Origin of the sequence: Companilactobacillus metriopterae, assembly GCF_002762335.1 — a bacterium.
Lineage (GTDB): Bacteria > Bacillota > Bacilli > Lactobacillales > Lactobacillaceae > Companilactobacillus > Companilactobacillus metriopterae.
This window is the reverse complement of sequence record NZ_CP024610.1, coordinates 980,414-1,038,084: the sequence shown is the minus strand read 5'-3', so window position 1 is coordinate 1,038,084 and position 57,671 is coordinate 980,414. Positions and strand designations below refer to the sequence as shown.

Annotated in this window: 55 protein-coding genes, 1 other RNA gene and 1 pseudogene (2 of these 57 running past the window's edge); 29 read left to right on the top strand and 28 right to left on the bottom strand. The window is 32.0% G+C overall.

Translation table 11 applies throughout. The features are described 5' to 3' along the window. From addA to CS873_RS05070, 6 genes are all read left to right on the top strand, one after another. Positions 1 to 2,363: the 3' portion of a helicase-exonuclease AddAB subunit AddA gene (addA, locus tag CS873_RS05095; protein ID WP_099974795.1), read on the top strand. It extends 1,234 nt beyond the left edge of the window; only the last 2,363 of its 3,597 coding nucleotides appear in the window; the start codon falls outside the window, past its left edge; it ends in the stop codon at positions 2,361 to 2,363. Between the two features lie 18 nt (positions 2,364 to 2,381). Further along, the gene (locus CS873_RS05090) at positions 2,382 to 5,183 is read left to right on the top strand and encodes an ATP-dependent DNA helicase DinG, 3'-5' exoribonuclease type (protein WP_099974794.1); all 2,802 of its coding nucleotides are present in this window, start codon (positions 2,382 to 2,384) and stop codon (positions 5,181 to 5,183) included. A gap of 49 nt (positions 5,184 to 5,232) precedes the next feature. Then, positions 5,233 to 5,712: a cell wall elongation regulator TseB-like domain-containing protein gene (locus CS873_RS05085; RefSeq protein WP_099974793.1), complete on the top strand. Its 480-nt coding sequence runs from the start codon at positions 5,233 to 5,235 to the stop codon at positions 5,710 to 5,712. A 16-nt stretch (positions 5,713 to 5,728) separates the two neighbouring features. Next, positions 5,729 to 7,027 carry an asparagine--tRNA ligase gene (asnS, locus tag CS873_RS05080; protein WP_099974792.1) on the top strand — a complete coding sequence of 433 codons (1,299 nt, stop codon included), beginning with the start codon at positions 5,729 to 5,731 and terminating at the stop codon, positions 7,025 to 7,027. A gap of 66 nt (positions 7,028 to 7,093) precedes the next feature. Further along, a complete protein-coding gene (locus tag CS873_RS05075; protein ID WP_099974791.1) occupies positions 7,094 to 7,717 on the top strand; it encodes a DnaD domain-containing protein in 624 nt (207 codons plus the stop codon). A gap of 1 nt (position 7,718) precedes the next feature. Then, complete coding sequence (locus CS873_RS05070) at positions 7,719 to 8,363, top strand: endonuclease III domain-containing protein (protein ID WP_099974790.1); 645 nt, start codon at positions 7,719 to 7,721, stop codon at positions 8,361 to 8,363. A 13-nt stretch (positions 8,364 to 8,376) separates the two neighbouring features. Here CS873_RS05070 and CS873_RS05065 read toward each other — a convergent pair whose 3' ends face one another. Continuing rightward, positions 8,377 to 10,656, bottom strand: a complete 2,280-nt coding sequence (locus tag CS873_RS05065; RefSeq protein WP_099974789.1) for a transglycosylase domain-containing protein — start codon at positions 10,654 to 10,656, stop codon at positions 8,377 to 8,379. Further along, a complete protein-coding gene (gene recU, locus CS873_RS05060; protein WP_099974788.1) occupies positions 10,643 to 11,281 on the bottom strand; it encodes a Holliday junction resolvase RecU in 639 nt (212 codons plus the stop codon). The genes CS873_RS05065 and recU overlap by 14 nt, the downstream gene beginning before the upstream one ends. A 39-nt stretch (positions 11,282 to 11,320) precedes the next feature. On the opposite strand from recU, the gene CS873_RS05055 reads away from it, so the two are divergent. From CS873_RS05055 to CS873_RS05040, 4 genes and pseudogenes are all read left to right on the top strand, one after another. Continuing rightward, entirely contained in the window at positions 11,321 to 11,899 is a 579-nt protein-coding gene (locus tag CS873_RS05055) for an SLOG family protein (RefSeq protein ID WP_099974787.1), read from the top strand. A gap of 78 nt (positions 11,900 to 11,977) precedes the next feature. After that, positions 11,978 to 12,113: pseudogene (locus CS873_RS08360) on the top strand (DivIVA domain-containing protein); the annotation flags it as partial. A gap of 540 nt (positions 12,114 to 12,653) precedes the next feature. Further along, positions 12,654 to 13,012, top strand: an RNA gene (gene rnpB / locus CS873_RS05045) — RNase P RNA component class B. A 76-nt stretch (positions 13,013 to 13,088) separates the two neighbouring features. Further along, complete coding sequence (locus CS873_RS05040; protein ID WP_099974786.1) at positions 13,089 to 14,204, top strand: THUMP domain-containing class I SAM-dependent RNA methyltransferase; 1,116 nt, start codon at positions 13,089 to 13,091, stop codon at positions 14,202 to 14,204. A 2-nt stretch (positions 14,205 to 14,206) separates the two neighbouring features. On the opposite strand, the gene CS873_RS05035 is transcribed toward CS873_RS05040, so the two are convergent. From CS873_RS05035 to CS873_RS05025, 3 genes are all read right to left on the bottom strand, one after another. Next, positions 14,207 to 15,151, bottom strand: a complete 945-nt coding sequence (locus tag CS873_RS05035; RefSeq protein ID WP_099974785.1) for a magnesium transporter CorA family protein — start codon at positions 15,149 to 15,151, stop codon at positions 14,207 to 14,209. A 62-nt stretch (positions 15,152 to 15,213) separates the two neighbouring features. Beyond that, positions 15,214 to 16,227: a lipoate--protein ligase gene (gene lplA, locus CS873_RS05030; protein ID WP_099974784.1), complete on the bottom strand. Its 1,014-nt coding sequence runs from the start codon at positions 16,225 to 16,227 to the stop codon at positions 15,214 to 15,216. A gap of 65 nt (positions 16,228 to 16,292) precedes the next feature. Continuing rightward, positions 16,293 to 16,682 (bottom strand): RNase H family protein, encoded by a 390-nt coding sequence (locus CS873_RS05025; RefSeq protein WP_099974783.1) that lies wholly within the window; start codon positions 16,680 to 16,682, stop codon positions 16,293 to 16,295. A gap of 28 nt (positions 16,683 to 16,710) precedes the next feature. Between CS873_RS05025 and CS873_RS05020 the strand changes: the two genes are divergently transcribed. Genes CS873_RS05020 through CS873_RS04990 form a run of 7 tightly spaced genes read left to right on the top strand, consistent with a single transcriptional unit; the run spans position 16,711 to position 24,180 of the window. Beyond that, entirely contained in the window at positions 16,711 to 17,091 is a 381-nt protein-coding gene (locus CS873_RS05020) for an EbsA family protein (protein WP_099974782.1), read from the top strand. A gap of 1 nt (position 17,092) precedes the next feature. Then, positions 17,093 to 18,775 (top strand): formate--tetrahydrofolate ligase, encoded by a 1,683-nt coding sequence (locus CS873_RS05015; RefSeq protein ID WP_099974781.1) that lies wholly within the window; start codon positions 17,093 to 17,095, stop codon positions 18,773 to 18,775. Continuing rightward, positions 18,775 to 19,233 carry a signal peptidase II gene (gene lspA / locus CS873_RS05010; RefSeq protein WP_099974780.1) on the top strand — a complete coding sequence of 153 codons (459 nt, stop codon included), beginning with the start codon at positions 18,775 to 18,777 and terminating at the stop codon, positions 19,231 to 19,233. The genes CS873_RS05015 and lspA overlap by 1 nt, the downstream gene beginning before the upstream one ends. Positions 19,234 to 19,244: 11 nt before the next feature. Next, positions 19,245 to 20,147 (top strand): RluA family pseudouridine synthase, encoded by a 903-nt coding sequence (locus tag CS873_RS05005; protein ID WP_425435974.1) that lies wholly within the window; start codon positions 19,245 to 19,247, stop codon positions 20,145 to 20,147. Positions 20,148 to 20,149: 2 nt separating this feature from the next. Further along, on the top strand, positions 20,150 to 20,668 hold the full coding sequence (gene pyrR / locus CS873_RS05000) for a bifunctional pyr operon transcriptional regulator/uracil phosphoribosyltransferase PyrR (RefSeq protein WP_099974778.1): 519 nt from the start codon (positions 20,150 to 20,152) through the stop codon (positions 20,666 to 20,668). Between the two features lie 27 nt (positions 20,669 to 20,695). Then, positions 20,696 to 21,784, top strand: coding sequence for a carbamoyl phosphate synthase small subunit (locus CS873_RS04995; protein ID WP_099974777.1), 1,089 nt, complete (start codon positions 20,696 to 20,698; stop codon positions 21,782 to 21,784). Next, on the top strand, positions 21,778 to 24,180 hold the full coding sequence (locus CS873_RS04990) for an ATP-binding protein (RefSeq protein WP_099974776.1): 2,403 nt from the start codon (positions 21,778 to 21,780) through the stop codon (positions 24,178 to 24,180). Before CS873_RS04995 ends, CS873_RS04990 begins: the two co-directional genes overlap by 7 nt. A gap of 4 nt (positions 24,181 to 24,184) precedes the next feature. On the opposite strand, the gene CS873_RS04985 is transcribed toward CS873_RS04990, so the two are convergent. Further along, on the bottom strand, positions 24,185 to 25,855 hold the full coding sequence (locus CS873_RS04985; RefSeq protein ID WP_099974775.1) for an Rqc2 family fibronectin-binding protein: 1,671 nt from the start codon (positions 25,853 to 25,855) through the stop codon (positions 24,185 to 24,187). Positions 25,856 to 25,977: 122 nt separating this feature from the next. Between CS873_RS04985 and CS873_RS04980 the strand changes: the two genes are divergently transcribed. Continuing rightward, positions 25,978 to 26,841 carry a fatty acid kinase binding subunit FakB gene (locus tag CS873_RS04980; protein ID WP_099974774.1) on the top strand — a complete coding sequence of 288 codons (864 nt, stop codon included), beginning with the start codon at positions 25,978 to 25,980 and terminating at the stop codon, positions 26,839 to 26,841. Here the strand turns inward: CS873_RS04980 and CS873_RS04975 are convergent. Beyond that, positions 26,822 to 27,067, bottom strand: a complete 246-nt coding sequence (locus CS873_RS04975; protein ID WP_099974773.1) for an SLAP domain-containing protein — start codon at positions 27,065 to 27,067, stop codon at positions 26,822 to 26,824. The two genes, CS873_RS04980 and CS873_RS04975, sit on opposite strands and share 20 nt — an antisense overlap. 27 nt (positions 27,068 to 27,094) lie before the next feature. Further along, positions 27,095 to 27,226 (bottom strand): hypothetical protein, encoded by a 132-nt coding sequence (locus CS873_RS08305; RefSeq protein WP_281252404.1) that lies wholly within the window; start codon positions 27,224 to 27,226, stop codon positions 27,095 to 27,097. A gap of 161 nt (positions 27,227 to 27,387) precedes the next feature. Here CS873_RS08305 and CS873_RS04970 point away from each other — a divergent pair, with 161 nt between their 5' ends. The 6 genes from CS873_RS04970 (at position 27,388) to CS873_RS04945 (ending at position 32,064) form a co-directional block, all read left to right on the top strand. Beyond that, positions 27,388 to 28,548, top strand: a complete 1,161-nt coding sequence (locus CS873_RS04970; protein ID WP_099974772.1) for a CAP domain-containing protein — start codon at positions 27,388 to 27,390, stop codon at positions 28,546 to 28,548. A 149-nt stretch (positions 28,549 to 28,697) separates the two neighbouring features. Further along, complete coding sequence (locus CS873_RS04965; RefSeq protein ID WP_099974771.1) at positions 28,698 to 29,273, top strand: SLAP domain-containing protein; 576 nt, start codon at positions 28,698 to 28,700, stop codon at positions 29,271 to 29,273. 59 nt (positions 29,274 to 29,332) lie between these two features. Continuing rightward, positions 29,333 to 29,686 (top strand): iron chaperone, encoded by a 354-nt coding sequence (locus CS873_RS04960; RefSeq protein WP_099974770.1) that lies wholly within the window; start codon positions 29,333 to 29,335, stop codon positions 29,684 to 29,686. Between the two features lie 206 nt (positions 29,687 to 29,892). After that, positions 29,893 to 31,542 carry an FAD-dependent oxidoreductase gene (locus CS873_RS04955; RefSeq protein WP_099974769.1) on the top strand — a complete coding sequence of 550 codons (1,650 nt, stop codon included), beginning with the start codon at positions 29,893 to 29,895 and terminating at the stop codon, positions 31,540 to 31,542. Next, positions 31,539 to 31,838, top strand: coding sequence for a rhodanese-like domain-containing protein (locus CS873_RS04950; RefSeq protein WP_099974768.1), 300 nt, complete (start codon positions 31,539 to 31,541; stop codon positions 31,836 to 31,838). Before CS873_RS04955 ends, CS873_RS04950 begins: the two co-directional genes overlap by 4 nt. After that, positions 31,828 to 32,064, top strand: a complete 237-nt coding sequence (locus tag CS873_RS04945) for a metal-sensitive transcriptional regulator (RefSeq protein ID WP_241685235.1) — start codon at positions 31,828 to 31,830, stop codon at positions 32,062 to 32,064. The genes CS873_RS04950 and CS873_RS04945 overlap by 11 nt, the downstream gene beginning before the upstream one ends. Before the next feature lie 152 nt (positions 32,065 to 32,216). Here CS873_RS04945 and CS873_RS04940 read toward each other — a convergent pair whose 3' ends face one another. Continuing rightward, the gene (locus CS873_RS04940; RefSeq protein WP_099974766.1) at positions 32,217 to 32,597 is read right to left on the bottom strand and encodes a VOC family protein; all 381 of its coding nucleotides are present in this window, start codon (positions 32,595 to 32,597) and stop codon (positions 32,217 to 32,219) included. A 17-nt stretch (positions 32,598 to 32,614) separates the two neighbouring features. Then, positions 32,615 to 33,463: a 5'-nucleotidase, lipoprotein e(P4) family gene (locus tag CS873_RS04935; RefSeq protein WP_099974765.1), complete on the bottom strand. Its 849-nt coding sequence runs from the start codon at positions 33,461 to 33,463 to the stop codon at positions 32,615 to 32,617. A gap of 144 nt (positions 33,464 to 33,607) precedes the next feature. Between CS873_RS04935 and CS873_RS04930 the strand changes: the two genes are divergently transcribed. Continuing rightward, positions 33,608 to 34,546, top strand: a complete 939-nt coding sequence (locus tag CS873_RS04930; RefSeq protein ID WP_099974764.1) for a quinone oxidoreductase family protein — start codon at positions 33,608 to 33,610, stop codon at positions 34,544 to 34,546. Positions 34,547 to 34,553: 7 nt separating this feature from the next. Continuing rightward, entirely contained in the window at positions 34,554 to 34,988 is a 435-nt protein-coding gene (locus tag CS873_RS04925) for a MarR family winged helix-turn-helix transcriptional regulator (protein ID WP_179946628.1), read from the top strand. Between the two features lie 33 nt (positions 34,989 to 35,021). Here CS873_RS04925 and CS873_RS04920 read toward each other — a convergent pair whose 3' ends face one another. The 5 genes from CS873_RS04920 to CS873_RS04900 all read right to left on the bottom strand — a co-directional run bounded on the left by CS873_RS04920 (position 35,022) and on the right by CS873_RS04900 (position 39,244). Then, positions 35,022 to 35,789 carry a hypothetical protein gene (locus CS873_RS04920; protein WP_099974762.1) on the bottom strand — a complete coding sequence of 256 codons (768 nt, stop codon included), beginning with the start codon at positions 35,787 to 35,789 and terminating at the stop codon, positions 35,022 to 35,024. Positions 35,790 to 35,802: 13 nt separating this feature from the next. Further along, entirely contained in the window at positions 35,803 to 36,498 is a 696-nt protein-coding gene (locus CS873_RS04915; protein WP_099974761.1) for an ABC transporter ATP-binding protein, read from the bottom strand. Beyond that, positions 36,458 to 36,868, bottom strand: a complete 411-nt coding sequence (locus CS873_RS04910; protein ID WP_099974760.1) for a GntR family transcriptional regulator — start codon at positions 36,866 to 36,868, stop codon at positions 36,458 to 36,460. Before CS873_RS04910 ends, CS873_RS04915 begins: the two co-directional genes overlap by 41 nt. A 102-nt stretch (positions 36,869 to 36,970) precedes the next feature. Continuing rightward, the gene (gene recQ / locus CS873_RS04905; protein ID WP_099974759.1) at positions 36,971 to 38,761 is read right to left on the bottom strand and encodes a DNA helicase RecQ; all 1,791 of its coding nucleotides are present in this window, start codon (positions 38,759 to 38,761) and stop codon (positions 36,971 to 36,973) included. Next, a complete protein-coding gene (locus CS873_RS04900) occupies positions 38,762 to 39,244 on the bottom strand; it encodes a methylated-DNA--[protein]-cysteine S-methyltransferase (protein WP_099974758.1) in 483 nt (160 codons plus the stop codon). Between the two features lie 53 nt (positions 39,245 to 39,297). Between CS873_RS04900 and CS873_RS04895 the strand changes: the two genes are divergently transcribed. Both CS873_RS04895 and CS873_RS04890 read left to right on the top strand, forming a co-directional pair. Next, positions 39,298 to 40,128, top strand: a complete 831-nt coding sequence (locus CS873_RS04895) for a site-specific integrase (protein ID WP_099974757.1) — start codon at positions 39,298 to 39,300, stop codon at positions 40,126 to 40,128. Positions 40,129 to 40,146: 18 nt separating this feature from the next. Further along, positions 40,147 to 40,710, top strand: coding sequence for an LOG family protein (locus CS873_RS04890; RefSeq protein ID WP_099974756.1), 564 nt, complete (start codon positions 40,147 to 40,149; stop codon positions 40,708 to 40,710). 225 nt (positions 40,711 to 40,935) lie between these two features. On the opposite strand, the gene rbsU is transcribed toward CS873_RS04890, so the two are convergent. From rbsU to parE, 5 genes are all read right to left on the bottom strand, one after another. After that, on the bottom strand, positions 40,936 to 41,829 hold the full coding sequence (rbsU, locus tag CS873_RS04885; protein WP_099974755.1) for a ribose/proton symporter RbsU: 894 nt from the start codon (positions 41,827 to 41,829) through the stop codon (positions 40,936 to 40,938). Positions 41,830 to 41,969: 140 nt separating this feature from the next. Further along, positions 41,970 to 42,905, bottom strand: a complete 936-nt coding sequence (locus CS873_RS04880; protein WP_099974754.1) for a manganese-dependent inorganic pyrophosphatase — start codon at positions 42,903 to 42,905, stop codon at positions 41,970 to 41,972. A 9-nt stretch (positions 42,906 to 42,914) separates the two neighbouring features. Further along, the gene (locus tag CS873_RS04875) at positions 42,915 to 43,886 is read right to left on the bottom strand and encodes a LysR family transcriptional regulator (RefSeq protein WP_099974753.1); all 972 of its coding nucleotides are present in this window, start codon (positions 43,884 to 43,886) and stop codon (positions 42,915 to 42,917) included. 37 nt (positions 43,887 to 43,923) lie between these two features. Continuing rightward, positions 43,924 to 46,407, bottom strand: a complete 2,484-nt coding sequence (parC, locus tag CS873_RS04870) for a DNA topoisomerase IV subunit A (RefSeq protein WP_099974752.1) — start codon at positions 46,405 to 46,407, stop codon at positions 43,924 to 43,926. Between the two features lies 1 nt (position 46,408). Then, a complete protein-coding gene (parE, locus tag CS873_RS04865) occupies positions 46,409 to 48,424 on the bottom strand; it encodes a DNA topoisomerase IV subunit B (RefSeq protein ID WP_281252403.1) in 2,016 nt (671 codons plus the stop codon). A 180-nt stretch (positions 48,425 to 48,604) separates the two neighbouring features. On the opposite strand from parE, the gene plsY reads away from it, so the two are divergent. Further along, positions 48,605 to 49,219, top strand: a complete 615-nt coding sequence (gene plsY, locus CS873_RS04860) for a glycerol-3-phosphate 1-O-acyltransferase PlsY (RefSeq protein ID WP_099974750.1) — start codon at positions 48,605 to 48,607, stop codon at positions 49,217 to 49,219. A gap of 49 nt (positions 49,220 to 49,268) precedes the next feature. Here the strand turns inward: plsY and CS873_RS04855 are convergent, their stop codons facing one another. From CS873_RS04855 to ylqF, 8 genes are all read right to left on the bottom strand, one after another. Next, positions 49,269 to 50,144 carry an aldose 1-epimerase family protein gene (locus CS873_RS04855; protein ID WP_099974749.1) on the bottom strand — a complete coding sequence of 292 codons (876 nt, stop codon included), beginning with the start codon at positions 50,142 to 50,144 and terminating at the stop codon, positions 49,269 to 49,271. Between the two features lie 12 nt (positions 50,145 to 50,156). Beyond that, positions 50,157 to 51,602, bottom strand: coding sequence for an ATP-dependent protease ATPase subunit HslU (gene hslU / locus CS873_RS04850; RefSeq protein WP_099974748.1), 1,446 nt, complete (start codon positions 51,600 to 51,602; stop codon positions 50,157 to 50,159). Positions 51,603 to 51,620: 18 nt separating this feature from the next. Beyond that, the gene (gene hslV / locus CS873_RS04845; protein ID WP_099974747.1) at positions 51,621 to 52,145 is read right to left on the bottom strand and encodes an HslVU peptidase proteolytic subunit; all 525 of its coding nucleotides are present in this window, start codon (positions 52,143 to 52,145) and stop codon (positions 51,621 to 51,623) included. Between the two features lie 9 nt (positions 52,146 to 52,154). Next, the gene (xerC, locus tag CS873_RS04840) at positions 52,155 to 53,054 is read right to left on the bottom strand and encodes a tyrosine recombinase XerC (RefSeq protein ID WP_099974746.1); all 900 of its coding nucleotides are present in this window, start codon (positions 53,052 to 53,054) and stop codon (positions 52,155 to 52,157) included. Next, on the bottom strand, positions 53,054 to 55,132 hold the full coding sequence (gene topA, locus CS873_RS04835) for a type I DNA topoisomerase (RefSeq protein WP_099974745.1): 2,079 nt from the start codon (positions 55,130 to 55,132) through the stop codon (positions 53,054 to 53,056). The genes xerC and topA overlap by 1 nt, the downstream gene beginning before the upstream one ends. Before the next feature lie 108 nt (positions 55,133 to 55,240). Beyond that, the gene (gene dprA / locus CS873_RS04830; protein ID WP_099974744.1) at positions 55,241 to 56,059 is read right to left on the bottom strand and encodes a DNA-processing protein DprA; all 819 of its coding nucleotides are present in this window, start codon (positions 56,057 to 56,059) and stop codon (positions 55,241 to 55,243) included. Positions 56,060 to 56,101: 42 nt separating this feature from the next. Further along, entirely contained in the window at positions 56,102 to 56,875 is a 774-nt protein-coding gene (locus CS873_RS04825) for a ribonuclease HII (RefSeq protein ID WP_099974743.1), read from the bottom strand. Further along, on the bottom strand, positions 56,865 to 57,671 hold the 3' portion of the coding sequence (gene ylqF / locus CS873_RS04820) for a ribosome biogenesis GTPase YlqF (RefSeq protein WP_099974742.1). Its footprint extends 48 nt past the window's final position; only the last 807 of its 855 coding nucleotides appear in the window; the start codon falls outside the window, past its right edge — the gene reads right to left on this strand; the stop codon is at positions 56,865 to 56,867. Before ylqF ends, CS873_RS04825 begins: the two co-directional genes overlap by 11 nt.

Below are 57,671 nucleotides of genomic sequence, written 5' to 3'. Positions count from 1 at the left end.
AAAACATTATTCAAAAAATTAAAACTGAATCTAATCATTTATTTATGGTTGGTGATATTAAGCAATCTATTTATGGATTCAGACAAGCTGCACCGTATATTTTTGCTCAAAAGTATCGTGATTTTCAAAAGGATGATAACGATTCTGAACTGATTCAACTATCAATGAATTTCCGTTCAGCGGTTGATGTCGACAATTTTGTTAATACTATTTTTGAAAGAATTATGGATGAAAAAATTGGTGAAATCAATTACGATAATGATGCAAAATTAGTTCCAGGAACCAGTTTTCCAGAAGATACCGATACTAAAAATGAATTTTACTTGATAAATAATGATGAAAATAGCGATAAAAGGCAGGACCAGATTGATTTTACGATAAGTAAAATTCAAAAAATGATTAGTGATAAATTTGAAATTTATGACACTAAACTAAAAGAAAAACGTCCAATCAAATATTCAGATATCGTGATTTTGGCTAGAAACAAAAGTATGAATACTGATATGGTATCTTCATTTGCCAAAGCAGATATTCCTTTATTAGTAACTGCCTCAGAGAACTATTTTCAAACTACCGAGCTACAGATTTTAGTATCATTTTTAAAAATAATAGATAACCCTATACAGGACATTCCTCTAGTTGCAGTGTTAAGATCTCCAATTGTAAAACTAGGTGAGAGACAGTTGGCGGAAATTCGATTGGCAAGTAAAGGAACCAATTTTTATAATGCAGTAAAAAGTTACGTTGAAAAAAATGACGACGAACTTGCTAACAATCTAAATAATTTTCTTAATTTACTTGATAATTATCGTGAGTATTCGAATAAAAACAGTATTACGCAACTAATTTGGAAAATATACAAAGAAACTGGTATTTTGGATTATATTTCAGGTATGCCCGGTGGTAAACAACGTGCAGCAAATTTAAACGCTCTTTATCAACGTGCCAATTCATATGAAAAGAATCGATCTCGTGGACTTCATGATTTTATTACTTATATTGAAAAACTAGAACAGAATGATAAAGATTTAGCACAACCCAGCAGTATTGACAACGAAGACAATACCGTTAAAGTTATGACAATTCATGGTAGTAAAGGTTTAGAGTTCCCTGTGGTTTTCTTTGTTGGTTTAGGTTCTAAGTTCAACAATAGAGATGTTATTTCAGCTAATATTTTAGATACCCAATTAGGTATCGGTATTGACTATACGGACCAACAGAAACATGTTAAATATAAAAATATTCAAAAAGTTATTATAAGTAATAAGAAAAATATTTCATCGATATCCGAAGAAATGCGACTATTGTATGTTGCTTTGACAAGAGCTAAACAAAAATTGATTATGGTGGGATCAGATAAAACACCTGAAACTATTCTAAACAAGTGGGATAGTGCTTCCGCAAATGATAATGGATTAATATCTGTCGCAAGTAGACTAAACAGTAGGACATTTCAAGATTTAATTGGAATATCTACTTTGCAAAGTAAGCAAATTAAAAATTATGACGAGAATACTTTTTACAATAGTAATTGTGCTCTTACCTTTGAATTAATTTTTGAAAAAAATTTTGCTAGTGCTAAACAAGTGTCTAACATTGTAGAGAGTAGCTTTGAGCTTACTAATTTATTTAAAACTACTGTTCAAAATATTTTAAACTTTGATTATTCTTACCAAAGTGCAGTCAATACAACTGCTTATCAATCAGTTTCTGAAATAAAAAGAGTATTTTCTGATCCAGATGAAGATTCCATGTTGTATTTGGAACAAGGATCACAATCTAACAGAATAGTACAAAATTCTTTTGATAAACCTAATTTTTTAAAAACAACTGAATCAGTATCTCCAGCACAAGTTGGTAGCGCAACCCATCTAATTCTTCAAAAAATAAATATCAAACATAAACCCACAACACAGGATTTTAATGAGTTAGTTAATAGGTTAATTCAGAATCAAACTTTTACTAAAGAAATAGCACAAAAAGTGGACGTTAATGCTTTAGTAAACATGTATAATAGTGATTTAGGTGATCAAATTATTAAAAATAATGAAAATGTAAGTAGAGAGTATGCATTTTCTCTACTGATTCCATCTGACAAATTGTTCAAAAACAATGATGATTCTCATGATAAAATACTTGTACATGGTATTATTGATGGATTAATTGAGTACGAAGATCACGTAGTTATATTTGATTATAAAACTGACAATATAAAGTCTGAAGATCATCAATCAGAATTGATCAAAGAATATTCTGGTCAATTAAACTTATATGAAATCGCAATTCAAAATATTCTGAATAAACCAGTTACTGGTAAATATTTATACTTTTTAAATAACAATAATCTAGTAAATTTAGCTTAAAGAGCAGGAGGTGAGTCTTTGAAAAATTCATTTGTTGTTGTCGATCTAGAGACGACTAATGCAAATTGGCATGATAATGGACGTATAATTCAATTTGGCTGTGCAATTATTGAAGAGGGGGAAATTACAAGTCTTATCAATCAAAAAATAAATCCTCAGGTTCCTATTTCTTCAAGAATTAGCGCACTTACAGGCATAACAGATGATGATGTTAAAGACTCACCAATATTTGAAGATATTGCTCCAGATATTTTTAAACTACTAAAAAATAAAATATTCATTGCTCATAATGTAAATTTTGATTTAACTTTTCTTAATAGAGAATTTCAACGAGTTGGTCTTAATGAACTTAATATTAAGGCAATAGATACAGTTGAGCTGTCACAAATTTTATTTCCTACTTTGAGTAGTTATAAACTTCAGGATCTTACAAGTTACCTCAAAATTGAACACAACAATCCACATAGTGCAGATAGCGACGCACTTGTTACTGCCGAATTATTTCAAACATTGCAGGAAAGACTTAGATCTTTACCAAGAACGACAATAGAAACTCTTGCAAAGCTTGGAAAAGATACCATACGTGATACAAATATAGTTTTCAAACAAGCACTTGAAGAAACATCAGATAATGTTCCTCTAAGAGATTACTTGTATGAAAAAAATGGATTGGTTTTACGTAAAAAAGATTTACACATAACTGATTACATTCATAAAAATAATCATTTTCCAGATACTACAAAAAAGAAACAATTATTGTTTAATAAAAAAATAGAATATAGATCTAATCAAGTAGAATTAATGGATTTTATCTATAAACTAAGTAACAGTAGAAATAAAAAACAAAAGTGGAATATAATCGAAGCACCCACTGGATCGGGTAAAACCCTAGGTTATTTGTTGCCATTAAGTTATGTTACAAATAATAATCAAAAATTGATTGTCGCTACTTCTACAAGAGTACTTCAACAACAAATCTTAGACGAGGCAATTCCTCTTCTGAATGATATTACTGGAAATAACTATCATGCTGAGATTGTTAAGAGTAGCTACAATTATATAGACTTGGATCGTTTCTTTGATGCTCTTCAAAGTTATGAATCGCATGGTCATACAGCATTAATTGAGATGAAAATCATAGTTTGGTTAACTATGACAACTACAGGTGATCTTGGAGAACTAAAGTTAACAAATTACAACAATCCATTTTTCTCATTAATCAGACATCATAAGGAACTAAATGAGAATACTTTATTTGCTGACGACGACTTCTGGAAATTTCAACAAAATAAATTCAAAGAATCAAATATTCTATTAACTAATCAAGCATTTTTAGCTAGAAATGTTGATATGGACTATTGGGGACAAAATTCTTATCTAGTGGTTGACGAAGCCAATCATTTTGCACAAAGTGTAAGAGATGCTAATTCTCCAGTAATAAAGTTTTATCAAATCAACGAGTATATTAAAAAAATTAGTGACATATTGTATCAAAATAGAAATACTCTAAAATTTGCATTTGATCAATCTCCTACCAAGATATGGAGTTCCAAAGATCTAAGTGAATTCGAAGAGCACTTCCAAGATATTAATAACTTAATGGAACGAATTGAATTTAATATTTTTGAAAACTACATCCAAAGTCACGTGAAACTGAATGATCGTGAGAGAGATGTTTCTATAGTTAATAATTCTCAAAAATTTGGTAAAAAGAATGAACATTTAACAGAAATGCTCGTATCGTTACAAGGGCATTTGAATTTTATTTCTAAGCGAATTGATCAACTATTCGATCAATATTCATCACAGAAAAATTTCATTTCAATTGAGTTATCAAGAATTATTTCAAGTTTAGTCATTGAGAATGAAAAATTACTGACACCTATTTCCTATATTGATGAACTCATTCAACAAATAGAAAATCGATCAGGAAAATTTGGTGTAGAGTTACAAATGTCTAACTTCTACGATCCAAAAACAATTGAAGTTAGTTGGAAACAATATGATATCAAGAAACCGCTCCAACAAATTGAAAGTAGATTTAGTCAAATAATCAATATCGGTGCTGCTTTGAGTATCCAAAATTCGTTTGATTTCTTCATATCTGATTTACAACTTAGAGAAACAAGAATAAATAAAACATTGATTCTAAATGACACAAATCACATTGACCAAAATCTTAAAATATATCTACCAGATAATCTAAAAGATATAAATGATCTTAATAATGATGAATATTACCGCATGATTGCTAACTATATTATTGATTTATTAAAGAATGTAGATCGTCAAACAATGATTCTTTTCAATTCTCTAAACACTCTAAAGAATGTTTACTTCAAGCTATTAGAAGGCAATCTAGAAGAAGAGTGGGAGCTTTTGGCTCAGGATGTTACTGGTAGCCCTGAAAAAATCAAAAAAAGATTTGCATTGGGCAATCGTGCTGTCTTACTTGGTGCTAATTCATTTTGGGAAGGTGTAGATTTTCCAGATAAGCTTTTAGAGATTATTGTGATAACAAGAATCCCATTTGAATCACCTGAACAACCTGACGTAAAGATTAGAAATGATATTTTAAAAAAGAAAAAACAAAACGTTTTTCTTGTCGATACATTGCCTAGAGCTATTTTACAATTCCGACAGGGGATTGGAAGATTAATAAGAACACCCACAGACAAGGGTATTATTTTGATGCTTGACAATCGTTTAACATCTACAAATTATGGTGATACTATATTAAAATCCATTCCTAAAAATGTTGATGTTGAAACAAAAAGTATGGATTCCATTAAAAAAGATATAAATAAGTTTTTGAATTAATGGAAAAGTTGCTATACTATTCTTATTGAAAATAATTAAGGGTAAAGATATGAATAAAGGAACTAAAATTTTATTAAGTGTTTCAATTATCGCCCTCGTGTTGATCTCTATTCTGACATATTTGAATATGGCTATATCTCCATATAGTAGTGCTCAATCACAGTCAGAAACTATTGCGAAGGAAAAAGCAGGTATAACTACTTCAGATTATTTTGGTGAATATAATCGTGACAAGCAATATTATTCGATTGGTGGACTGACTCAATCTAATAAATACCGATACATCATTATTAACGCAAAATCAGGTCAGACAACTGTAGTTAATAAGAACGATGCACCACAAAGATCTGAAATCACATCTGAGGTTCAAAACCGATATAATGCTAAAAAAATTCTCAATATCAATCTAGGTTTATATAAAAATAAACCTACTTGGGAGGTTTCATTTCAAAATAAAAATGGGACTATAGGATATAACTTAGTAGATTTTGAAACGGGCAAGAGTATTAAAACCACAAATAATATATAATCCGGAGGCTTAATTAATGGTAAAACAAATTAGTATTGTTGATGCAAAAGATTACGTAGATCAAGAAGTTAAAATTGGTGTTTGGTTAACAGACAAACGTTCTTCAGGTAAAATAGCTTTTCTTCAATTACGTGATGGATCTGCCTTTTTCCAAGGCGTTGTTCTAAAAAACGAAGTTAGTGAAGAAACATTTGAACTTTCTAAATCACTTCGTCAAGAAGAAAGTATGTGGATTACAGGTACTATTCATAAAGATGATCGCTCTCACTTTGGTTATGAAATTCAAGTTTCAGATATTGAACCAATTGGTGGAAGTGAAGATTATCCTATTACTAACAAAGAACACGGTACAGAATTCTTAATGGATCATCGTCATCTATGGCTTCGTTCTCGTCGCCAAAATGCCATTATGCATATTAGAAATGAAATGATTAATGCTACATATGACTTTTTCAACGAAAATGGCTTCATCAAGATGGATCCACCAATCTTCACTGGTAGTGCTCCTGAAGGAACAACAGAGTTGTTCCATACTGAATACTTCGACACTGATGCATATCTTTCACAAAGTGGACAATTGTATGCTGAAGCAGGGGCAATGGCTCTTGGAAAAGTATTTACATTTGGACCAACTTTCCGTGCTGAAAAATCCAAAACAAGACGTCATCTAACTGAATTTTGGATGATTGAACCAGAAATGGCTTTCATGCATCAAGAACAAAGTTTGGAAATTCAAGAAAGATATATTGCTTATCTTGTCCAAAGAGTTATTGATAATTGTGAATACCAATTAGGTCTTCTTGATAGAGATGTTGATACTCTAAAGAAATATACAAAATTACCATATCCACATGTTTCATACGATGAGGCCGTTGAAATGCTTCAAAAGGCAGGTATGGACACAAAATGGGGTGACGATTTCGGTGCACCCGAAGAACAATACATTTCTGAACAATTTGAACAACCTGTATTTATCCTTAACTTCCCTAAGTCAATCAAACCTTTCTATATGAAGCCACATCCAACTGATGAAAGACTATATGTCTGTGCCGATCTATTAGCTCCTGAAGGATACGGTGAAATTATTGGTGGTTCTGAACGTGAAACAGACTTTGATAAACTAGAAGCAGAAATTAAAAAAATGGGTCTAAATATGGATGATTATCAATGGTATCTTGATCTTAGAAGATACGGATCAGTTCCTCATTCAGGATTTGGTTTAGGATTTGAACGTGCTATTACATGGATTTGTCACCTCGACCATCTACGTGAAGCAATTCCATTCCCAAGAATGATTAATCGCTTAAGACCATAATTAAATTAATAAAAATAAGCATAGACATCTATCTGTCTATGCTATTTTTCTAAACTAGGTGAGCTAATGAAAGATAAGATTTTAAAAAAATTAATAGAATCAAAGAATACGTCCATCAACAACTTAGTAATTCAATATTATAAAAAACTAGGAATGACTGAACAAGATTTAGTAGTCTACATATTTCTAACCATGAATAATCAAGAGGGGATTGATTTTCCACTTTCTAAAGATATATCATCTATGACTCTCATTCCAGAAACTGAAGTATTTGATATAATACAAAACCTAATTAAGTTGGGAATTATTGAATTAAAAACTGTTATAGAAAATCATGTACAACGTGATGTATACTCGTTGTCTCCTGTTTATTACAAAATTGCGGATTTTCTAGATCAAGAAGAAAATGAAAATCAAAAAGAAAATTTACAGAATAAAGTTCAAGAATTATTTAAAAAATTAGAAATTGAATTTGGACGACCAATTTCTCCAATAGAACAAGAACAAGTTCATCAATGGATTAATGATGATCATTACCCAGTAGAATTAATTGAATTAGCATTGAGAGAAGCAGTTTTAAATCAAGCGTATTCTTTGAAGTATATGGATCGTATATTAATTAGTTGGGAAAAAAGTAATATAAAAACTGCAGAGCAATTACAGGACCGCAGGAAAAAAATGGGATATTAGCATGTTAAATAATGACCAGATCTTTGAATTAATAAAAATGATCGAAGATGATGTGGGTCCGGTTGGTATATCACTAAATGCGGAGACAAATTTTCAGTTTTTAATAGCAGTAATGATGAGTGCTCAAACTACTGATGTAGCTGTTAATAAAGTGACTCCAAATTTATTCAAAAAATATCCTACGGCAGAAAAAATGCAATGTGCTAATCAAGATGACATTGAGAATATTATCAGAAGTATCGGTTTGTACAAAAATAAATCTAAAAATATTATTGCTACCTCAAAAATGTTAGTATCTGATTTTAATGGCAAGGTACCTGATAATAGGGAAGACTTAATCAAGCTTCCTGGTGTCGGTCGTAAAACTGCAAACGTTGTACTAAGTGACAGATTTAATCAACCGACATTTGCAGTTGATACTCATGTTGAAAAAATCTCTAAGAGACTACATTTTGTAGATCCAAATGCATCAGTTATTACAATAGAAAATAGAATTGTAGATGCTCTCCCAGATAATGAGTTACATACAGCACATCACTCATTAATTGAATTTGGAAGAAAATATAATATAAAAACTTTGGATAACCAGATAACACAATTAAGCGATCAAATGTTTGAGAAAAATAAAGAAGCTAGAACTCATTGAGTTCTAGCTTCTTTTAATTTGTTGGGGGAGTTGTGGTTCCTCCACCGCCAGTTCCAGTACCTGTTCCACCAGTGTTATTGTTTCCACCACCGGTATTACCAGTTCCTGTATTTCCATTGTTGTTTCCTGTAGATCCTGTTCCAGTGTCAGTATTACCATTTTGACTATCATCAGTTGTAGTCTCTGAGTCTGATGTGGAATTATCTGAAGATCTTCTATTTGTCACAACTTCATTACCTGAAACTGTTGTGGATGATTGTGAAGGGTAACCAGATTCAGAATAAGGATTTGAAGGTTCATAACCTTCAATAAATAATTCCTTTGTATAGTTTGAACTTCCTGGTGGTGCAACAGTAGGTGTTTTTGACCCATTGTTTTGTATTCTCATTGAAACTACTGAGCTTGGTTTCTTCCAATTAGAACTAGTCTTATCATTGTATAGATATTCCATCTCAGCTTTATATATTTTACCTGCTACACTTTGATAAGTACTTGAGACACCCTCAGAGTTAGGAGAATCATAACCAGTCCAAACACTCATTGAGTAATCCTTAGTGTATCCATTATACCAAGCATCTTTTGATTTACCGCTTAAGGCGTAATTTGATGATATTTCATCATCACTATAATTTGTCGTACCAGTTTTACCAGCTTGATGAATACCACTTATTTGAGCGTAACTAGCAAATCCAGTGGATGATGGAACACCCTTTAGCATATCTGTAATCATATAAGCTGTAGAATTCTTCATGACCTTTTTAGCTTTAGAACTATAGTTATGAACAATACCATCTGCAGTTTCTATTTTACTTACATATGTTGGCTTATAATAAGTTCCCCCGTTGGCAAATGCGGAGTAGGCACTTGCACCTTGAAGACTCGAAGCATTAGCACCAATACCAGCTGAAAGACCTTGGCTGTTACTTACATCTATCCCCATGTTGGAAGCAAAGTTGATAGCTTTGCTAAATCCAACAGATTGGAGTGTTTTGACAGCAGGGACATTTCTTGAACCTACAAGTGCTTCTCGCATACTCATTTGTCCCTGATAGGTATTATCCCAGTCGCCAAGTACGATATCTGTACCAGGATATGTGTATTTGCTATCGTCTAATTGATGATAGGTTGACCAATTTAGGTACTCGATTGCAGGTGCGTAATCCAACACTGGTTTTATAGTAGAACCATTACTTCTAGACGTTTGAACAGCTCTGTTAAGTCCAAACTGAATATTTTGAAGATTTCTACCACCGATCATGGCAATTACTTTACCATTGTTAGGATTGACGATTGAAGCACCTACTTGCATCTTCGAATCTTGGAATTGAACATAATTTGAACTATTCACAATATTATAAAGACGTTTTTGTGCATCGTAATCCATATTTACAGTGATTTTCAAATTGTCTCTATAAGGATCATATCCTTTTTTCTGAACCTCAGTAATGGCTTCTTTAACATAAGGATCTGTTATCATACGATTATTATCATCAGACGACTGAATATTATGGTAAGCTCTCATACCACTGTCGATAGGTGTTGCAATAGCTTCCTGCGCTTGAGATTTACTTATTTTATTATTGTTATACATAGCACGAATAACTAGATCCCTACGTTCCTTGGCCTTATCAGGGTGCTTATATGGGTCATAACTCGATGGAGCATTTGGCAATCCTGCTAATAATGCTTGTTGAGGTAAAGTCAACTCGTCTAATGATTTACCGTAATAGTACTTAGATGCTGTCTGAATACCATAAACACCATTACTCATATATACCTTATTTACGTAGTATTCTAAAATTTGATCTTTTGAGTACTGTTGACTTAACTTGATAGCCAACCATGCTTCTTGTAGTTTTCGCTTATACGTTTGGTCTTTTACATCAGTTGAAAAAGCAGTTAGTTTAATAAGTTGTTGGGTTAGGGTACTTCCACCTTGAAGACCATCATCTCCAAATGCATTATTAAATACTGATTTAACAATTCTCACTGGATTAATTCCAAAAGTTTCATTGTAAAATTGTTTATCTTCTATAGAAACAACTGCATTTTGCATTTGCTTTGGTACTTTATCAATTGTCACATAATTTCTTTTGCTATTACCTAAGGATACAATTTGTTTTCCACTTGTATCTACTATTACTGATGATCCACCGCTTTGTAGATCTTCTTTTGTAACAGTAGGTGATTTAAAGGCATAGTAGGTAAATACGCTTAGGAATATCACGATACATAGTGCTATGAAAATCCCAAAGTATTTAAGGCCCTTTTTCCAATAATTAGTAGTCTTCATTTAGTTCTCCTTGTTTTGCAGCAATCAATTTATCAACTGCTGGCAAATAATCGAGTGTTGGTCGATAGCCACTTTTTAGTTCTATCCCAGTTTTTTCAATTTGATCAACTTTTATTGATTTTGATCCATCAATATTTTTCTTGTCCCAATAATCAAATATAATATCGGCATCTACCAAAAAATAACGATTCAATGTCACATACTTCATAATTACAAAACATATTCCACCTTGCTTTTTGCAAGCTTTCAAATGATCAATTTGATGCTGGTGAAAGTTTTTCAAAGGAAAAGATTGTTTTAAAGTAGTTTCTTTTGCTTCGAAATCAACATAATATCCTCGATATATTCCATTGTAGTCGGTAGTGGAAGCCTGTTTAAAATAAGCTTCCTTTATCACTGCTTTACTACGTTTAGGATAGTCTACCTTAACAATTTGGACGGGGATTGGTTTTTTATAAATTACAGCTTGATCATGTTCTCTATAAAATATATTTGTCTCGTTTATTTCTTCTTCCAGACGCATACCACGATCGCCAAAACGTACTTCCTTTTTGGTTCTTTTTTGGGTATTAGATGTGTTACCATTACTACTGAATGAGTGCCCATCAGGATAATTTAATGTCAAATAATCAACTCCTATTGTGTGACATTATACCATGATTAGATATTTTATAAAAAAGGGGAACATCTTCTGAAAAATTTATGGATTACAGGTTATCGATCTTATGAGTTGGGAATATTTAAAGATGATGACCTAAAGGTAAAAGTTATAAAAAATTATTTCAAAAATAGAATAATTAACTATATTGAAAATGGGGTAGAATGGATACTAACCGGTGCAAACCTTGGTACCGAGATGATAATTGGCGAAGTTGTCGAAGAGCTTAAGCAAGAAAATTATCAAATTGAGCTTGCAGTTATTATTCCTTATCAAAATTTCGAGGGGAATTGGAATGACAGCAACAAGCAAAAACTAAATATTTTTTTAAGAAAAGCTGACTATTTTAGCTATTTATCAGATTTAAGTTATACTAACTACGTACAGTTAATAAATTGGCAAAGTTTCATGCTGAAACATACAGATGGCGTCTTGATGTTCTACGATTTGGAGAATGTTGGTAAGCCAAAATATGACTACAAAGCGGTCATCAAGTATATTGAGAAGAATCCAGATTACTCATTAGAACTTGTTGATTTTGACTCTATGCAAGATTTTGCTAACTCAATGTTTGACAATTATTGAATTACATAAAAGGAGCTCTTACACATGAATAATATGAACAATTTTAATCCTCAACAAGGTCCACAACCTGATCCAAATATGAATAATAACGACTTTTTCTTAAACTTTGAACCAAATGACATTCTTTCAAAAGAATTTAAGATTAAGATGCGTGGTTATGATCAAAATGAAGTGGATTTATTCCTAGATAATGTTATCAAAGACTATGAATCTTTTGAAAACCAAATTGCTACTCTAAAAAATGAAATAGCTATGCTAGAATCTGAACGAAACAACAATCCACAAGGACCACAACGTCCTCGTGTAAATAATCAACAACAAAGACCTATGCAACAACCTCAACCAGGTCAAAATCCTAACATGCAAGCTCGTCCACAAGCACCTAAACAGGCAGCTGCAACTCCAAATAAATCACAAAATTCAAACAAGTCTATGAAATCTGACTCAATGGATGAAACTTACTACGATATTTTGAGAAGATTATCAAATCTTGAACAACGTGTATTTGGTCATGATTTTGCAAATAACAATCAACCAAAATCAAATCCAACTAATCAACAACCTCAACCAAATAACAACCAAAATGTTCAACAATTTTCTTCAGCTGTTGTTCCTAATCAATACAACACAAACAACAATAATAACAGATTTGAAAATGGTCACAACGAAATCAATTCTAATCAAAATTTCAATGGTTTCAATGATAATTTCAACAACAAGAGTAACTTTTAGTGTATAATATTTTTCATTGGTAAGTTTCTGGTAATCGCGGTTTGCTTATGCAAGCTGAGGAAAGTCCACGCCCGCACAAGCTGAGATTGCTTGTAGTGTTCGCGCTTAGCCCAATAAGCTAAGGTACTCCTTTGGAGTAACGGCAGTGAAAGCACTAAGGCTTTTGGCTATGTGTTATTAACTTGAAAGTGCCACAGAGACGAGTATCAGAAGAAATTCTGATAGTGGAACGCGGTAAACCCCACGAGCGGGCAACCCAAACTTTGGTAGGGGCGCTTCATAACGAGAAATGAATCTACTATGAAGACTTTATTGTAGATAGATGATTACTGCTCATAATTTGTTGCCACTTATTATGAGAACAAAACGTGGCTTATAGGAATTTACCTAGGCAGAGGACGACTTGTTCGTCCTTTTTTTTTACAACAAAACAATAATTAATAATGGAGTAACTCTAATGAAATTAATTGCAACTATGGCAAGTGGATTTGAATCTGTTACAAAAAAAGAACTTCAAGATTTAGGTTATGAAGTTCAAACAGAAAATGGAAAAGTATATTTTGATGGTGAATACGAGGATATTGCTAAAGCAAATCTTTGGTTAAGAAGTGCAGATAGAATTAAAATTCTAATTTCTGAGTTTGAATCAAAATCATTTGAAGATTTATTTGATCAAATTTATGCCATACCTTGGGATAATTGGTTGCCACTTAATGCTGCTTTTCCTATTAAAGCACGTTCGGTCAAATCACAATTGCATTCTGAGAGAGATATTCAAATAATTTCTAAAAAGGCCATTGCCAATAAACTTTCAGATGTTTACTCAAGAAGAGGCAGACTACCAGAAAGTGGTTCTACTTTTAGTATTGAAGTAAGAATTGTAAAAGATCAAGTTCAAGTAACACTTGATACTGCTGGTGAATCTCTTTATAAACGTGGATATCGTACTGATCATGGTGAAGCTCCATTGAAAGAAAACTTTGCGGCATCAATGATTCTACTAACAAACTGGAGTCCTGATATGCCTTTCATTGATCCAACCACTGGTTCGGGAACAATTGCTATTGAAGCAGCAAGAATTGCTAAAAATGTTGCTCCTGGTATTGATCGTCATTTCTTGTTTGAAAATTTTGATTGGTTTGATCCTAAAATATTAGATAATCTAAAAGCAGAAGCTAAAGAAAACGAAAAAAATATTGAATTAAATATTTTGGCAAGTGATATTGATGGTTCTATGATCGATATTGCTAAGTTAAATGCTCACAAAGCTGGTACTCTTCATGACATTACTTTCAAACAAGTAGCTGTTAAGGATTTAAAGATAGAAGGGGAAAACGGTGTAATTATATCCAATCCTCCATATGGTCAACGTATGAAAGATCTTGAAACTGTTCGTCGTATATACGAAGAAATGGGGACAGTATTTGCAACTGCCCCCACTTGGAGTAAATATATACTAACTAGTGATGAAGAATTTGAAAAATATTATGGTGAAAAGGCAACTAAAAAGAGAAAACTTTACAATGGTCGTATTAAGACTGAATACTTCCAATTCTGGGGAAAAAGAAACTAATTTTATTTAATTTTTCTTCGACGTAAATCTAATAACACAACAACCATAATCACCAAAGTAATAATTAAGGAAATTATCCATGAACTTTTTTTATCCGCAATTGGAAGAAACATGTTCATTCCATAAAATCCAGAGACAATAGTTGGAATACTTAAAAGAATTGTATAAATAGTTAAAATTCTCATACTTGTATTTGTTTGATTGTTAAGGATATTATTATATGTATTTGTGGTTCGCCCGATTATGTCCGAACAGATAGACGCCTGCTCTTTAACCTGATTTATTTCAATTAATGAATCATTGAGTAATTCCCGCGTTATCTTTGTAAGTTCCATATGAGAATTTACATTATCTGATGTAGCAAAAAGCTGACTAACAACAAATTGATTACCACTAATTGCAGTACTCAAATATATAATAGCATCTTCTAATTTAGCTAGATTAAGTATTTCTTCGTCAGTTGTTTTCTTGCTATTCAAATGCTTTTGAATTCTATTTCTTTCAATATTGAAATCATTAATTGAATCTTCAAAGTCACTTGAAACAAGATCCATTACATAAAAAATCATTGACCAATGTCTATTATCATGGTCGACAGGGTAGTGATTATCCGCTCTTAAGATATAATCGTCAATATATTCACTATATTTTATAGTGAAGCAGAATATTTTATTATCCTTGATTACAAATGAAATTGGTATTGTAGGTTTAAATGTTTTATTTTTTGAACGATCTCTCTGAATATTGTAAACAATTAACCAACTTCGATTGTGCTCATCAAACTCAGTTCTTGCTCGTTCATTTTTATCACTAACGTACTCAATAATTTCATCCGTTAATTTATACTTTTCAGAAAGCAAAATCTTTTTGTCATCTTCACTGAGTGATGCTTCGGATTTTATAAGAACTAGGTTAGTTTTATCCTTTAGTACTACATTTTCAATCATATTTATTACCTCATTAAAAGTATATTAACATAAAAAAGCTCACACATAAGTGTGAGCTTTTTCTATGGCATAAATAGCTTAAGTAGTTCTGCAGTAGGGACTCCCTTGAAGTAGTCATCTAAGTTAAATTTATCTAATACCGAATTTATGGCATCATGTTCAAATTTTATTCCCAAAAGTGAATCTTTAATATCCTTAACATCTTTCATACCAAAGAAATCACCGTAAATGTTAACATCTTTTATTAAACCATTTTCGATTTGGTAACGAACATCAACAGTTCCCATATCAAAGTGTTTACGTTGTTTGGCAGTAAAACTAGGAGATTTTCCATAAACCCAGTCCCAGTTATAGAAATATTTTTCTTTGATTTTATCTATCTCTTTTTGATCATCTGAAGTTATGTGATACTCTGAATCTTTAATTTCATCTAAATTATTTGCATGGAAAAGTTCAAGTAAAATTGCATCTCTAAACTCTTCTATAGTTAGGTTTTGAAATTCAGGATTCAAGTATGGTTTTATATTTGTCACACGACTTCTAATAGATTTAATACCTTTGGACTTAATTTTATCTTTTGGAACATTCAAAGCCTTAGTCAATACACTAAGATCAACGTCATATGAAAGTGTTCCATGTGAGTATGTTTTACCATTTCTTGAATACATCGCATTACCAGAGAATTTTTTACCATCAACTAACAAGTCATTACGTCCTGATATTTCTGCAGTTGATGCCCCCATACGTTTCAATACATCAATGATGGGTTGAGTGAATGATTTGAAATCACCAAAATTTTGATCATCTGAGTTGACTACAAAACTAAAACAAAGATTACCAAGATCTTGATATACAGCACCACCACCAGAAAGTCTTCTAGTAACTGTAATATCATTTTCCTTTACATACTCGTTATTTATTTCTTCTACTGTATTTTGATTTCGTCCAACAATAATACATGGTCCTTCAAAATAAAATAGCACTACAGGTTCATCCGTTTTAATGTTATTCATAACAAAAGTTTCTGTAGCTAAGTTATCTCTAATATCCTGGTCCTTCATAACAACATACTTCATAATGAAACCTCCTATTTGAAAACACTTTCACATTAGCACAACAATATTTTAATACAAATAATTACTCATTTATATTTTGAATAAATTTGTTTATGAACTAACATATGTGCATGATTATTTTGCTTGTCGCGTATCTCTTTAATAAAATAATCTGGGTAATCCTTAAGTAAAGCCATTATTTCATCTAAAATATTTTGAAATGACTTGGCGTAATTTTTATTTATACTATCATATAAAATTTTACTATCAGTAAAAATTAATAGTATATCGTTAGAATGTTTATCTTTTAAATATTCCAATGCTTTTTTCAAGGCTAAAAATTCTAAGTAGTGATTGCTCTCAGATTTTACATTTTCTGAATGTTCATATTGATTTTCGTTATCATCGATATAATAAGAAATTGCAGCAATATTTTGATTAGTATTTATACCGGCGTCGGTGTACAATTTAATCATGTATTTAAACCCTTTCTAGGAGATTTTAATGAAGAAAAAAATATATATTCAAGCCTCAGGATCATGGGGAATTATTCTGTGGTCTATCCTACTTATAATAATCTTTCTTGGAATAATCGTTCAACTAGAAAAACTATCCTTTACAATTGTACCTATAATTATATGGATTTTTGCGGCACTGTATCTAGGACATATTATTTTTAATTCTTGGATAAAAATAGAGAATAATAAATTCTGGATAAAATTACCTATGTTTTTTCAGGCTAGATCCTTTGATTTGGAAGATGTTACTTTAGAGAAAACGAAATCTTTTAAACTAAACATCATCTTTAACAATCATGACTATTTTCCACAGACAGTTTTGCTTACAAAAAAGAACTTAAATAAATTACTTGAGGAGATTGATTAATATGACTTTCCCAAAAGATATTGAAATTGCGCAAGACGCTCAAGAGAAAAAAATCAAGAAAATTACTGAAATTGCCAAAAATATTGGATTAACTGATGATGATATTGAAGCATATGGTCATTATAAAGCTAAATTTTCATACAAAACAATTAATAAAACATTAGAGAAAAAACCTAATAAGTTAGTCCTAGTCACATCAATTAATCCAACACCAGCAGGTGAGGGAAAATCGACTGTGGCAATTGGACTAGCTGATTCGTTAAAAAAAATCGGTAAAAAACCTGTTCTTGCATTACGTGAGCCATCTCTTGGACCAGTTATGGGATTAAAAGGTGGAGCAACCGGTGGAGGAATGGCACAAGTTATTCCAATGGAAGATATTAATCTACACTTTACAGGCGATATGCATGCATTAACTAGTGCTGCCAACACCATTGCCGCCATTATTGATAATCACTTACATCAAGGAAATGAATTAAATATTGATCAAAGAAGAATTATTTGGAAGCGTGCTTTAGATATTAACGACCGATCTCTACGTCAAACGGTTATTGGACTAGGTAGTCCAGTCAATTCAATACCTAGAGAAAATCAATTTGAAATAACGGTTGCTAGTGAACTAATGGCTATACTATGTCTTGCTGAAAGTATAGATGATTTAAAAACTAGAATAGGCAATATATTAGTAGCTTATAACTATAATCGAGTACCTATTTTCTTGAAAGATCTTGAAGTGCAAGGAGCTATTGCCATGCTTCTAAAAGATGCACTAAAACCAAATTTAGTACAAACTATTGAAAATACTCCAGCAATTGTACACGGCGGACCATTTGCCAATATTGCACATGGGTGCAACAGTATTTTGGCAACACAACTAGCTCAAAGATTAGGTGATTACGCAATTACTGAAGCAGGTTTTGGAGCTGATCTAGGTGCAGAGAAATTTCTTGATATTGTTACTCCAAAATTAGGAGCATCGCCAGATGTTATTGTAATTGTAGCAACTGTTAGAGCTCTAAAATACAACGGCGGACAAGCATTAAAAGAGATTGCAAATGAGAATGTTGATGCCCTACAAGAAGGATACAAGAACCTACAGAGACATATCCAAAATATGAGAAAATACAATATTCCTGTTGTGGTTTCTATTAATCGTTTTGAAACAGATTCTGATAATGAGTTAAGCACACTTAAAGAATTAATTTCTAGCGAAAATGTTCCAGTAGAGCTAACTGAAATTCACCACAATGGTAGTGAGGGTGGTATTGACCTAGCAAAAGCTGTTGTAGAAGCAGCAGAAAAAAATAACGATTACCATCCAATTTACGATTTAAATTTGGCTATTGAAGAAAAATTATCAATAATTGCTCAAGAAATTTATGGAGCAAAAAATATTGAATTAAGTTCTTCTGCAAAAAAACAATTAAAAATTATCAATGATAACAATTGGGATAATTTGCCAATTTGTATTGCTAAAACACAATATTCATTTAGTGACGATCCTTCTATGTTAGGTGCTCCAAAAGATTTTACTCTTCATGTTAATGAATTAATGCCAAAATTGGGTGCAGGTTTCATCGTCGCACTTACAGGAAGTGTTCTTACAATGCCAGGTTTACCTAAAAAACCAGCAGCATTAAATATGGACGTTGATAATAACGGAAGGATTTCAGGTTTATTCTAATGCCAGTATTTTATTTTTTATTTGTTATTATTTTAGTTATTCTTGATCAATTATTGAAGTTATATATAAGTGGAAACATCCCCTTAGGATCATTCCACAATTTTATACCTGGTGTACTATCAATAGCTAATATTAGAAATGATGGTGCAGCGTGGAGTATGCTAGAAGGCCAACGTTTGTTTTTTATAGTTGTTACTCTGGTGGCAATTATCGTCCTTTGTTATCTTATTTATAAGAGCAAATTTCAAGATAAACTATATGTTTTCTCGTTACTTTTATTATTGTCAGGGACTATTGGAAATGGAATTGATCGTTTAATTAATTCATATGTAACAGATATGTTTGCACTAGATTTTATAAATTTTCCAATATTTAATTTAGCAGATTCATATATAACAGTAGGTGTTATTTTATTGATTTGCTCACTACTATTTACGTCAGCAGGTGAAGAAAAATAGATAAAAAAGTTATCAAATTAACATGTGACTCTGATTCAAAGGTTCGTCTTGATACTTACATAAGTGAAAAATTACCTGAATTTACCAGATCCCAAATTCAAAATTTAATTAAAGATGAAAACATAAAATTAAATGACAACGTTGTATTAAAAGCTGGTACTAAAATCAAGCTGAATGATCAAGTAGAGATATTTGTTCCAGAGGAAAAACCTATTGAGGCTATCCCACAAGATATTCCAATAGATGTTATTTATGAGGACTCCGATGTACTGGTTGTTAACAAGCCACAGGGAATGGTAGTACATCCCTCTGCAGGTCATCCAGACCAAACTTTAGTAAATGCAATTTTATATCATGCACAAATTAATGACGACGACCTTATACGACCAGGTATTGTGCATCGAATTGATAAAGATACCTCTGGTTTATTAATGATTGCAAAAAATCATGATGCAAAACTCTCTCTGATGAAACAATTGAAAGAGAAGTCTAACTTACGTGAATATGTGGCTATCGTTCATGGAAACTTTGAAGAAACAAGTGGAAAGATCAATGCTCCTATAGGTCGTTCCAAATCTGATCGTAAGAAACAAGCAGTTATTGAAAATGGTCGAAATGCAGTTACTCACTTTGAGGTTTTAGAACAATTTGAAGGTTATTCACTTCTTAAACTTAAACTAGAAACTGGTAGAACTCATCAAATTCGTGTTCACTTACAATATATTGGTCATCCAGTAGCTGGAGATCCACTATATGGACCAAAGAATACTTTGAAAGGGAACGGTCAATTCCTACATGCTCAAACATTAGGATTCGTACATCCCAAAACTGAAGAATGGTTAGAGTTTTCTACTGAACCACCAACTATTTTTTTAGAAACACTCAATAAATTAAGAAATATTAGCAGAGGTTAATTATGGCTAAAGAAATAATCGACGGTCAAACAATGACACGTGCGCTTACTAGAATTACATATGAAATTATCGAAAGAAATAAAGGAATCGATAATCTGGTACTTGTTGGTATAAAAACTCGTGGTGTATACGTTGCTCACAGAATTGAATCTAGATTAAAACAACTTGAAAACCTTAACGTTCCAGTTGCAGAGCTAGATATTACTCCTTTTAGAGATGATAAAAATGATGACGTCGATACTAATAAAATTGAAGATATTGATATTGATATAAACGATAAACATGTCATTTTAACAGATGATGTTCTATATACTGGACGTACTATTCGTGCTGCAATGGATGCAATTATGTCTATGGGAAGACCTAAAAAGATTTCACTTGCTGTATTAGTGGATCGAGGTCATCGTGAATTACCTATCCGTGCTGATTTCATTGGTAAAAATATCCCAACTTCTCAAAAAGAAACCATTAAAGTACTCATGAAAGAGATCGATGGGGAAGATCGCGTAGAAATTGATTAATATTCCAAAACAAAGGAAACAAAAATAATGAAACGTTATCTTATTCTTGAAGATGGTACAGTTTTTCCTGGAATTGGATTTGGTTCATCAGTTATTACAACTGGTCAGCTCATAATTTCTAACATTAGAACAGGAATAGAACAAACTATCACTGACCCTAACGCTGAAGGCCAAATTTTGGCATTTTCAACATCAGCAATAGGTACTCCAGGGATTAACCGCGATTTCTATGAATCCATTAATTCCAGATGTAAGGGTGTAGTTGTAGGTACAACAATCGGATCTACCGTCGATGGCACTATTCCATTTGAAAATTGGGTAGAATCATTGAGCATACCTGGTATAAAAAATGTTGATATGCGAGCATTATCTGATCATATTGCTGAACATGGTGAAATGAAAGCAAGTATCATGGACACTTATGATGAACATGCTAAAGACCAAATCAAAGCACTAGTTCTACCACCAGATTTAGTAAAAAGGGTGTCTACTAAGCAATCATATCCAAACCCTAATATAGGTGTAAAAGTTGTTATTGTGGATTTAGGTCTTAAGTATTCCATTTTAAGGCAGCTTTCTTACCGAGGTACCAATGCAATTATTGTTAACTACAACACCTCTGTTGAAGAAATAGAAGCTTTACACCCAGATGGCATTATCTTTTCTAATGGACCTGGTCATCCAGAAAATTTACCTAATACGTTAAAAAATATTCAAGAACTTCAAACTAAATACCCAATTCTAGGAATAGGCTTGGGAACACTTTTGATTGCACTTGCAAATAATTGTGATATTGAAACCTTAGATATGGCTCACCATGATTCATCAATTGCTGTAAAAGAAGTAGCCAGTGGAAAAATAGACTTTGTAAATCACAATCACTCACTAACTATTAATAAAAGTTCAATCAGTAATTCTAATCTAATTGTTACTGATATATGTGTTAATGATGGAAGTATCGAAGGTATACGTCACGAGTATCTGCCTATTACAGGATCACTATTTGAACCTGAAGCAGCTCCAGGTCCTAGCGACGGATACTATATTTTTGATGAATTTATACAATCAATGGAATCTAATAAAGTACAAAATAGAGGAGGTATACATAAATGGTAACAAGTGATGTCCACAGTATCTTAATACTAGGACCTACTAAAAGTGAAATAAATGTTGATTTATCAACTTCCATTTATGATACAGCTGAAATTTTGCACAAATTAGGTTATAAAACATCGATAATCATTGAGGATCCTACATTCTTATTATCGTCAGTTAAATTTTTTGACAAAATATTTGTTAGAAAGGTCAATGGTGAAAGTGTCCTAGAGTTCCTAGAAAAATTTCACCCTGATGCAATTTTACCTACACTTGGGGATAGAAATGCACTGGGAATTATTTCAGGTCTTAACGATAAATTACGTGGTACTAAAATATTAGGAACTAACAAGCACGCTGCTCTATCGACCTTTAAAAGAGAAGTATTTGTAAAAACTTTGATGCAAAATGATCTACCAGTAATTAACTTTATTTCTTCAAGTGATGAAGAAGAAATTTATGATTTTATCAGGTCAATAGATTTTCCTATTATTGCTCGACGTAGATATTCTAATCGTAATTCTAGTGGCTGGACCAATATCAAAAATATTTATGAATTAGATACCTTTATGTCTCTAGAAGAAATTGAAGAATCTAAGATCGAAATTGAACGTAGTATTAGAGGTTTTAGTGAATACTCATTTACAGTAGTTAGAGATAGATTTGATAATTCAGCTTTGATGGGTTCTATTGAAGATATTGAACCTATTGGTATCCATCATTTAGACTCACATTTAATTTCTCCTGCTATATCTTTAAACGATTCCAAATATCAAAAACTACGTAACTATTCTATAAAATTAGCTCAAGTCTTTGATATACAAGGTGCTTGTACTGTTCATTTTGCGTACAACCATGAGACACATGATTGTTATATAACCGAATTCATTCCAAGACTTAGTGAAGAAACTAAATTCTTGGAATACGCGGCAAGTTATCCAATGGCAACAGTTGCAGTAGAATTATCATTAGGCTATAGGCTGGATAAACTCCAGATTGATGCTGGAACAACCTTTAATGGCGCCACTGAAAACTTTATGGATCATATAACATCTAGAATTCCACAATGGAATGATAGCGAACCACAATATCTTGGACCAAGTAAAACTTCGAATGACAGTCTAATCGTCAATGGATTAGGAATTGAGGAAGTATTAAACCGTGGATCTCTTAATGACAAATTAAATAATACTTCTCAAAAACATGATTACCTTAAAAAATTGAGTGATGATGAACTGTTTGAAAAAATCATTCATCCAACCAATTGGTTGATTGATGTAATCGTTGAGGCAATCCATAGAGGATTTGAATTAGAAGAACTTAGACAGATAACAAATATTAATATGCCATATCTAACTGCATTGGAAAATATTTCTAATTTTAATCTAATGGACTCTGAATCACTAAGTATTGAAGATATCGAACAGCTTACTAGTTACGGTATCAAGGGAATTGGTAATAGTAAAATTATCCAAGAATCTAAAGATCCTGTTAATCACACTGTGGTAAAACGTAAGCAGTCTGTTCCTGTCCAGAAAAACGAATATAATTTTAATAATTATTTTGTTACTTCAGGAATATCCAATGATCTAAAATTCTCTGATAAGAATAAAATAATTGTCAGATCTCCAATAGTTTTTGGTAAAAGAACCTTGATGGCTAAACAATTTGTTCTAATGCAACTCTCGCAATCTATTCAGCAAAATGGATTAGAAATGGTTGTGGTAGGTCGAGAACCATGGAATTCTCCTTTATCAGTTAGAGAAAAAGTTTTTCAAATAGATGATCCACACTATGAATTAAATTCTCTAAATATAATTCCAGAAGAAAAAGTCTTTAAAATAATTGATTTATCTGAAACAGTACTCAATGAAGATGATAGTGATAAAGTCTTTAAAATAAATTCTGAATTAGTAGTGGATAACAAATTGGAAAGTGATATTTCCATAAGATTAATGTCAATTACTGATGGATCAGGAATTCGAATTCCATCATTGATTTACCGAAATGAATCTAATTCTGAAAGTTTTGAAATAGGCTCATATAATAACTTTTTAACTGAAACCGAAAAAGATGAAATATACACATTAATTTCAAATGCTCTAGAAGAAAACGATAAGATTAATATCTTTAGTTTTGATTTAGTCTACTTAAAGGGCAACTGGGTCATTTCTAGGATATATCACGGTATTGATGAAGATATTATCATTCATGAATTAGGTAGTTCAATTCACATGATTGATACTTTAGTCAAATTAATTTTGGGTAATACTCTAGAAAAAACAGACAATCTAGAAGAAATATTTAAGAATACCGATCAATTCTATCTATTGATTCGAGATAATAAAAAAATTAAGATATTGCCTCAAGAAGATATTGAAAATTATCTTTTTGATTCAAACAAAAAAGAAGACTAGAATTCTAGTCTTCTTTTAATTTTTCCACTAATTCTCTACTAGGATCAACCAAGATAGTAGTTTGACCTTCAAAAATAACATAACCAGGTTTAGCACCATTTGGTTTTCTAATATTTTTAACTTGTAGATAATCAACCGGAACTTTTGATGAATTTCTTGCCTTAGAGTAATAGGCAGCAACACTTGCTGCTTCTACAATAGATTGTTCATCTGGCTCACTAGATTTTAGAATCACATGAGAACCAGGGATGTCTTTAACATGAAGCCAATAATGATTTTTTGGTGACAGCTTCATTGTTAACTGATCATTTTCAATATTGTTTTTTCCAACAACAAATTCTATGCCGTTAGTTGTTTTAAATTGTTCACCAACTACACGTTTCTTCTTTTTCTTCTTGTTTTTTCCTCGATTTTTAACATATCCTGACTCGATTAATTCTTCAATAATACCATCAACATCGTGAACATCAGCATATTCTAGTGAGGCAAGAACTGATTCAAGATAATCTACCTCATTTTGAGTTATCTCTGTTTGCTCTTCAATATGAGGTATAGAGTTTTGTAATTTTCTATATCTCTTGTAGTAACTTTGCGCGTTTTTAGAAGGTGAGAGTTCAGGATTCAACTTTATTTTTACATCAGAATTATTGTCATAATAATTAGGTAGGGTGATACTTGACTCGCCTTGGTTAACTTGAGACATATATGTAGTTAGAAGTTCACCATAAAGATTATATTTGTCCATTATAGAAGTTTTTTCCAGTTGCTCATGTAACTTCTTTAGTTTTGATTTATCCTTCTTTAAAACAATGTTTAAACGGCTAATTATGCTTTTGGTCTGTTGCTCAATACGATCAATTCTCGCACTATCAACATAATAATTATCAAGTGCCTGACTTAACGATTCATATTTAACAAATTCAGAGGCTGTTTCTTCAAAAGGAAATGCGGAAACTGATAATTTACCATTTTTATTCAATTTCTGAACAGTAGGGGAGACACCATTTTTAAACTGATATATAAATTCTATAGGATCTTTATCTTTCGATAACAAAGCCGAAAACTCATCAGCAGTATCAACACCAAGACCCTCAAATTTTTCACGTAATTCATTTTTATCAGTAATATTTTGGAAATCTCCAATTGTTGATTTAAAAGGATTTTCTTTATTTTGGGAAGGTGGCAATACGTAATCATCATTAGGTAGTAGACCACGATAACTATTGTTTTCCGGATATACTCGTTTAATAAGATCCACTATTTTGTTGGTTTCCTTATTAATTAGAAAAATATTACTATGACGACTCATTATTTCTATAACCATAGTGTACTCATGAACATCCCCAAGTTCATTTTTTGCACTAAGATCAATCATAACAATACGATCATTGTCAACTTGCCTAAACCCATGGACAATGGCACTAGTGATGTACTTTCTAAGTGACATTACAAATGTAGAAGGTTTTGCTGGATTTTCAAAAGGTAGCTCAGTAATTTGAATTCTTGCATAACTAGGGTGAGCAGATAGCAGCAAATTTTTGCTCTTTCTATTACTTCTAATACTTAAAATTAATTCATTAGGGAAGGGCTGCTGTATCTTACTAATACGACCACCAGCCAATTCTTTATTGAGTTCATCAACCATTGAATGGGTGAACATTCCGTCAAATGACATTTAATTCGACCTTTCTTTTAGAGAAATTAATTATTCTTTACGATAAAATAGTAATTCTATTGTGCTATAATCTAAAACATATACTTTCATTATACTTTAATCAAACAAGGAATTGATAATTTATGAAAATCGCTATTGTTACTGATAGTACATCATATTTGCCAGCAGAATTAGTGCAGAAATATGATATAAAAATAGTCCCAGTTGAAGTAGTCTTTGATGGTAAAACATACAAGGAAGATATTGATATAAATACTTCTGAATTTTATGATTTATTACAAAGTTCACCAGAACTACCATCTACAGCACAACCTTCAATGGGAGAAATGATAAACATATATGATGACCTTGCCAAAGAAGGATATGATACTATAATATCCATTCACTTAGCAAGCACAATCTCGGGTTTTGTTAATAACCTAAAAACTGCAGCTCAAACAATTGAAAACGCAGATGTTAGAGTTATTGACTCACAAATCACAACTAGATTAATGGGTTATCAAGTAGAATACGCTGCTATGCAAGCAAGTAAAGGTAAGTCAGTTGATGAAATTATCGATGGAATTCACGATTTACAAACTACAACTGGTGAAGCATTCGTAGTTAACGATCTTAAGAATTTGGTTAAAGGTGGTAGACTTTCCAATACTTCTGCTGTCATTGGTACAATGTTACAAATTAAACCACTACTTGAATTTGATAATGAAACACATCAGATAGTTGCTTATGACAAAGTTAGATCAATCAAAAAGGCGAAGTTAAAAGCTGAAGAAAAATTGGCTAATGCTTATAAAAACGCTGATTATCAACTCCGTATGCTAGTTATTGATGGGGATGATATTCAAGCGGGAAATGAGTGGGCTGAACATCTAAAAGAAGTATATCCGGATGTTAAAATCGACCGTTCATATTTTGGCCCTGTAATTGGAACTCATCTTGGTAAAGGTGCTTTGGCAGTAGCCTGGATCAAAGAATTTGATAGATAAAAAAAGACACTTCAAAGTGTCTTTTTTTATTTTGCATCTTCACTACAGAAACATTGTCATCTTGTAGTACATAACTATTTGTTGAAATTTGATAGAATGTTTTCTCATCTTGAGTTGTTACTTGAGCTCCAACAAGCCATTCACTGCCAACAGCTAGAGTTGCATCTGTTTTTACAAATTGACCATTCTTCAATTGATATACATTTACTGGCTTCATAATTTCCAAAGTGTTACCACTTCTAATATTTCCATCTTAATCATATTTAGCCACTTGACTAGCATCTATTGATTGAACCATATTGTCGGCCTTAATAACATTACCTGTTGCAGATAAACCTAATGTTAATAATACAGCTGTGGTGATACCAAAAATAATTTTTTTCATAATTAAATTCCCCCGAATTTATATTTGTATATGTGCATTATTGCACAATTGTATACACAATACTAGATTACAATATGATTAAAATCACAAATTTTCTTTATTTATATATTTAATAATGTCATAATTAGATTATCTTTTTATAGGTAAAGGGGATCTAATTCATGTTCATCAAAAAATCAAAATTAGCTATCATTGTATCTGCTGGTCTAATACTAGCATCTAGTTTTCCTTCTGTTGCTTTAGCTGATAATGTCAACACAGAAAACCAAAACACAGTACAAACTGAAAATGTAACTAATTCTAACAATGAAAATGTTGCAGTTACACAATCATCTGCAGCAAGCTCAATTGATATTGAAGCTACTAAACAGGCAATCCTGAAAGAACTTAATAGATTACGTTCACAAAATGGATTACCTACACTACAAACTAGAACTGAACTAAACACATATGCTCAAAAAAGAACTGATAGTCTATCTTCAGCAGGGGATTTAGACAATCATATTGGTTGGAATCCTAGCCAAATGGCACCTTATAATTATAATACTGCCGAGAATATTTCTTTAATGGGATACTCATTGATTAATTCAACTGATCCTACTACAGTTGCACAAAAAATTACTAAAGAATTTTACTCAGAAAATTATGATCCTAAGCCTGATTATGGACACAGAAAATCAATGTTAAATCCATACGTTAGTTATGTAGGTATAGGACTAAAAATTGCTTCAAATGGTGTTATCTACGTATCACAGGAGTTTGGTAACGATGCAGCAGCTTCAAAGTCATTTAGTGATACTAATAATCACAATTACTATCTATCAAGATCGAATGACTACGCTAATGTATCAAAATATGATTTAGTTGATTCATCAAAAACAAATAGTGACTACACAAAAACTGCTAATTACACATATCTAGACTTAAGGGGTGGGGTAACAGTACCTAATAACTCTATTCCAGTCTACGATAGAAATGGTAACAAGTTAAATAATGTTGTCCTAGCTCCTAACACTGAGTATTCTTCAGATATGATTGCTATAATGAATAACAGCTATTTCTTCCATATCTCTGAAAATCAATTTGTATCATCAAATAATGTTCTTTCATGGGCTTCATTCTTGTCATCACAAACACCAATAACAGCAAATAACTTTGTTCCTATATATGACAATAATGGAAAACTAAGTGGTAGATATGTAGAAAAGGGTTCTACATGGGTTATCGATCGTGTTACAGTTAACATGCAAACAAATGCTGGTAAGATGTACCGTGTTGGTACAAATGCTTGGTTAAAAGCATCAGATATAACAATCAAATAGATAATTTTAAAAAGACATGTTTAAACATGTCTTTTTTTGTAAAAAATATATTATTTTGGAATTTTTATTTAAAAAGGTAATTTTTTTTTAAGATAATATATGATATCCTGTGAGTATAACAGTTTCACTATATAGGAGGTTTTTTATTTATGAAAACTAGAAATATCGCTACTGGATTACTATTAAGTTCTACTATTTTGATGGGTGTTTCTGCTACACAAAACGTAGCTCAAGCTGCTGATGTAGCTACATCAACTTCAGCTACAACTGACCTATCAATGCCATCAAACGCTGTAGACGCTTCAGGTACAATCACGGTTAGAGAATGGGGCGCAATGAACTATTCATATCGTTACGGCCTAAACAGATTCCGTTCAATGGATCAACTTATGCCTGCTGGTCAATACTATAACTACTCAAAAACAGCAGATGTAGATGGTGTTATATACTACTTAATCGGTCAAAACCTATGGGTAAACAGTGACGATACAAAACCTGCTACTGATGCAGGTGACAAGATTGTTTCAGCTTCAGGTGTTGTTGATGTTAAACACTGGGGTGCACTAGTTTATACTAAAGATGGTGCAAATCTTAACCCTTCATCACGTACTCTTCCAGCAGCTTCTGGTTGGAGATATAGTGCAACAGTTACAGTTAACGGTGTAACATACTACCTAATTGGTAACAATACTTGGGTAAACAGCATCGACACAACAGTAAGATAAAAATTAAACTAAAAAAGAATACTGAAAAGTATTCTTTTTTTATCTCATGAGGTAAATAAATGACTTTAATAACTGATTACATTGAAAAAGAAAAAGATCCCATCAAAAAGGACTCTATGAATGAGATCTATTCTATAATAAAATCCGTAGTACCAGAAGGCACGACAGAAAAAATTTCCTATGGAATGCCAACATTTTATTATAAAGAGAACTTAGTTCACTTTAATGCGTCAAAAAATCATTTGGGATATTATCCATCTTCAAGTCCAATAGTTAAGTTCTCCGATCAATTATCTAAATACAAAACTAGTAAGGGTGCAATTCAGTTCCCATATAACGAAAAATTACCAGAAAAATTAATCCAGGATATCGTATTATTCAGATTAGAAGAGATAGCAGAAAATAGAAACTAACTTACGATTCTAGATCTAGACATACCGAATTTTAATAAGCTAGAAAGTTTCATCAATGATGATCTTAATTTTTAAAAACACCTATGGATGATAGGTGTTTTTTTTATTTTATATTTATATTTCAATACTTATTTATTGATATTTTTGTTAATTTAATATACCCTAGGGGTATAAATAGATACAGAAATACTGTGGGGTAAATATCAATGAAATACGTTATTATCGGTGGTGTTGCAGGTGGAATGTCTGCTGCAACTAGATTAAGAAGATTAAATGAAAATGCTGAAATTATTGTTCTTGAGAAGGGGCCAAATGTTTCTTTTGCTAATTGTGGACTACCATTTTATATAGGTGGAGAAATAACTAACCATGATAAGTTAATTGTTCAAACACCCGAAAAACTAAAAAATAGGTATAATCTTGACGTTCGTGTTAACAGTGAAGTGATTGCAGTTAATTCCGAATTACATCAAGTAACTATCATGAAAGATAATCAAAAGTATTCATTAACTTATGATAAGTTGATTGTGTCACCAGGTGCTAAACCATTCGTACCAGAAATTGAAGGAATTGAATCAGCTGATAACATTTTCACACTAAGAAATGTTCCTGATGTAGATAAAATATATAGCTTTATTGAGAACAATAATATAAAAACTGCAACAATTACTGGTGCTGGATTTATAGGATTAGAAGTGACTGAATCTTTAGTAAAAAGAGGGATTAAAGTCCATATAATTGAAAAGGTGACGCAAATATTACCTCCTCTCGATGAAGAAATGGCTTTATTCGTGGAAGATGAACTTATAAAAAATAACATAGAAATCATTAAGCAAAATTCCATAAAGACATTTAAAAATAATGGTAGATTGGTAGTTTTAGAAGATAATTCAAAAATAGAAAGTGATATGAATATTATTTCCATTGGAGTTATACCAAATACAGAATTTTTGAATAATTCAAAAATTGAACTTGGAATCAGAAATAGTATCAAGGTTAACGGTCAATATCAAACAAATATAAGCGATATTTTTGCGATTGGTGATGCTATAGAGGTCAATCAGTATACTTCTGGAGAAGACTCACTTATTTCACTTGCAGGACCTGCTAACCGTCAAGGACGTATGGTTGCTTATATTATTTCTGGGAAAAATAGAATAAACAGAGGAACTATTGGTACATCAATTGTTAGAACTTTTAACTTAGAATCAGCAAGTACAGGATTGAACGAAAAACAATTAAAGAAACAACATATAGAATACAAATCTCTACATGTCAGAGGTACAAATCACGCTTCTTACTATCCTGACAGCAAACCTATATTACTTAAAGTTATGTTCAATCCAAGTAATGGATTAATATATGGCGCACAAGCTATAGGAGAAGATGGTGTAGATAAAAGAATTGATATCATATCATCTGCTATATATAGTAAATTAAGTATCGAAGATTTAATTAATTTCGAGCTTACATACGCACCTCCATTTAGTTCAGCAAAAGATATCGTAAATATGGCTGGATACATTGGCCAAAATATCTTAGAAGAAAATACAGTTCCAGTTTACTGGCACGAATTAAGAGATTTACTTGCTAACGGAGAATTATTGATTGATGTTAGAAGTAAATCTGAATTTGAACTTGGACACATCAAAGGTGCAATCAATATTCCGTTAGATGTATTACGCGATAATTTAGATAAACTAAATAAAAGTAATAAATACATTGTTAGCTGTCTAACTGGGCAAAGAAGCTATACTGCTGAACAAATATTGATACAACATGGCTTTGACGTCAAAAATCTTGACGGTGCATACAATCTGTATTCAGAAATTAAAAAAGAAGAGATAATAAAATGAAATCAATAGATCAAAAACAATTCGCTGAGGAATTGAATAATGGCGCTAATATCTTAGATGTCAGAGAATCAGACGAGTTTGAATCAGGACACGTTCCTGGTGCAACATTCTTCCCATTAAGCTCTATACAAAAAAATATTAAGCAACTGGATAAAGATACCAAGTATTATGTGATATGTCGCTCTGGAGCCAGATCTCAACAAACATCAGCATACTTAGAGCAAAATGGATACGATGTAGTAAATGTGATTGGTGGCACAATTTCTTGGCAAGGAGATCTTGAATATGGATTGTGATTCTCAAGTTTTAAACAGATTGAAAAGAATTGAAGGCCAAGCTCGTGGAGTTCAAAAAATGTTGGAAGATCAAAGAGAATGTTCTGATGTATTAACTCAATTAACAGCCATCGAATCAAGTATCAAAAGTGTTAAAAGTTTAATAGTTAAAAATCATGTTGAAAAAAGTTTGGATTGCTCATCAGAATCAATTACGGATTCTCTTGATTTAATTTCAAAACTTTAGTTTGAAAACATTTATAAACAGAAAGGTGGGGTGTCTATTTTTGATACTCCATTTTATTTTATATTTAAGGTTACATAATATATATTATACGAAGCAAGTATTCGACAATTTATCGAGCACAAAAAAATACCCACTTTCGTGGACATCATAATTTAATCTGTTGTTAGTTCAATTAAATTTCCTTCAGGATCTTGTATAACTGCTTCATAATAACCGTCGCCAGTAATACGAGGACCACTAACTATTGGATATCCATCAGCCATGAACCTTTCAACATATTCTTCAACACCTGACTGATCACCAACAGCTATCGCTATGTGTGAATATCCTATGGTATCCATAGCATTATCAAATAAAAATCTTTTTGTGGTTAATTCAATACGACTACCAGATTCAAATTTTATGAAATAAGATTTGAATGTAGTTTTATTATTTACATATAGATCAGAAATCTCCACATCAAAGTATTTCTGATAGAAATTTTTCATTTTCTCCAAATCACTCGTCCAAATAGCTACATGATCAATTTTCATAATGTATCTTCCTTTACTTAAAATGCCTTTATCTGAGTAACACTGTCTGTGTTTGGATCATAATAATTTAAGTATGATTGACGTAGCTTACTCTTTTCCGCATCAGATATTGCGTAATTGTTGTTATATATTGCTGATTCCCAACCACCATACATAGGATTAGGCAAAATAATATATTTGTCCCCAAAATATGTGGAATCTGTATTAACATCATCGTTTCTTCCGTCAATACTATTTGTTTCAGGATCATTAAAGTCGGTTAAATTATCACCGATATATTCGATAACATTATATTGTGATTCTACTTGTGATCTACGTGTAGATTTTCCACTTTCACCATCAGATTTTAGTAATACGTGGTCTTTATCAGCTTGTGGTAATCCTTGTTCGGTAAGATTTTTAATTGTAGCATCTGTTTCAGTTGATTTGTTACGATCACTAACATAAAAAATTGATACTTCATTTGCATTAGCAAGGTTCAAAAAGTTTTTTACGCCTGGCAAAGCTTTAGCTTGAGCAGATAGAATCCAATTATGCCAATTTGTTGGATAACTAACGTTATTCTTCAATGCATATGCTTGATATGGAGAATTATCCAGTACTGTTTCATCAATATCTAAAACTACTGCATATGGCCTATCGGATGGTTGAGCAAGCTTGTTTCTCATATTGTTTGTAGCTGTATTATATCCTTGATAATACAGTGCACGAGCTTCTGAAGACGTCTGGAACCATGCAACTGACATAATATTTTCTGTACCAATATTGTCAGTATCTGTTGAAGCCTGTGCCACATTAGTAATTGGAGAAAAAGTCATTGCTATCAATGCTGTAGACATTAGTGCAAAAGTCTTTATTTTTTTCATATTAAAATCCCCCTTATAATTAATAGAATGACACTAATCATTAAAAAATTAAAGTAAAAAAACAGTGCACTTTGCACATTTATATGTTATTCTCTTTTTATAAATAAGTGCAAACTGCACCAATATATATAAAGAAGGTATAATATGAAAGCTGCAATAATAAAAGAACAAAATACAATTCCCACTTTAGGTGATTTTAAAAATCCAGAAAGCAAAGATAATTTTAAGATAGTAAATATTACTACTTCAGCTTTGAGTAATTTTTCAAAATCTTCCTCTATGGGAAAGCACTACTCTTCAACCAATGTATTCCCATTAATTGCTGGAACGGATGGTGTTGGTACTCTTGAAGATGGTACACGAGTATATTTCGGCAAAACAGAAAAACCATACGGTAGCATTTCTGAACAAACTTTAGTAAATGAGAAATTGATATTACCTATTCCAGATAATTTAGACGAAGTAACTGCCGCAGCAATTGCTAATCCTGGAATGTCCTCATGGGCTGCATTGAAATATCGTGCACAAATAAAAGCAGGTCAAGTTGTCCTTATTAATGGTGCTACAGGTGTAGCAGGTTCTCTTGCAATAAAAGTAGCTAGAGAATTGGGAGCGAAAAAAGTATTTATTTCTGGTCGAAACGAAGATAAGTTAAATAAATTGGATGCTGATGGTTACGCTGTTATTGGAAATAATTTTGAGAATGATTTAAATAAAATTTTATCTGATAACTCCATAGATATTGTTCTAGATTATTTATGGGGAGAAAGTTCCTTATCAATTATGAAATTAATTGCCATTGCAAGTTCAGGCAAATCAACAAAATTTGTTAGCATAGGTACTGCTTCAGGAGAAACAGAAATCAATCTTCCATCAACTCTATTACGATCATCGATGATAGAAATACTAGGAAGTGGTGTCCGCAGTGTTTCTATGAAAGATTTATTTATTTCTATTTCTGAGTTATTTGATTGGGCAGGAAATAATAATATTACCGTCCCTACTTCTAAATTTTCAATTGAACAAATTGAAGAGGCTTGGTCTGCACCTAATAATCCCCGTGCTGTAATTGTGGTAAAATAGCTACATTATGGATAATCAAATATTTAATACACTCATAAATCTAGTGGGGTTCTTTAATAATCCTCAAAATGACAAAAAACTACTTAATAGTGCAAATGTTAAATTAGAAGCACCAGCTTTTCCAATTTTTTCAGCAATTGCAAGAAAACAACCAATAAGTGTAAGTGAAATTGCCAATATTGTTGGAAAAAATTATTCAAGTGTTAGTAGACAGATAGATAAATTAGAAAATTCAAATCTAGTTACTTCCTCTCCTTCCCTGAAGGATTCACGCGTTAGAATATCTACACTAACCGAGGAAGGTAATAAACTTAATAAACAAATTAGCGATGCCCGTACCTCTATTATTAAAGAAGCTCTATCCGATTGGTCTGACGAAGAAAAACAAGTTCTTCTTCATAGCTTGGATCATTTGACTAATGAATTAGATAAATTTAAATAATAAAAAACATATGGAATTTCATCCATATGTTTTTTATTTATCAGCTTCTATATGTGGTAGAACATAGATATCTATTACAACAAATACTGCAACAAAAGCTATTGTTATTAACAACCAAATAGAAAGACCTTGTAAACTTCCTTGATTACTTAAAAAGTCAAAAAAGTTTGAATAATTGTTAACTAGTGTAGTTGCACTGTCGAATAAATAAGAACAAACAATTGCAAGAATTACAAAAAGTCCAAATCTTGCTACTTTTTGATATCTATCAGCAACAAAATGAGAAAAATAAAGTGATCCCATAATCAAAAAGTCTACAATACTAACAAAAAATACAACATTAAGTGCAATTATCAATAGACTAAGAATAAGTGCTAGGTATGCATCTCCAGGTATATTTGGCATTTCTTTAATAACTTGATTCATAGCTTCTATTACTGGATGTGCTTGTAATAATGCAAGTCCAAAAAGATATACAGCAAAACTAATTATCATTGCCAAAATACTTGATTCAATATTAGCTAAGTACAATTTTGAATCTGAAATTGGAACTAATCTATATCTATTGTTATTAAATATTCCATAATCGGCAAAAGTTAAACCAATTAATATTCCAAATGTTAGTAAAAGACTTCCCCATGAAGCCGCAATAGCTGTAATCGTATTTATTATATTATCGCTACTGCCAATTGCAAATAGTGACATTACTATTGTTCCTAATACCCATAAAATACCCACAGTGCCTGTGTATCTCATTTTTTGCTTAAATAGTGCTTTGAACATTGTTGAATGACTTGTCATTTTTTATCCCCTCCTACATGTAAAAACTTTCATAATAATCTTCAATACTCATATTTTTCTTTTCACGAATGTCTTCTGTTGATTCGTGCGCAATAATTTTTTCATCCTTAATTAAAACAATTTCATCTAAAATATTGGCAATTTCTTCAATATGATGACTACTAATAATAACAATAGAATCATCGTCTACCCACCCTAAAATACTATTAATTATCTTTTTGCGGCTCATGCTATCAATACCACTGAATGGTTCATCTAAAAGATAGATAGGAACTTTTCTTGCCAAAGTCAGTGCAATGACAAATTTTTCTTTCATACCTTTTGAAAGTTGAGATAATTTATTAGAATCATCAATATCCAAGAATTTTGCAATTTCTTGATATCTTTCATTTGAAAAATCAGCATAAACTGTAGAATAGTAATCTAAAATTGTTTTAATTCTAGTACCTTTAGAAAATCCTTCTAAAGTATAGCTATAGCTAACTTTTTGTTTTTTCATTTCAATGATTTTTTCACTGGATAGTATTACATCTCCAGTATAGTTGGGTAATGAACCGGCCATGATACGCATCAGTGTAGTCTTACCTGCCCCATTTTCACCGATTAATCCAACAATTTTTCCACTATCTATATTCAAGTTGACATCTTCAAGAATCTTTTTGGTTACCTTACTGTATGATAAATCCTTTATTTCTATTACGTTTTCCATTTTTTAATTCCCCCTTTTTTTCTATATAAGTTTTTACTTTTGAAATTATTTGATCATTATCTAAGTTTAATGCAGATAATGCATAATACATTTCTTCTACAATCTCGTGGATTTGATCATCTCTAAGCTTATCAATAACTGAAACATCTTCAGTTACAAAATTACCCTGCCCTCTTTTAGTGATTACTATTCCATCATCTACTAAATTTGAGATCGCTTTTTGCACGGTATTTATGTTTACTGATAATTCGAGTGACAATTCTCTTACTGATGGAATTTTGTCACCTAAATGATATTCATTATTAACAATATTATTACGAATCAAATCCTCGATTTGGAGATATATGGGAATATTATCTTTGAATTCCATTATCGTTCCTCCGTTCTAGTGTACTACTTAACTATAACAGTGATTATGAAGTTGTCAATATTTTAATATAAAAAAATCCCAACAATTTTTGTCAGGATTTTTCTATGCAGAAACATATTCAGAAATAACTTCCATGAATCTCTTTCCGTACCTATCTAATTTAGCATCACCAACACCAGATATTTCTAAAAATTGTGATGAAGAAACTGGCTGTTTTTGTGCCATTTCTTTAAGTGTATTATCAGAGAATATAACAAATGGTGGTATATCCTGTGCGTGAGCTATGGTCAATCTTATACGCCGTAACTCTTGGAATAATCCCTCATCAAATGTTCCATCAGCAATTTTAATATTATTAACCGCAGGTGCTTTTTTGGATACCTTCTTATAGGTTTTCTTATTTGATTTTAGTATTTCTAACCCTTCTTGAGTAACCTTCAAAACTGGATATTGGTCTGAAGTCATCTCAATGTAATTCGACGAAAGAGCATAGTCAATAAATTCTTCTACTTCTTTTAAACTTTTATCTTTTAATAACCCATAAGTTGATAAATGACTAAAATCTCGAGCATTCTTGTTTAAAGAGTGTTTTCCCACCAGAACTCTCGCTACTGATTTTTTACCATAACTTTGATCCATTCTTATGATGCAGCTAAGAACCATTTGAGTGGTTTTAGTCACATCAATTGATTCGCGTACATCAGTGCAATTACTGCATTTGCCACATTTATCATAATTAGTTTCACCAAAATACTGCAAAATATACTTCATTAAGCACATCTCAGTTGTAGCTAATTGATTCATATTTTGAAGTTTATTGTTCAAACTCTGCTTATATTCTTCATCTGCCTCTGATTTTTCAATAAAGAATAAATGAAGATGAATATCTGCTGGTGAATATAATAAAACAGCTTCTGATGGTAATCCATCTCTACCCGCTCTTCCTATTTCTTGATAGTAATTCTCAATAGTGCCAGGCATAGAATAATGAATCACATATCTAACATTGGTTTTATTGATTCCCATGCCAAAAGCATTAGTTGCAATGATGACGTCAACTTCGTCAAACAAGAATCTTTCTTGCTCATTCTTACGATCTTCATCACTCATTCCGGCGTGATACTTCCCCGCCTTTATCCCGTGATCATTTAAGTATTCATAAATTCGATCGACATCTTTTCTGCGACCGACGTACACAATACCAGATTGATCTTTGTGTTCTTTAGCATATCTCAATATATAAGGCAGTTTTCTTACTGATTTTTCTACAGTTAATGCAAGATTATCTCTTTCAAATCCTGTAGTTATAATATTATCATCACTAACATTTAATGTATGTGCCAAGTCAGTTTGAACGCTATTTGTAGCTGTAGCAGTCAATGCTAATACATTTGGTTGTGCAGGTAATTGATTTATTAAATTAACCATAGCCAGATAACTAGGTCGAAAATCATGCCCCCATGAAGATAGAACGTGGGCTTCATCGATAGCAACTAAATCAATAGGCAGACTAGACAGCCAACCATAGAAATCGGTATTCTCAATGCGCTCAGGTGCTGCATAGATAAGTTTTACAGCACCACTTTCAACGTATCTCATTCTCTCTGACATATCTATATAATCTAAGGTACTGTTAAAAAAAGTGGCAGGTATATTCATTTCATTTAGACCGTCTACTTGGTCTTTCATTAATGAAATTAAGGGTGATATGACTAATGTAATACCAGAAAACATCAGAGCAGGTATTTGATAGCAAACTGATTTTCCACCGCCAGTCGGCATAATACCTATTGTCCTCTTGCCTGCCATAACTCGGTTTATGATCTCTAATTGACCTGTTCGAAATTGATCGTAACCAAAATTTGTTTTTAGTATTTGTTCAGGTTCCAACATCTAACCCCTTTTTTCTAAGATTAATAATTCTTTCTTCATTGCTAATCCACCACGATATCCACTATCTTTACAGTCGGTTCTTATAACTCTATGGCAAGGAATAATCATTAGTATTGGATTTCTTCCCACTGCAGTTCCAACTGCTCTAATTGCTTTTGGATTATTAATCATATTGGCAATTTCTAGATAAGTAGTAGTTTTTCCATATGGTATTGACCTTATAGCATTCCAAACTTTCATTTGAAATTCTGTTCCCGCCAGATCAATTGGTAAATCGAATTGCTTCCTCTCACCAGCAAGATACTCTGAAATCTCTTGTTTTTCTCTTTCTAACTTTCTATGAGTTAAATTAGCTTCTGGATAAAAATTTAGTACTTCTTCTAATTCTTGATTGGGTGATCCTATAAAATTTATCCCATTATCAGTAGCACAGATAAAGTATTTATTATTATTGTAATTTAAACTATCGAAATAAATATTCATTTATCCCACATCCATTCGTTATTGTATAATAATCAATGTAATCGGAGGTAGCCATGACTCAAATTCCACATTGGGAATCATTCAAAATTTACCTTAATGGTCGAAATATTAGCGAACGAGCTAAAACAGAATATCTTAACTCATTAAGTAATTTTTTAAACTATGAGAAAGTTAATAATCCTGGTTTTTCACAATCGAACAATTTAAATGATATTGATGAACTCAATATTAAAGAGTTCAAAGAATATCTACTCAATATATTAGATTACAGCCCTACTACCGTTAATAAAGTCATCAGTAACCTCAATGTATATTTTAAATATTTATACTCTATAAAAGTAACTAATCAAATACCAAGCTTATTTATCAAAAGTGTTCCACTAAAAAAAGCAGATGATCTACCTTTAGACATCTTTGAACACCCCTATTTGTATTTGAACAGAACTGATTTGAAGGTTTACACAAGACTTCTTATCCTCTGTTTAATTAAGGGATTTACATATGAAGAGGCTCTAGAAATTAATTTCTATCGTAAATTCTTAAAGTTGCAATTTGTTGACTTTGAACTAAAATTTTTAAATGAGTATAAGAATTATATTAAACCATATTCAGACTACTGGAAAGATAATAATCTTTTTTTAAGCCGTAATTTTTCTGCTAAATCATCTTTATTACAGGTTCAGTCATTATATCGTGATTTGAAAACTGATTCTGATATCTTAGATATGGATCTTTCAATCAAAAAACTAAATTCAGCATCAATAATTGTATCACTTGGTCAAAAAAATCCTGATGAATTTCAACAATACAAAATATCCCATTTGTCGGAATCGTCTTTTATCTACTATAGTCGGCTATATCGTGAAAATAAATATAAATTTTAGAGAAAGAAGCATTAAACTATGAAAAGTATTGCAGTATATTGTAGTTCATCTATCGGAAACAATCAAAAATACGTAGATTTGGCAACCGAACTTGGTGAATGGATGGTCAAAAATGGCTACGGATTAACATACGGCGGCGGTAACGCTGGATTGATGGGAGTTGTATCTCGTAGTGTAATGGCTAGTGGTGGTTATGCTCATGGCATTATTACCCAAAATCTATCTAATGTGGAATTAGCTAACAGCAAGATTTCTCAATTGGACATCGTTGATAATATGGACATTCGAAAATATATGATGATGAAAGATTCAATGGCTAGTATCGCCTTACCCGGAGGACCTGGTACATTGGAAGAAATCTCTCAAACATTCTCATGGGCAATTATCGGAGAAGACAGTCGACCATCAATTTTTTATAATATTGATGGATATTATGATCATTTAAAACATTTTTATGATCAAATGGTGACTGATGGTTTTTTGAAACAATCTGACAGAGACTCTATCCTATTTTCTGAATCCTTGGATGAAATTGGAGAATATATAGAGAATTATAAACCTATTCGTAGTAGCCATTATTAAAATTATATTTTATGCTAACCATTTTACGACTAAGTAAAATCGCGTTATATTGAGTTTGTTGAATAGCTAATGACTATTTGACTTAGATGCAATGTAAATATTGAAAGTATTTATGTGTAAAATCCTCCAATTTTATAACACGTACTTTTAAGAACTATATATCATAATATATAACCCTAACAAAAAAGCACATCGAATTTTCCGATGTGCTTTTTGCTTTTGAAATTATTTTAAAAATGCTGTTACAACACCAGCTACAACTACAAGAAGTAAACCAGAAATGATATAAACCATTTCTTTGTTTGTTTTCTTTTCGTGAAGGATGTAGATACCACCAAGAGTAGCTACAATAACACTCATTTGTGACAATGTAAATCCAGTAGCCAGTCCATTAACTTCTGGACGAGCTGATACTAGATAAGATAGTGCTGCAAGAGCAAAGAAGAAACCACTAATGATATTAGTATATGAACTCTTTGTTGTAAATGGTCTTGATACTCTGTTGTCTTTTGTTGCAAATGCAAAGATTGTAGCAACTACTGCCATACCCAATGCTTGTGGGAAGAATGCTTCAAACCCTTTTACTTCAACTGCTTGTGGGAAGGCAGAGTATGCAAGATATCCAATTTCAGCAACTAATACAAGAATTAGACCAACCATGATATCTGAGCTATTTGATTCACTGTTATCTTTCTTTTCACTATATGTTGTCAACCAAACACCTACGATGATCAAGATAATTGCAGAAAATCCTGCAATTTTAGATACTGCAGATCCCCAATTTCCTAGTACGAAAACACCCCATAAAGATGCTCCAATTAATTGAAATCCCGTTGAAATAGGCATTGTTCTTGAAACACCCATTTTTGTAAATGCATAGAATACAAGAATTTGTGCAGATGCCCATGAAACACCAGACAAGAATGTAAATAGGAATTCTTTTCCTGTTAGTATTGGTGTTTGTGTAACAAGTGCAACAATAATTGATGCAATCAATGTACCATATGTAGCACCCATAATTTGGTTAACAGGTTTTCCTCCAAAAATACCTGTCAATACTGGGAAAAATCCCCAGCCAATAACTGGAATTAATCCAATTAAGATATTAGTTATATTCATAATATAGTACTCCCTCTATAGATCATTTGATTAAATAAAAAAACTGCTAGTTAACAAACTAGCAGTTTTTATTAACAAAAGTTATTATACGTTAGTAAGATAGCGTTTTCAAGAAAATCTTACAATAACTTTCTTTTTTGTTAAAATGCTTCATTTAGAGGAGGAACAACTTGTTTTTTACGTGAGACAACTCCTGGAAGTGAAGCTTTGTTGTCAGAAACCTTAGTATTCAAGGCTTTTTCAAATACAGCAATGGCTGAATCATCTCCAAGAATCAATCCAGTTGTATCACTTGTAAGAATATTAGTTATCAAAAGAATGAATAAATTGTAATTTTCACTAGCAATTTCACTTTGGATATCATTTACGAAATCTGATTCTCTAGTAAGAGTATCATTAACATCGACAGTATTCACTTGAGCTACTCGGACATTGTTACCTTTCATATCGAAAGTTTTAGCATCCATATTAATTAGCTCTTTAGTAGATTTACTATCCAAATTTGTTCCTGCTTTAAGCATTTCTAGACCATAAGTTTCATAATCAATACCAGCAATTTCAGCCAAGCTCTTCATTGCAGTAGCGTCTTGATCTGTGGTTGTTGGTGATTTAAGAAGTAATGTATCTGAAATTATAGCTGATAACATCAATGATGCTATTTGAGCTGGAATTTCAACAGACTGTTCAACAAACATTTTCCATAATATTGTACTTGTACAACCAAGTGGTTCTGCACGATAGAACAATGGATTAGCTGTTTCAAAGTTTGAAATTCTGTGATGATCAACAACATGTGTAATTTCCATATCAGCAATGTCATCAATACTTTGTTGGAATTCATTGTGATCAACTAGCATAACACTAGAAACTTCACCATTAGTTGAGTTCATAACTCTTGGATATTCATAACCAAATTTATCGAATACAAATTTTGTTTCTTCATTTGGTTCACCTAGAGCAATGGCTTCAGTGTTATATCCCAATTGATTTGAAAGGTATGAGTATGCAATTGCTGCAACTACTGCATCAGTATCAGGATTACTGTGTCCAAATACAAATTGTTTTTCTTTAGTCATAATATTCTCCTATACAACAAGGCTGGATGAAATAAGTCTATTTTGATAGCTTTCTTCAAGTAAGAATTTTTCCCACTCGCTATATATATCCTTAATTTTTCCAATTTTTTCCTTGTTTTCTTTATAAACAAATGATAATTCAAATGATATGTTAGGTTCAAGTGCTACTTGATATAAATTAGTATTTTTTGTCAGATGACCTAAACAGAAGCTCTCAGGAAGAGCTGTATACACATTTTCAGTTCTATCTGTAAATTTTAGTAGTTGGTATGGCGATGAAAATCTAGCAACAACTTGAGGCAAATCAACTAATGAATTAGTAAAACTATTTATAATTAAATCCGAAATATAATAACCTTCTAAATATGATGCCCATGGTAACTTTATAGCTTCTTTATAAGTTACAGATTTCTTGTCTTTCAATCTATCATCATTATGAATCAGCATAATTTTATCATCCATAATTTTATGCGTTCTAAAATGCTTCCAGTTTTTAATGTTTTTCTCAGGAAGGTACATGATAGCAAGATCAATTTTATTATTTTGCATGTTATCCCAAAGTTCATTTCTACTTAAAGAAAGCAAATCCAATTCAATATCAGGATTAATTTTGTTGTAATAAACAATAAAATCATCAACTACAGATGATGCAATTGTCGATAATATACCAATTCTTATAATACCTGATTTAGAGTTTGAATCCTGTTGTATCTTAACAGTGACATCATTGATTAAATCAAACATTTCATGTGTTGACTTAAGCAATGTTTCCCCAGCATCTGTAAGATAAATTTGTTTTCCCATACTATAGAATAAAGGTGCTCCAACAACTTTTTCTATCTTTTTGATTTGTTGAGTCAAAGCAGGCTGTGTAATCCCTAATGATTGAGCTGTCTTTGTGTAACTCATGTTCTTCGTCAACTCATCAAAATAATTTAAAGCTTTGGAACTAAAGACTCTTCTAGCATTTTCGTCTAGCAATAGACAAATCCTCCTGGGGTATAAAAAGATTTAATAATTAAAATAAATTTTGTTCCTGAGATGGTATCTCGGATATAGGATCATCTCTATCAATCTTCATAAATCTCAATGGATTTCCATCTGATTCAATGTCCATAATGAATGAACCATTAGAATATCTATCTACCAATGGATGTTCTGATAAATCTATATTTATTTCATTTTGTAAGTCAGTCTCAATTATTAGATTTTGACTCTTATTTACATTTGTTACTAGTTTAATACGATGTGGATCCCGTTTTAGTTCCCTTAGAGTTAGTACTCCTCGACGAGCACGACTGGTTGTTGGTATTTCCTGAAGCTTCATCTGTTTGTAAGAACCACGCTGTGTTAGTAATGCAATTATATCTGCATCATTTGAACTGACAAAGTAACTCACTAATTCGTCGTCATCTTTTAAGCTTACAAATTTCACACCAGCAGCCTTGCTTCCTACTACAGGTACTTCCGAAATAGGAAACGAGGATGCATATGATTTTTCAGTAAATACATAGATTAAACGTTCTTGTTTATCAGGTTCAATATAATTAATATCGATAACGGAATTATCAAGAGATTTTAATTTAGCATACTTACTTGCTTTGGATTTATAAGTTCTACCTGGTAATAGATCAGAAAATGCAACTTGTTTAATAGTATTTTCATTTGTACCTATTAAGAAAGTTCCCTTTTGTTCTAAATCCTTAAAAACAAACGATTTAATAACAGATTCATCCGTCGATAATCCTACTTCTTGAGACAAATGTGAACCAGTATCTTTCCACTTAGTATCTTCAACCTCATAGACCTGGCGATAAACTAAATTACCCTTGTCAGTGAACATGAATAAGTGATCTCTTGTATTAGCTTCAACATTCATTACTTCATAATCTTCGTCTTTCAATCCGTTACCAGATTCAAAAGAAGCTTGATACGATCGTTGGCTACTACGCTTGATATATCCATTGTGACTTACAAGAAGTCTGATTTCCTCACTAGGTATTAGTACACTAGTATCAACTTCAATTTCAGATACTTTAGATTCAATCTTAGTTCTTCTGGGATTACCATAAGTTTTCTTAACTTCAGTAAGTTCATCTTTAATGACAGACATCAACTTATCATGATTGTTTATAATTTCGTTTAAGTAGCTAATTCTCTTTTGAAGATCATCAAATTCTGAACGTAACTCAGTCACATCAGTATTTGTTAAACGATAAAGTTGTAATGAAACAATAGCTTCTGCCTGTGGTTCAGTAAAATCATATTCTTTAACTAAATTATTTTTAGCATCTGATTTATTTTTACTTGCTCTAATTGTTTTAATGACTTGATCTAAGATTGATAATGCTTTAATGAGACCTTCCACAATATGAATTCTTGCTTGTGCCTTGTTCAAATCAAATTTACTTCTTCTAAGTACAACATCTTCTTGATGTTTTATATACTCAGTCAAAATTTTCATTAAACCAACTTGTTGAGGACGCATATCGGCAATTGCAACCATATTGAAGTTATATGAGATTTGTAAATCAGTATTTTTGAACAAATAGTTCAAAATACCTTGTGAATCAACATCTTTCTTCAATTCAACTACAATTGATAGTCCCTGACGATCACTTTCATCACGAACCTCAGCAATACCATCAACCTTTTTTAGAACTCTAATTTCATCCATTTTTTTAACTAAAATAGCTTTATTAACTTCATAGGGTATTTCAGAGATAACTATTTGAGATTTGTGACCTCTCAAATTTTCAATAGATGTTTTTGATCTCAAGTAAACTTTTCCACGTCCGGTTTCATAGGCGTCTCTTATACCTTTAGCACCCTGTAAAATACCACCAGTTGGAAAATCTGGACCTTTGACAATCCTCATTAAATCATCAAGAGTAGAATCTGGATTTTCAATTAATTTGATAGTAGCATCGATAACCTCTACCAAATTATGAGGTGGAATTTCAGTAGCATAACCAGCAGAAATTCCTGTTGCACCGTTTACAAGTAAATTGGGGAATCTTGCAGGAAGAACTTTAGGTTCTTTTTCTGTATCATCAAAATTCCATTCCTCATCAACAGTATCTTTGTTGATATCTCTTAACATTTCTGCTGATATTTTACTTAATCGGGCTTCAGTATATCGCATAGCGGCAGGTGGATCTCCGTCCATTGATCCATTGTTACCATGCATCTCGATTAATGGATTACGCAACTTCCAATCTTGAGATAATCTAACCATTGCTTCGTAAATTGATGAATCACCATGGGGATGAAAATTACCCATGACATTACCAACACCTTTGGCAGACTTTCTAAAACTCTTTTCAAAGGTGTTCCCATCAAGATTCATAGAATATAAAATTCTACGTTGAACAGGTTTTAGACCATCACGAATATCAGGAAGAGCACGCTCTTGAATAATTGATCGTGAATATCTTTCGTATCGATCTCCCATAATTTTTTCTAAAGAAAGATCTTGAATTTTAGGAGTACCATTTGCCAAATTATTCACCCTCTTCCTTATTCAATAGATCATCTAATTCAATAGTAGAGTCAGTGGATTCATCAACCTTTTCAAGAATATTATCCCCTTCTTCACTACCATTAAATCTAACATTTTTTTCAATCCAATCACGTCTAGGCTGAACTTTGTCACCCATTAGTGTTGTAACTCGTCTTTCGGCAAGAGCTGCATCATCAATATTTACACGAATTAACATTCTTGTTTCCGGATCCATTGTAGTATTCCATAACTGGTCAGCATTCATTTCACCCAGTCCTTTAAATCTTTGAAGGTCATAACCCTTACCGATTTTTTTAATACCCTCTTTTAATTCATCAGGAGTCCATGCATAATCGATAACTTGTTTTGCACCTCTACCCTTTTGAAGTTTATATAGAGGTGGTAAAGCAATATATACATGTCCAGCTTCAACTAGTGGTCTCATATATCTATAGAAAAATGTAAGTAACAAAATTTGAATATGAGATCCATCATCATCGGCATCGGTCATGATAATAACTTTGTCATAATTTCTATTTTCAAGATTAAATTCAGCACCTACACCGGCACCAATTGTATAAATCATTGTATTAATTTCTTCGTTTTTGTAGATATCTTCTAATTTTGCTTTCTGAGTGTTTAATACCTTACCTCTCAATGGCAAAATAGCTTGAAATTTACGGTCTCTACCCTGTTTTGCTGAACCTCCGGCAGAATCACCCTCGACAAGAAACAATTCATTTAAAGATGAATTTTTAGACTGTGCAGGTGTTAGTTTACCTGATAGTAATCCATCATTTTTTTTGTTTTTCTTTCCATTACGTGAATTCTCACGTGCTTTTCGTGCAGCTTCACGTGCTTCACGTGCTTTGATAGCTTTTTTAACAAGTGTTTGTGCTTGTTCACCATTTTCCATCAAGAAGAAATTCATTTGTTCGTAAACTAGTTGATCAACTGCTGATCTTGCTTGAGGTGTTCCTAGTTTACCCTTTGTTTGACCTTCAAATTGTAATAATTCTTCAGGAATTCTGACAGAAATTATAGCTGATAATCCTTCTCGAATATCAGTACCCTCTAAATTTTTACTATTTTCCTTTAAAAGTCCGATCTTTCGCGCATAGTCATTAAATGCTTTGGTAAGACCTGATTTCATACCGGCTTCGTGTGTTCCACCGTCCACAGTACGAACGTTATTAACAAATGAGATAACATTTTCCGAGTATCCGTCATTATATTGACCAGAAAATTCTATTTCAATATCACTATTTGTTCCTTCAATGTAGAAAATTCCACCGATAGTATCTTTATCTTCGTTTAGATATTTAACAAAAGATTGAATACCATCTTCGTAATAAAAGACTTCGGTCTTGTCTTCTTCTCCACGTTTATCGGTAATTGTAAACTTTACACCCTTAAGTAAAAATGCTGATTCTCTTAATCTTTCAGCTAAAGTATCATAGTTATATTTTATAGTTTGAAAAATTTCTGGATCAGGTTTAAAACTAATAGTGGTTCCATTAGATTCTTTAGTGGTTCCAGTATTCTTCAAAGTTCCTACAGGATGTCCACCATTTTCAAATCTTTCTTCATAAACTTGTCCATCACGGACAACTCTAACAGTCATCCATTCAGATAATGCATTAACTACTGATGAACCAACCCCATGTAGACCACCGGAAGTTTTATAAGAATTTTCTGAAAATTTACCACCTGCATGAAGTACAGTTAAAATTACTTCAATTGTTGGTTTTCCAGAAGAGTGCATTCCTGTAGGCATTCCACGGCCATGGTCAACTACTGTAATACTGTTATCTTTGTTAATTGTTACATTGATTTCGTCACCAAAGCCCGATAATGCTTCATCAACTGCATTATCAACTATTTCATAAACTAGATGATGCAAACCACGATAATCTGTTGATCCGATATACATACCAGGTCTTTTTCTAACAGCCTCAAGGCCCTCTAGAATTTGAATTGACGAGTCATCATAAGATGATTTAGGCATTTCACTCATTCCTTTTTGTTAAATTTTTTTTACATATCTTAAGATTATAACACTTTCCAGAGGTTCTCATCTATATTCCTATAAGTTAAGTCTTATCTTTTAATTTTTGGAGATTTATTAGATAATGTATAGGATAAGTTTTAATTGCTTTTATTTATTAAAAATACGAAGAAAAGAATGTGAAATTTTATGAAACTTTTTATATCTATTATTTTGGCATATTTAGTTGGTTCATTCCCTTCTGCATACCTCGTTGGCAAAATCTTTTTCAAAAAAAATATTTTCGACTATGGTAGTGGAAACGTCGGCACAACAAATACCTATAGAGTTTTCGGGCCAGTAGCTGGTACATCAGTTTTAATTATGGATATTCTTAAAGGAACACTTGGTGCTTTAATGCCAACTTTCTTTGGTTTAGATCATTATCTCATTTTATTTGTAGGTATTTTTGCTGTTATTGGACATGTTTTCTCTATATTTTTGAAGTTTCGTGGTGGTAAAGCTGTTGCAACAAGTGCTGGAATATTATTGGCATACAGTCCAATATTATTTTTAATTTGTTTTATATGTTTAGCTTCAATTGTTTATCTTACAAGTATGGTAAGTGTGGCAAGTTTAGTTACCGTTCTAGTTTTTGCCATATCAACTTTCTTCATGCACGATTGGGTATTATCGACAGCTGCATGTATTGTTGCGGTTATTGTTTACATTAGACATATACCAAATATAAAAAGACTTCTCAACGGTACTGAGAATTTGGTACCTATTGGACTTAGATATAAAAAACAACAACAAAATAAATAATATTCTGAATATATAGAAAAACATCCTACACAAATTGTGTAGGATGTTTTTATTTGAACGAAATACTGTAATAAGCTTCGAATCTTTCTTTTGGATTCAATTTGTTAATACCATACTTAGTTTCAAAATTGTGATCAGTATCTACTTTATCTGCTATCCCCCACCAAGGTTCAATACATACAAAGTTACCTTCACTAGGATATTGTGACCATAATCCAACAAACTTAGCATTTCCAGTATCCAAAGTAATTGAATGTTCTGATTGTTCTGAAGAAATTGAAATTACTAGTGGATTATTTAAACGATAGATTATAGCATCATTTTTAAATAAATCATGAGTTAAGTGTTCATTTTGATTATCAACACTAAATTCCTTGCTTAAATCAATATTAGATTCTTTTAGTGGAATACGATTAAGAGTTTCTTGTGGTTCTAATTTGATTTGATAATCTTCATATTCTAACTGATTATCAAAAGGTATATTAAATCCTGGATGAGCCCCAACAGAAAAATTCATAATTTTTTCTGATTCAAGTGAATCAACCAAATAGCTAATTTGTAAACTATCTTTAATTAATTGATAGACTACTTTCAAACTAAATTTATAATGATAACTTGTAAGTGATTCATCATCATATTCAAGTGTAAATTCCAGCATTGTTTCTGTTTGAGATGTAACTTCAAACTCTCTATCTCTAGCAAAACCATGTTGTCCCATTTGATAATCATTACCGTCTACTTTGTAGTAATCATCTTTCAAACGTCCAACAATTGGAAAGAGAATAGGTGCATGGCGTCCCCATACATCCTGCTCTGCTTGCCAAATAAATTCAGTTCCTGATTCATTCTTGACACTGTAAACTTCAGCACCAAGAGAGTTAATATTAGCAGTTAAAAAATCATTTTTTATTTCATAAAGTCCCATTCAATCAGTCTCCTATAGAATGTATCTTGAAAGATCTCTATCAGATACAATTTCACCAACACGTTCTTGGACATATTCTTGAGTAATTGTTACATCACCCATTTGCATATCAGGACCTTCAAATAGGATTTCAGAAAGAATTCTTTCCAAAACAGTTGATAGTCTTCTGGCACCAATATTTTGATTTGTATTATTCAAGTCAAATGATACCTTAGCAATTTCTTCAATAGATTCTTGAGTAAATGTTAAGTTTAGACCATCTGCTCTTGTAAGAGCAACGTATTGTTTTGTAAGTGAATTGCTTGGTTGAGTTAAAATTTGAACAAAATCTTCTTCTGTTAGGTCTTTCAATTCAACACGAATTGGGAAACGACCTTGCAATTCTGCAATCAAATCACTTGGTTTGCTTTCTGCGAAAGCACCTGAAGCAATAAATAAAATATGATCTGTATTTACAGGACCGTATTTAGTATTAATTTGAGAACCTTCAACTATTGGAAGAATATCTCTTTGAACACCTTCACGAGAGACTTCACCTGATTGCTTCTTCTCATTTCCAGCAATTTTATCAAACTCATCTATAAAAATAATTCCGTTATTTTGAGTTCTATCAATAGCTGCTTGATATACAGCATCATGATCAATATTCTTTTGTGCTTCTTGTTGAATTAGAACTTCACGAGCTTCTCTTACTGGTAATGTTCTTGAAATCATTTTTTTAGGCATCATAGCACCCATCATTTCACCAACATCGATACCCATTTGGTTCATTTGATCATTCATTGGTGCTTTTTTAGATTCTTCAACAACAATTGTTACTTCTTCATCTTCAAGTAAGCCTTGATCTAATTTTTCTTTTACAGATAATCTTTCATTTCTAATCTTATCTGTTACATCTTTATTATTATCAGGGTCATCATTGGCGTCATCGTTGTTTCCACCTAAAACGTCTCCGATATTACCAGATTGTAGGTTACCAAACATAGACATCATGTCACCAAAGTTCATGCCATTGTCATTATTCTTTTGTTTCTTTTCTTGTCCAGGAACTAACAATTTAACTAATTTTTTATCAACTTTTTTAGAAACTTTTGATCTCATCTCTTCAATGCGATCATCTTCTTCCATTTTTACAGCAACATCAGCTAGATCACGAACCATAGATTCAACATCTCGTCCAACATATCCAACTTCAGTAAATTTAGTCGCTTCAACTTTGACAAATGGTGCATTAACAATTTTTGCTAGACGTCTAGCAATTTCTGTTTTACCAACACCAGTAGGTCCAATCATTAGTAAATTTTTGGGTGTAATTTCTTGTTTTAGACTATCAGTTACTTGCATACGACGATATCTGTTATACAAAGCAATAGCAACAGCCTTTTTAGCATCATTTTGACCGATAATATAATTATCTAGTTTTGAAACGATTTCTTTGGGTGTTAACATTTGGGTCATATTTTAAGACTCCTTTAATTAAAATTTGTCAGAGATAATATTATTGTTTGTAAAAATATCAATTTCAGATGCAATTTTGATGGATTCAACAGCTATTTCTTCTGCATCCATATCTTTTGCATGACGTTGTAATCCAATAGCAGCAGCTTGTGCAAAGTTACCACCAGAACCAATTGCAACAACATCTTCATCAGGTTCAATAACTTCACCACTACCAGAAATAAGTAACAATGTTTCTTTATTCATAGCTAACAACATTGCTTCTAATTTTTGTAATGATGGATCTTTACGCCAATCTTGTGCTAATTCAACAGCAGCACGTTGTAAATTACCTGAATATTCTTTTAGTTTCTTTTCTAACCAGTCTTGAAGAGTAATTGCATCTGCAACACCACCGGCGAAACCAATAACTACTTGATCATCAAAGATACGACGCACTTTATGTGCAGTACCCTTCATGATGAATTTTTCACTCATTGTTACTTGACCATCACCTGCAATTGCAGTATGTCCGTCATGCTTAACAGCTACGATTGTTGTCATTTCATTACCTCATCTAGGAAAATATTTTTTATAGTCACTTTGCAAATGATCCATGGTTACATGGGTATATATTTGCGTAGTAGATAAACTCGAATGTCCTAATAATTCTTGAACAGTTCGTAAATCAGCCCCATTATTTAGCATATGAGTAGCAAATGTATGCCTAATCATATGGGGATGAATATCAGCAGTCAAGCTAGTTTTCTTGATAATTTGATCAAGAATATATTCTATACCTCGACTGGTGATAGGTTTACCTCTATTATTGACAAAAATATAATTATGATTTTCATTATATTTTGCCATTAAGTCTATTCTACCATTTTCTATATAAAATCTAAGAGAATCTTGGGCAAAAGTTCCAAAAGGTACATATCGATCCTTATCACCCTTACCATGAACTAATATAATACCATTCGTAAAATCAATCTGATCTTCTTGCAAGTTGGCACATTCACTGACACGCATGCCTGTTGCATAAAGTATTTCAAGAAGTGCAGAATTTCTTTGTGATAAGGGATCATCACCTTCAACTGCTTTGAATAATTGATTTATTTCTTCTTCATAGAAAAAATGTGGAAGTCTTCGACCTTTATTTCTTAATCTTACAATATCAAACGGATTTGTTTCTATCATTGAATTTTTTTTCATAAAACTATAAAAGGACCTCAATCCTGAGATCCTTCTAGCAACTGTCTCTTTTGCATAATCCTTATCTTCCATGTAACTAAGAAAAGTTTCTACATCCAATTTGTTAACTTTAGCAAAGTTTTCAAATCCGCCATTATTTTCTAAGAAACTTCTAAAGCTCTTGATATCTTCAAGATAAGACTTTTTTGTTTCGTCTGAATAATGATGATTGACAGTTAAATTTTCAATGAATTTATCAATTAACTCTTGATTATCCACTATTTTTGAACTTCCTCTTCATAATCTCCATTTGGACATAGTACTTGGCGACCACCTTTGACCTTCTTTTCAACTAAGTAGTGACCATCTTTTGGACAATCACGACCTACTGGTTTATCCCAAGTTACAAAATCACAATCTGGATATCTTGAACAACCATAGAAAGTTCTATTTTTCTTAGATTTTCGTTCAATAACTTGTCCTTCTTTACATTGTGGACAAGTAACACCGATTTCTTTAACAATTGCCTTTGTGTTTCGACAATCTGGGAATCTAGAACATGCAAAGAATTTACCAAAACGTCCCATTTTAATAACCATAGGTGCTCCACAGATTTCACAATCTATGCCGGCTGGTTCATCTTTGATTTGAATTTTTTCAATCTTTTCTTCAGCTGATTCTAGTTCTTTGGCAAATGGTTTGTAGTATCGATCTACTACCTTAACCCAATCTTCTTTGCCTTCTTCAATATTATCTAATTCTGTTTCTAAATTAGCAGTAAAATCGGTATCCACAATATCAGGGAAGTAGTTTTGCACTAGATCGTCTACTATTTCCCCTAATTCTGTAGGTTCAAAGCTTTTACCATTTAGTTTTACATAATATCTTCTTTGAATTGTATCAATAGTGGGCGCATATGTAGATGGTCGTCCTACACCGTTTTCTTCAAGAGTCTTAACTAATGAAGCTTCAGTAAATCTTGCAGGTGGTTGAGTAAAATGTTGTGCCGGATCATTTGATACTAAATCAACTTGGTCTGATTCTTTTAAATCCGGTAAAATGTTGTCTTTACCACTATCAGAAGAATTTTGATAAACCTTTTGGTAACCAGCAAATTTCAGTTTAGAACCACTTGCTTTAAACATTACACCTGATTGTGATAAATCAACTGACATAGTGTCATAAACTGCAGGTGTCATTTGAGAAGCAGCAAATCTTGACCATATCAGACTATATAATCTGAACTGATCTCTTGAAAGTATGTCTTTAAGAGATTCGGGTGTTCTTAGAATTGATGAAGGTCTAATAGCTTCATGGGCATCTTGTGCACCTTCTTGATTTTTGTCGTGTCTTAACTTTTCGGCAGCGTATTCTTCACCATAAGTTTCATGAATGAACTCTGATGCTTCGGCACGAGCAATACTTGATATACGTTTTGAATCAGTACGCATATAAGTTATTAAACCAACAGTACCTTCCTTACGTCCAAGATTAATTCCTTCATACAATTGCTGAGCAATCATCATAGTCTTACGAGTCTTAAAGTTCAATCTCTTGTTGGCTTCTTGTTGAAGTGAACTTGTTGTAAATGGTGCAGCAGGAGTTCTCTTGCGTTCTTTTTTAGTAACTTTATCTATATTAAATTTACTTTTTTTATCAACTCGTCCTAAGACTTCTTGAACTCCATCATTATCATTCAAGTTTAGTTTCTTACCATCTAATCCATAGAAATTAGCAGTAAATTTACTCTTGCCTTTTTTGAACGTAGATTCAATTGTCCAGTACTCTTCTGGGACGAATTTTTTAATCTCGTTTTCCCTATCAATTACAAGTCTTAGTGCTACGGATTGAACACGTCCAGCACTAAGACCTTTTTTGACTTTAGCCCAAAGAATAGGTGAGATTGAGTATCCAACAATTCTATCCAAAACTCGACGAGCTTGTTGAGCATCAACAAGTTTCATATCAATACTTCTTGGATTTTTAAATGCTTGCTTTACTGCATCTTTAGTAATCTCATTGAATACAACTCGATTTTTACCCTCTGGATCTAAATCTAAGAGATGTGAAACATGCCATGCAATGGCTTCCCCTTCACGATCCGGATCGGCTGCAAGATAAACATTTTTTGCTTTTTTGGCTTCTTTTTTCAAGTCCTTAATTACAGGACCTTTGCCTCGAATAGAAATATATTGTGGTTCATAATCATTTTCAAAATCAATTGCCATGCGACTCTTAGGAAGATCTCGGACATGACCTAAACTAGCGATAACATGATAATTTCTACCTAAATATTTTTCAATTGTCTTAGCTTTTGATGGTGACTCTACTATTACTAGGTTTTTTTGTTGTGGCACGTATAGTGCTCCTTTCCAAATTGGTTCTACTGAGATGATATATTAATTACCATTTACAATTTTGTCAAACTAAATGATACATTAATTTTCAAATTTAGAAAGTAAAGTCTAAAAATTATTTAAATTAATTAGTGGAATAGCACCTTGTTCTATCAATTTATTACAGCCTGCAGATAGTTTAGAATCAACTCTTCCAGGCACCGCCAAAACATCTCTATTATTTTCTAAAGCTAAGTCGGCAGTTATTAAAGCACCACTTCTTTCCTCAGCTTCAACTACTATAACTTTTTCTGATAATCCTGAAATAATTCTATTCCTTTGAGGAAAATGCCAACGATTGATTTTTGAACCTGAAGGATATTCAGTAATAACTAAACCTTTTTCAAATATTTCTTTTTGAACAGATTCATTTATTTTAGGATAATAGATATCTAAACTATTCCCCAAAACAGCAATTGTTTTGCCATTATTATTAAGTGCGGCAACATGTGCCATGGCATCTATCCCTTTAGCCAGTCCGCTTACAATTGTGTACTCTCCAACAAGATTAGGCATAAAGTTATTACAGCATTTTTCACCATATTTTGTTGCTTTCCTAGATCCAACAACTCCTAAACACTTTGTCTCTAAAAGACTTATATCTCCTCTATAAAAAAGCAAAGCTGGTGGGTTATATATTTGTCTGAGCTGTTCAGGATATTTGGAATCTATAAAAGTGATAGCCTTTTCCTGTATTTCAGCAATAGAGTCAAATTTTTCTGTAAATTTTTCGAATTTCTCAGTACCTAATTTTAACAATAGAAAATCAAATACTATATTTTCGTAATTTTCATTTTTTAAATATATATCAATAATACTAAGTAGATTTTGGTTTGATAGAGTTTGTGTATAACGACACTTAATTAAGAACTCAGTAAAATTTTCCATAATAAAAACACCACTTTTATTTTAAAATTACGAAAAATGGTGTTAATACAGTTTAGTGCTTTTTTTGACTGGTGAAAAACTCATACGATGTATCGGAGTTCTTCCATATTTATTTAGTGCATCCAAATGATCTTTTGTTCCATAACCATCATTCTTTTTGAATTTAAATTCTGGATACTTTCGATCATAATAATTCATTAAGTTATCACGCATTACTTTTGCCACGATACTTGCAGCACCAATAGAAATTGATTTAGCGTCTCCCTTAATCAGCTTTGTTTGTTCAATGTCAACTGGAATAGTCATAGCATCTACTAAAATATGATTGGGTTTTATGTAAAGACTATCAATAGCGTCTTTCATAATTAGTTCAGTAGCATGATATATATTTTCTCGGTCAATTAATTCAACTGACCCTATAGAAACACTTATATCAACTGCTTGCTCACATATTTGATTGTATATTTCCAAACGGTTTTTTGCAGATAATTTTTTGGAATCATCAACATCTATTAATGTATTATTTTTAGGCAAGATAACTGCAGCACTGACGACAGGACCAGCAAGTGGTCCCCTACCTACTTCGTCAACACCAGCAACGTATAACCCCCTATCCCAAAAAGGTTCTTCAAACTTTTTTTTAGTTTCAAATTTGAGAATTTGATTTTCATACTGAAGTTTTCTTCTATTATATTGCTCTAATATTTTTATTACTCCAGCTCGTTTATCTTCACGAAAGTGCTTTAATTGATCTTCACTTGGAGAATCTTGCAAGATACTTTTTATTTCAGAAATAGTGTATTCGCTATTCTTCATAAAATTCACCTGGCACATCAAAAGTAACTGAACCAAACTTCAACTTTCTAACATCGTTAATAATCTTGCGTGCTGCACGATCATAGTCGTCTTTATAGCCAAATTTATTTGTTAGGAACATCAATATATCAGGTGTAGTTTTGTTCCTTAAATCATTGGGTTCTATATTATACACGGTTAATAAACTATCCAAATAAAATGATTCTAAAAATGACAATGCAAATATTGCCACATCATCTGGTGCAAAAATTTGATCCTTAATAGCGCCTGACAAGGCTAATTTTAAACCTACACGATTATCATCGATTTTGGGCCACAAAATACCGGGAGTATCTAATAAATCAATTCCTACACTTGTTTTTAGCCAATTTTGATTCTTTGTGACACCTGGTTTATTTCCAGTAACCGCAACATTTTTTCCAACCATTTTGTTCAAAATAGTTGATTTACCAACATTAGGAATTCCTACACACATAGCCTTAATTTGATAGTTTTTAACACCATTGTTTTCATACTTGGCAATTTTTTCAGACAATTCTCTTCTGATTGCACTATTTATTTTTCCTAAAGCATTTGTATGTTTTGCATCTAAATCAATTACTGCCAATCCTTCTTGTTGAAAACTCAATTTCCATTCTTTAGTTCTCTGAGGATCTGCTAAATCAGATTTATTTAAGATAATTATGTGTTTCTTTTGACCAATTATATCTTCTAGAACGGGGTTTCTTGAAGAAAACGGTAATCTAGCATCTACAATCTCTAGAACAATATCCACTTGTTTCAATCGATCTTGAAC

What these genes read in the sequence shown, in the direction of transcription:
- CS873_RS05085 (WP_099974793.1), top strand. Translation starts at nt 5,233, where the DNA reads ATGAATAAAGGAACTAAAATTTTATTAAGTGTTTCAATTATCGCCCTC.
- asnS (WP_099974792.1), top strand. Translation starts at nt 5,729, where the DNA reads ATGGTAAAACAAATTAGTATTGTTGATGCAAAAGATTACGTAGATCAA.
- CS873_RS05075 (WP_099974791.1), top strand. Translation starts at nt 7,094, where the DNA reads ATGAAAGATAAGATTTTAAAAAAATTAATAGAATCAAAGAATACGTCC.
- CS873_RS05070 (WP_099974790.1), top strand. Translation starts at nt 7,719, where the DNA reads ATGTTAAATAATGACCAGATCTTTGAATTAATAAAAATGATCGAAGAT.
- CS873_RS05065 (WP_099974789.1), bottom strand. Translation starts at nt 10,656, where the DNA reads ATGAAGACTACTAATTATTGGAAAAAGGGCCTTAAATACTTTGGGATT.
- CS873_RS05040 (WP_099974786.1), top strand. Translation starts at nt 13,089, where the DNA reads ATGAAATTAATTGCAACTATGGCAAGTGGATTTGAATCTGTTACAAAA.
- CS873_RS05035 (WP_099974785.1), bottom strand. Translation starts at nt 15,151, where the DNA reads ATGATTGAAAATGTAGTACTAAAGGATAAAACTAACCTAGTTCTTATA.
- lplA (WP_099974784.1), bottom strand. Translation starts at nt 16,227, where the DNA reads ATGAAGTATGTTGTTATGAAGGACCAGGATATTAGAGATAACTTAGCT.
- CS873_RS05025 (WP_099974783.1), bottom strand. Translation starts at nt 16,682, where the DNA reads ATGATTAAATTGTACACCGACGCCGGTATAAATACTAATCAAAATATT.
- CS873_RS05020 (WP_099974782.1), top strand. Translation starts at nt 16,711, where the DNA reads ATGAAGAAAAAAATATATATTCAAGCCTCAGGATCATGGGGAATTATT.
- CS873_RS05015 (WP_099974781.1), top strand. Translation starts at nt 17,093, where the DNA reads ATGACTTTCCCAAAAGATATTGAAATTGCGCAAGACGCTCAAGAGAAA.
- lspA (WP_099974780.1), top strand. Translation starts at nt 18,775, where the DNA reads ATGCCAGTATTTTATTTTTTATTTGTTATTATTTTAGTTATTCTTGAT.
- pyrR (WP_099974778.1), top strand. Translation starts at nt 20,150, where the DNA reads ATGGCTAAAGAAATAATCGACGGTCAAACAATGACACGTGCGCTTACT.
- CS873_RS04995 (WP_099974777.1), top strand. Translation starts at nt 20,696, where the DNA reads ATGAAACGTTATCTTATTCTTGAAGATGGTACAGTTTTTCCTGGAATT.
- CS873_RS04990 (WP_099974776.1), top strand. Translation starts at nt 21,778, where the DNA reads ATGGTAACAAGTGATGTCCACAGTATCTTAATACTAGGACCTACTAAA.
- CS873_RS04985 (WP_099974775.1), bottom strand. Translation starts at nt 25,855, where the DNA reads ATGTCATTTGACGGAATGTTCACCCATTCAATGGTTGATGAACTCAAT.
- CS873_RS04980 (WP_099974774.1), top strand. Translation starts at nt 25,978, where the DNA reads ATGAAAATCGCTATTGTTACTGATAGTACATCATATTTGCCAGCAGAA.
- CS873_RS08305 (WP_281252404.1), bottom strand. Translation starts at nt 27,226, where the DNA reads ATGAAAAAAATTATTTTTGGTATCACCACAGCTGTATTATTAACATTA.
- CS873_RS04970 (WP_099974772.1), top strand. Translation starts at nt 27,388, where the DNA reads ATGTTCATCAAAAAATCAAAATTAGCTATCATTGTATCTGCTGGTCTA.
- CS873_RS04965 (WP_099974771.1), top strand. Translation starts at nt 28,698, where the DNA reads ATGAAAACTAGAAATATCGCTACTGGATTACTATTAAGTTCTACTATT.
- CS873_RS04960 (WP_099974770.1), top strand. Translation starts at nt 29,333, where the DNA reads ATGACTTTAATAACTGATTACATTGAAAAAGAAAAAGATCCCATCAAA.
- CS873_RS04955 (WP_099974769.1), top strand. Translation starts at nt 29,893, where the DNA reads ATGAAATACGTTATTATCGGTGGTGTTGCAGGTGGAATGTCTGCTGCA.
- CS873_RS04950 (WP_099974768.1), top strand. Translation starts at nt 31,539, where the DNA reads ATGAAATCAATAGATCAAAAACAATTCGCTGAGGAATTGAATAATGGC.
- CS873_RS04945 (WP_241685235.1), top strand. Translation starts at nt 31,828, where the DNA reads ATGGATTGTGATTCTCAAGTTTTAAACAGATTGAAAAGAATTGAAGGC.
- CS873_RS04940 (WP_099974766.1), bottom strand. Translation starts at nt 32,597, where the DNA reads ATGAAAATTGATCATGTAGCTATTTGGACGAGTGATTTGGAGAAAATG.
- CS873_RS04935 (WP_099974765.1), bottom strand. Translation starts at nt 33,463, where the DNA reads ATGAAAAAAATAAAGACTTTTGCACTAATGTCTACAGCATTGATAGCA.
- CS873_RS04930 (WP_099974764.1), top strand. Translation starts at nt 33,608, where the DNA reads ATGAAAGCTGCAATAATAAAAGAACAAAATACAATTCCCACTTTAGGT.
- CS873_RS04925 (WP_179946628.1), top strand. Translation starts at nt 34,554, where the DNA reads ATGGATAATCAAATATTTAATACACTCATAAATCTAGTGGGGTTCTTT.
- CS873_RS04920 (WP_099974762.1), bottom strand. Translation starts at nt 35,789, where the DNA reads ATGACAAGTCATTCAACAATGTTCAAAGCACTATTTAAGCAAAAAATG.
- CS873_RS04915 (WP_099974761.1), bottom strand. Translation starts at nt 36,498, where the DNA reads ATGGAAAACGTAATAGAAATAAAGGATTTATCATACAGTAAGGTAACC.
- CS873_RS04910 (WP_099974760.1), bottom strand. Translation starts at nt 36,868, where the DNA reads ATGGAATTCAAAGATAATATTCCCATATATCTCCAAATCGAGGATTTG.
- recQ (WP_099974759.1), bottom strand. Translation starts at nt 38,761, where the DNA reads ATGTTGGAACCTGAACAAATACTAAAAACAAATTTTGGTTACGATCAA.
- CS873_RS04900 (WP_099974758.1), bottom strand. Translation starts at nt 39,244, where the DNA reads ATGAATATTTATTTCGATAGTTTAAATTACAATAATAATAAATACTTT.
- CS873_RS04895 (WP_099974757.1), top strand. Translation starts at nt 39,298, where the DNA reads ATGACTCAAATTCCACATTGGGAATCATTCAAAATTTACCTTAATGGT.
- CS873_RS04890 (WP_099974756.1), top strand. Translation starts at nt 40,147, where the DNA reads ATGAAAAGTATTGCAGTATATTGTAGTTCATCTATCGGAAACAATCAA.
- rbsU (WP_099974755.1), bottom strand. Translation starts at nt 41,829, where the DNA reads ATGAATATAACTAATATCTTAATTGGATTAATTCCAGTTATTGGCTGG.
- CS873_RS04880 (WP_099974754.1), bottom strand. Translation starts at nt 42,905, where the DNA reads ATGACTAAAGAAAAACAATTTGTATTTGGACACAGTAATCCTGATACT.
- parE (WP_281252403.1), bottom strand. Translation starts at nt 48,424, where the DNA reads ATGAGTGAAATGCCTAAATCATCTTATGATGACTCGTCAATTCAAATT.
- plsY (WP_099974750.1), top strand. Translation starts at nt 48,605, where the DNA reads ATGAAACTTTTTATATCTATTATTTTGGCATATTTAGTTGGTTCATTC.
- CS873_RS04855 (WP_099974749.1), bottom strand. Translation starts at nt 50,144, where the DNA reads ATGGGACTTTATGAAATAAAAAATGATTTTTTAACTGCTAATATTAAC.
- hslU (WP_099974748.1), bottom strand. Translation starts at nt 51,602, where the DNA reads ATGACCCAAATGTTAACACCCAAAGAAATCGTTTCAAAACTAGATAAT.
- hslV (WP_099974747.1), bottom strand. Translation starts at nt 52,145, where the DNA reads ATGACAACAATCGTAGCTGTTAAGCATGACGGACATACTGCAATTGCA.
- dprA (WP_099974744.1), bottom strand. Translation starts at nt 56,059, where the DNA reads ATGGAAAATTTTACTGAGTTCTTAATTAAGTGTCGTTATACACAAACT.
- CS873_RS04825 (WP_099974743.1), bottom strand. Translation starts at nt 56,875, where the DNA reads ATGAAGAATAGCGAATACACTATTTCTGAAATAAAAAGTATCTTGCAA.